The following is a 56,981-nucleotide window of genomic DNA, read 5'->3' on the forward strand; positions in this document are numbered from 1 at the left end:
ACCCTCGGTGGTGACCGTCAGCGCCTCAGCGCCGCCGGTGAGGGGTGTTCTATGGCGAGCGCCGAAGAGTCGCAACCCCTAAAACGCACAAAAGAACGAAATGCTTCGGAAAGCGAATTCGGTTGGGCTCGGGACCCTTAATTTGAGTTCTGCAGCATGACGCTTCACGCCTGCCAGCTGCTGCTATGGCATGGTTTTCCAGTGCAATCCGTCGTGACCTGTCGTGCAAACTGAAGCTTAAACCTTGAAGCCAAGGGGGAGGTTACCGGGCAGGACCTATCAGCATGGCCCGGCTAACCGGCCGCTCCAGCGGGCTTGATCATCCCGGCGGCAACAGACCATGCGTCCAATCCGTGATCCTGCGCACGTGTCCCGAACTCTTTACCGGGAATGTGAACAGCAGTTGCAAACGGGGCGCCCGTGGCGCCCCGTCAAATCGCTTTATTCCCCCGGAACAGCCTGAAGCTCCGGCTCGTCATGGTAGTGATGCTCTTTCACCGGTCGCATGAAGAGGTTGGCAAAGAAGGCCACCGCCAGCAGAGCCGCCATGCAATACATTGTTGTATTGTAGAGGCTGGGCGTCGGATCCACGGTGCCGGCCGGTGCGATTTCCATCAGCTTGGCGATGGTCACGGTCTTGGCCACCACCAGCTGGTCAAGCTGCGCAACAGGCGCGCCGAACTTCGCGGCAAAGGCGGCCGGATCCACTTTAGCAGCCAGGTCCTGGACCGCGCTGTTAACCGACATCTGCCGCAACGAGGTAATCGCCAGAGGCCCCAGCACGCCCGCGGTCGACCAGGCGGTCAGCAGGCGGCCGTGAATGCCGCCGACATGCATGGTGCCGAACATGTCGGCAAGGTAAGCCGGGATCGTGGCGAAACCGCCGCCATACATCGAGAAGATCAGCATCGTCGCCAGGTAGAAGCCCATCAGATAGACCAGCGACGGGTTGGCCGCAGCGGCAGAAGCGAAATACGGGATCGACAGGTAGAGCGCAGTGCCCAGCACGAAGAAGCACATGTAGGTTGCCTTGCGCCCGATGTAATCCGAGGCAGACGCCCAGAAGAACCGCCCGACCATGTTGAAGACCGAAATCATCAGCACATAGGTCGAGGCGAAGGCGGCGGTTGCCACCAGCGGCATCACCGAGCCGAAGATCTCGGACATCATCGTCTTTGCGACTCCGATCACGCCTATGCCTGCGGTCACGTTGAAACACAGCATCACCCACAGCTGCCAGAATTGCGGCGTCTTCAGCGCCTGGTCGATATGCACGTCGTTCTGCGTCACCAGCCCGGATGCGGCGGGTTTCGGTTCCCAGCCTTCAGGCTTCCAGTCCTTGGCAGGAACCCGGTACTGGAAGGCGGCCAGGATCATCACCACGAAATACACGATGCCCAGGGTCATGAAGGTCTGTGCCGCGCCGGTATTGCCGGTGCCCACCACATAGGCGCCGGCCTCGCCGCCGAACTCGGCAGCCTGCGCCGCGCTGGCGATCACCACCTCGATCTTGCCTTGTGCGGTTTCGGCAAAGACCCGGCCGTTTTCGACCACGGTCTGCACCGCATCCCTGGCGCCAAGATAGGTCGGCGCAGTTGCATAGAGGTCCAGCAGCCAGCCCTTGACCGGAGCGGCGATCATCGCGCCGCCGCCAAAGCCCATGATGGCCATGCCCGTCGCCATGCCGCGCCGGTCGGGGAACCAGCGGATCAGCGTTGATACCGGAGAGACATAGCCCAGTCCCAGCCCGCAGCCGCCAAGCACGCCGTAGCCCAGATAGACCAGCCACAGCTGATGGCTGGAAATGCCGAACGAGCCGACGATGAAGCCGCCGCCCCACAGCAGGGCTGCCACAACGCCCACCATGCGCGGGCCGACTTCCTCCAGCCATTTGCCCGCAAATGCGGCGGCCAGACCGAGGCAGACGATGGCGACCGAAAAGATCCAGACAACGGAGCCCAGACTCCAGTCATCGGCGCTGGAGGCCACCACCCCCAGCTCGCGGGTCAGCGGCGGGTTGAACACCGACCAGGCATAAACCGAGCCGATACAAAGATGGATAGCGATGGATGCCGGCGGCACCCGCCAGCGGTTGAAACCTGGTTCGGCGGTGATGTGCTCCTTGTGCAGAAAGCTCAGCCCGCCGGATGATGGCGTACTCATGTGGTGTCCTCCCTAGTGCTGTTCCGGCGGCTGCAACCTCCTATTGCGGCCGCCCTGAATGGCCCGCGGCAATGTGCCGTAGCTTGACAAAGGCGGAGAGATCACCCAGCTGTCAAACGAATAATTTAGCAATAACAATAGCTTATCGCGTCAATTTGTCCGTCTCGCCAGACGTCTTCAGACGGTTGCGGGACAATCTGTCCGCACCCGGGAGCCGGGACCTGCGCATTTGCGCCAATTTGTCCGGATCAGGCGCTGGCAGGCGCGGGAAGAAAAATTTCGAACCGGGTGCCCTGCCCCGGCTCTGACTGCACGGTGATGCGGCCGCCGGCGCGACTCACCAGTTGATGGCTGATCGACAAGCCCAGCCCGGTGCCTCGCGCCTGCTTAGTGGTGAAGAACGGGCCGAAGATGCGGTTCAGCAGGTCCGCGGGGATGCCGGTGCCGGTATCCTCGGCGGTCAGCAGCACGCCGTCCGGTGCATCTTCGGCGGTCAGGGTGAGGCGGCCGCCCCCGGGCATCGCCTGCACCGCATTCAGGATGAGATTGACGATCACCTGCTGCAATTCCGTGCGCGATATCCTGACCTGGCCGGTACTGGCCAGATGCGCCTCTGCCTCGATCCCGGTGGCCTCGATCTGATGGCGGGTCAGCACCAGGCAGTCAGCCACCACTTCGGCCGGGGAAATCAGCCCGGCTGCGCCGGAGTATTCTTCGGGCCGGGCGAATTGCAGCAGCTTGGAGACAATCACGCCGATACGGTAGACCTGATCGTCGATCAGCCGGAATTCCTCCTCGACCGGCTCCGCGTGGCTGCCCAGCACCGTCCGGGCCAGATCCAGGTTGCCCTGGATCACCGCAACCGGGTTGTTGATCTCATGCGCAACCGAGGCCGTGATCTCGCCAACCGCAGCGAGTTTCTCCGAAACGATCAGCCGTTCGGTGGTCCGCTCCAGCCGCTGGTTTGCCTCGCGCAGATCCGCGGTGCGCTCCTCGACTTTGGCCTCCAGGCTTTCCCCCCAACCGCGCAATTGCTGGTCGCGCTCCTGCACCTGATCCAGCAAGCTGTCCAGATGCGCTGCCACACGAGCAATCTCGCCGCCGTCCTCCTGCGGGCGGTTGCGGGCGGCCAGATCGCCTTGCTCAACCCTGGCGATGGTCTGGGTCATGCCCTCAAGCGGGCGGAAGATGCGCCCCGCCCACCGCAGGAATATCGGCACCGACAGCGCCGCGATCAGCAGGAAGGCCCCGCCGAGCGTCAATACCGTGCTGCGCTTGGCCTGGCGGAAGGGAGTTTCCAGAAAACCGACATAGAGCATCCCTGCCCGGTTGCCGCGGCTGTCCAGAATCGGTTCATAGGCGGAGATATACCAGTCGTTCACCACAAAGGCCCGGTCCAGCCATACATCGCCGCGCCCCAGCACCTGGCCGCGCACCTCGGCCGAGACCCGGGTGCCAAGCGCACGCACGTTTTCAAAGAGCCGCACATTTGTGGAGATCCGCACGTCCTCCAGAAACAGCGTGGCGGTTCCCTGGCTGCCCTCCGGCAGGCTTTGTTCGCGGTAGACCAGCGCGTTGATGGTGTCGATGAAATCCAGGTTGCGGTTCAGCAGCCGCCCGCCCACCAGAACCGCCTTCCGGCCGTCCGGCAGGGTCACCGGGGCAGCGGAGTGGATGATCATGCCGCGGGTTTCGGCGGTGCGGTCTGTGGGCACAGCTGCTTCGGTCGCCACCAGCGGGATGGCAGCGCGACCGGCGAGGCCGGGGGACAGAGCGTCCAGCTGGGCCGCGTCCAGAATGTCGACCGCGCTTTGCCACTGGCCCTGCAATGCGCCGCGGATGACGGGCCAATCTGCGGGAGAAAAAGCGGCATGGCCGTCAGGTCCGGCAATATACAGAAAGTCGAGCCCAAGCCGGGCCTGTTCCTGCACCAGGAAATCTGCGGAGTTCCCCGCCGCGAAAGCGTTGCGGAAACGGACCGATTGCGCCACCGCATCCAGCAGCTCGCCCGAGGTGGCGGTCAGCCTGGCCAGATACTGGTCGGCAATGGTCAGATCACCGTTCACCTTGCTGATCAGCAGGCCGTCGGTCTTTTCCGACCAGCGCCAGGTGGCAATGCCCAGAAGCAGCGGCATCAGCACCAGCATCGGCAGCAGCGCGATCAGCAGCAACCGGACCCGGACCGACCGCATGGGCAAACGCAGCCCTCGCACCGGCTAAAGCCCCCAAGCCGCGCATTTGCGGTCAATGGTCTTGCGCGAGACACCCAGCCGCCGCGCCGCCTCGCTGCGGTTGCCGCCAGCGGCCTCCAGAGCGTGCAGGATCTCACGTCGCTCGACCTCTTCCAGCGGCAGGATGTCGGCAGCGGGACGGGGCGGGGCCAGCGTGTCCAGGGAAAAGCTGCCGAAGATCAGCGATCGCTCCACAAAATTGCGCAGCTCGCGGATGTTGCCCGGCCAGTCATGGCGCAGCAGCGCGGATTTGACGTTTGCAGACAGCTCCAGCGGCGGCATTTGCAATTGGGGTGCGATTTCGGCCAGGAACAGCTCTGCTAGCTCAACAATGTCGGTGCCGCGCTCACGCAGCGGCGGCATTGCCACTTCGATCACATTGATGCGGAACAGCAGATCCTCGCGGAAAGTGCCCGCCGCCACCGCCTCGTCCAGCGCGCGGCTGGAACTCATCACAAAGCGGACATCGAGCTGAATCGTCCGCTCCGTGCCGATCGGCCGGATGCGGCCGTCCTCCAGCACCCTCAGCAGCGCAGTTTGCGCCGAAGAACTTAGCTCCCCGATTTCATCGAGAAAAACCGTGCCGCCCTGCGCCGAGGCCAGCAGGCCCTCGCGCCCTGCCGGCGCACCGGGGAAGGCGCCGGGCGCATGGCCGAACAGCTCATATTCGATGACATCCGCTGGAATGGCGCCGCATTGAACCGGCACAAAAGGCGCCCCGGCGCGACTGGAGCGCGCATGCAGGTGGCGCGCGGCAACCTCCTTGCCGGTGCCCGAAGCGCCGGTGATCAGCACCGGGGTAGACACCTGGGCCACCCGGTCCAGCAAGGCGCGCACCTGGCCAACGGCGGGCGAAGCCCCGACCAGCTCGCGGCGGCGGCGGCGTCCAGGACTGGCGGTTTCCAGTTCCCGCCGCAGCAGCATATTCTCGCGCTTCAGACGGGCCGTCTCGATGCAGCGGCGCAGTGCATTGAGGATCTGGTTCGAGCGGAAGGGCTTCAAAACGAAATCCGATGCCCCGGCCCGCAAAGCGTCAATCGCAGTCTGCAGATCGGCGTAGGCGGTGATCAGGATGGTATCGGTAAAGCCGCCCTCCCGCCGCTGCTCCTCCAGCCAGTCCAAGCCTTTCTGGCCCGGCATGATATTGTCGAGGATCATCACATCATATTGCCGCGTATTGAGCAGGGCGGCGGCGGCTTCGGTGTTTTCGGCTTCATCCACCAGCTGGCACAGAGGGCGCAGGGTTTTCACGAGGAAATTGCGCATCCCCGGCTCATCGTCCACGATGAGGATGCTTGCTTGCCCGAGCGGGTCGGCCAGCCTTGCTAGATCTGTATCTGTCATACCTGCCGCTATTCGATGGGGGCGGTATTGGACTATTGTCGCTTTCCGGTGCTTTGTCGAGAGAACAGCCTTTTGCATGACCCGCCGGACCTATTCTGTATTGCTGGACTCATTCGAGCCAGGAAAAGGCCCAGCTGCAACCGCTGCGCGGCACCGACCGCCCATTCTCCCAGCAGGCGCGGAACACGCGGACAAGCTGATGGATTTCGGACTGCGCTGCCGCGCGCCGCGCCTTAACCGCCGTCAATGCGCAAGGCGCAGGCACATGGTCAAATGGCTGCATTCGGCTCCGGCGGCGGCGGCTCGCTCACGCGTGACGCCGTTTTCCGGATCCTGCCGCAAGGACTGACCGATGCTGCCCCGAAAACCGCCCTGCATGTATCCAATGCAGGCGGACTGGCTGGCAGCAGCGCGAGTAAGGGGAATGCAATCATGGCGTCGAACGACAATCTGAAACCCGCTGCCGCAGAACGGGAGGCTGCCACTGAAGCTGGCCGCCGCCGGTTCCTGAAGACCGCAGGCCTGGCCAGCCTGGGCGCTGCCGCAGGCATGGCGATTCCGTTTCACCGGAACCTGCCGCATGGTTTCTTCCCTGCCGCAATGGCCAGCGAAAACGGCTTGGCTGGCAAGGACGGGCTGACGCTGCTGAACGACCGGCCGCTGAATGCCGAAACCCCGCCGGAACTGCTGGATGACCCGGTGACCCCGACGGTGCGGCACTTTATCCGCAACAACGGGCTGGCCCCAGATGACACCAGCGCAGAGGGCTGGATGCTCACGGTCGACGGCTTCACGGACAGACCGCTGGAGCTGTCCATTGCGGATCTCCAGGACCGCTTCGAGGTGGTCACGCTGGCGCTGGCTCTGGAATGCGGCGGTAACGGGCGCGCCTTCTTCGACCCGCCCGCCAGCGGTAACCAGTGGACCTATGGCGCCGTGGCTTGCTCGGAATGGACGGGGGTGCGGCTTCGCGACGTGCTGCAGGCGGCGGGGGTTCAGGACAACGTGGTCTATACCGCGCATTACGGGGCGGACGGGCATCTGTCGGGGGACCCCGACAAGCTGCCTATCTCGCGCGGGCTGCCCATTGCCAAGGCGCTGACGGACACTGTGCTGATTGCCTTTCAGATGAACGGCGCCGATCTCCACCCGATGAACGGCGCGCCGCTGCGGCTGGTGGTGCCGGGCTGGCCCGGCTCCTGCTCGCAGAAATGGCTGACCCGGATCGAGCTGCGCGACCAGGTTCACGATGGCCCCAAGATGACCGGCACCTCCTACCGTGTGCCCGCCTACCCGGTGGCGCCGGGCGACGATGTGCCCAAAGAGGATTTCCGCATCATCGAGCGGATGCCGGTGAAATCGCTGATCACCTTCCCCGCCAACGGCGCCGCGTCCGGCATGGAAACCGAGGTGCGCGGCCACGCCTGGTCCGGCGACCGCACGGTGGACCGGCTGGATATCTCCTACGACTTCGGGGCCAGCTGGCAGGCGGCGGAGCTCGACCCGCCGGCCAACGACGGCGCCTGGCAGAACTGGCGCGCAACGGTGCGCTTCCCGGTGGCCGGCTATTACGAGATCTGGGCCCGCGCCACCGACAGCGAAGGCGAAATGCAGCGGTTTGCCATCGACTGGAATCCGAAGGGGTATCTGAACAACCGGATGCACCGCATCGGCCTGCGCGTCAGCTGATGCCGCGGCGGCTGGCATCAGGCACCGCGGCCCGTCCGGCGCGGCTCAGGCTTGCAGCCGCCTGTGCCGCCTTGTGCGGCACGCTAGCGCAGGCACAGGCCCAAGCGCCGGAGGACAGTGAATTCGGCCAGCTGGTCGTGGCAGAGGGGGCAGAGGAGACCTACTACGCCTGCACCGCCTGTCATTCCGAAATGATCATCGCCCAGCAGGGCAAGACCCGCGAGGGCTGGGCGGATCTGCTGGACTGGATGACCGAAGAGCAGGGCATGCCTGAACTGGACCCTGCTGAGCGCGGGATCATCCTCGACTACCTTTCTGCCCACTACAACACCGACCGGCCAAACTTCCCGCATCGGTAAGACCGAACATACATCAAGGAGTTTTCCGATGACTATCAAGTCCCTGGCGGTTGCGCTCTTTTCGGCGGAGGAAGCGCAGCGGCTCATCCCCGCGGCCGCCGATATGGCCAGCCGCGCCGGTGCGCATCTGACCGGCGTGCTGCCCCTGGAGGCCCAGGTGCCCTTTGCCGGCACCGAAGGCGGTCTTGTGAGCTATGGCGCGGCGTATATCCCCGATTGGCAGCAGCAGGAAGCACAGGCCATCGCAGAAACCTTTCAGGCTGCTGTGACTGGGAGGGATTTCCTGTCTGATCTCAGGCAGCAGCCGCTGGGCAGCCAAAGCGCCGAGGATTTCCTGCTCGACAATGTGGCCGCCGCGGACCTTGTACTGGCCGGGCAGTGCCCGCCGGAGGGCGCCAGGTACAGCCACCGCCAGCTGCAAGAGCAGCTGATCCGCCGCTCGGGACGCCCGGTCCTGATCATTCCCCAAGGCTGGGACCCGGCGCCCATTGGCGCGAACATCCTGATCGGCTGGAGCAACACCCGCGAAGCCGTCCGCGCGGCCCACGATGCCCGCGCCCTGGCGCAGCCCGGTGCCAGTATTTCGATCCTCCGCATCGGCGACGGCAGCGACGGGCTCGCCTGCCGCGAGGACATGGCGGCGGCCTTTGACCGGCACGGGCATCCGGTGACGCTGATTGACCGCGAGCGGACTACTCCGGACACCGGCTCCATGCTGCTCAAGGTGGCGGTGGAATGCGGGGCCGACATGCTGGCCGCCGGCGCCTTCGGGCATTCCTGGGCATATGACTTCGTGATCGGCGCCGCCACGCGCGAACTGCTTGCACATGCCAAACTGCCGGTTCTGTACTCCAGATAAGCGCCGGCAAGACAGGAGAATGCCATACAGGAGAATGCCATGCCGCCGCCAAGCAGTGCCAGGCTGCGTTTCCTTGGGGCCACCGGAACCGTCACCGGCTCCCGCTACCTGATCGAGGCCGGAAAGCACCGTGTGCTGGTCGATTGCGGACTGTACCAGGGTTATAAGCACCTCAGGCGGCGCAACCGCAAACCATTCCCGGTCCGCCCGGGCTCCATCACCGCCGTTCTGCTGACACATGCCCACCTGGACCATTCCGGCTACCTCCCAGCACTGATCCGCTCGGGCTGCCGGGCGCCGGTCTATTGCACCCCGCCCACCCGCGACCTGTGCGGGCTGCTGCTCCCCGACAGCGGCCGCCTGCAGGAGGAGGAGGCCCAGCACGCCCGCCGCAAGGGCTATTCCCGGCACAAACGGCCCCGCCCGCTTTATTCCGAACAGGACGCCCGCGCCGCCCTGCGCCGGTTCAAGACGCATCCCTTCGGGGTTCCGCTGGACCTTGGCGGCGGCCTGAGCGCCGAATTCATCCGCGCGGGCCATCTGCTGGGGGCCGCGCAGATCCGGATCACCATCAACGGCAAAACTGTGCATTTCAGCGGCGACCTCGGCCAGGACCGGGACCCGCTGATGCCGCCGCCGTCCCCCTTTCCCGGCGCCGATGTGCTGGTCTGCGAGTCGACCTACGGCGACCGCCTGCACCCGCCCGTCTCTCCCGAAGATGAGCTGGCAGGCATTCTGGCCCCGTTCCTCAAGCAGAAAGGCATCGTGCTGATCCCCGCCTTCGCGGTCGGGCGCGCCCAGGGCATCACATATCACCTGTCGCGCCTGATGGCCTCCGGCCGCATCCCGCGGGTTCCGGTGTTCCTCGACAGCCCGATGGCGTCAGATGCCACCGATATTTATACCCGCCACTGCGCCGAGCACCGCATCCCCCAGCAGGACTGCGCCGCCGTCTTTCAGCTTCCGGTCCGGACCAATTCGGTGGCCGAGTCCAGAGAGCTGAACACCCTGGAGGGGCCGATGGTCATCCTGTCGGCCAGCGGCATGATCACCGGCGGACGCATCCTTCATCACGTGGTGAACTTCGGCGGCAGCCTGCGCACCATGATCGTGCTTTCGGGTTTTCAGGCAGGCGGCACCCGCGGCGCGTCACTGGCCGCGGGCGAGCGGCGCCTGCGCATCTTCGGGCAGGACCGCGTCATCCGGGCAAGAGTCGCCCAGCTTGAAACTTTATCGGGCCACGCGGACGCTGATGAGCTGGTCCGCTGGATGGCATCCGGTCCCGCGCCTGCCATGACTTACCTCACGCACGGTGAACCGGAAGCCGCCGAAACACTCCGGCGGCGCATTTCCCACGAACTGGGCCGCCCGTCCCGGGTGCCCGAACACTTGGAAGCCATCCGCATCGACAACCCGTCGTAACCCAGGCGCAGGGGCCTGGCAGCCTCCCCCGGCAAGCGGAAATCAATGGCCATGCGCCTGGCACCGGCCGGGTAACCGGGCTCAGCGCCAACGTGATCTACGCCAAATTTCCCAGCTCACTTGCCCCCTTCTGCAAGCATGGGAGGAAATCCTTCAGCTCCTCCAGGCTGCGCCGCTGCACCGGAGCGTGGACCGAAAGCGTCGCAAGCAGCCGGTCGCGGGCGTCTCGCACGGGGACCGCGACTGCAACCATGCCGTCAATGAACTCTTCGTTATCGGTAGAATAGCCACGTGCGGCAATAGCACCCAATTCGGTGCTGAGCGCGTCCGGATCGGTGCAGGTCTTGCCGGTCACCGCTTCCAATGGGCGGGCGCGCAGAACGGCCTGCAGCGTGCTCTGCTTCAAGGTCGAGAGGTACATCTTGCCGCTAGCGGTGCAATGAAAGGGCACCTGGGTACCGATCGGCAGCTGAATACGCAACGGCCATTTGGTCTCCACCCGGTCCAGATAGGTCATCCCCTCGCGGTCGGGGGTGGCAAGATTGCAGGTTTCGCCCAACTGCTCGGCAACGCTCTTGAGGATGCTCAGCCGGGCGGTACGGAGGTGTTCAGACGAAATGGTGTTGAGTGCCAGCTTCCGCAGGCGGGGGCCGGGCCCATAGGCCCGCCCGTCCAGATCCCGCTGCAAAAAGCCTTCCGCCTCCGCCGTCTGCATCAGCCTGTGAACGGTAGGCTTGGGCAGGCCCATGGCCTCGATCATCTCGGCTGGCTTGACCGCGACGCCGCGGCGGGCGACCTCCTCCAGCAGCACCAAAAGGCGCAGGTTGGTGGGGATCTGCCCCTCATTCTTGTCCAGCGTATCCGCTGCCATTGACGCCTCACCGCTACTTGTTGGGCAGCAGCATCAGGGCGAATTCAGGAACCAGCGAGACCAGTACCCAGACGCCGATCAGCGCTGCAAGGTAAGGGACCGTATAGCGAAGCAGGCGGAAATACGGAACACCGGTCACACCCGATGCGACATAGAGGTTCAGCCCGTAAGGCGGGGTTATAAAGCCGATGGAGGCACCGACCAGGAAGATCACCGAGAAATGGATCGGGTCGACCCCGACCGAGGCTGCGATGGGGGCCAGGATCGGCGCCAGGATGATTGTCACCGGCAGGCTTTCCAGCACCATACCGGAGAAGAACACGATCACCATCGAGGTGAACAGCACCGCGTGGTAGCCGCCCATAGAGGTCACGAAGCCGCCGATCACCTGCTGCGCGCCCAACAGAGACAGGATCTGCTGCATCACCACGGAGATCGCGATGAGCGGCGCCAGAATACCGGTGATCTGGGCCGAACGCACCACGATGCCCGGGATCTGCGGGATGGTGAAGCCTTCGACCACCAGCATCTCGGCATAGGATTTCTCCTCCCATGTCTTGCCGCTGCGGGCCCCTGTGATCCTGGTCACGGCCCAGGACAATACACCTGCGATAACACAGAAGCCGACGGTAACGCCTGCCGCCTCGGTGGGTGAGAACTTACCGGTGTAGATGCCCCACAGAACCAGCCCGATGGCAAAGAAACCGAGCCAGGCACCGAAAGCGGTTTTCAAAACCCGGTTCAGCTGCAGCGGGATCAGGAAGCCCCAGCCGTTCTTGCGGCAGATAATCCAGCAGGCCAGCTGCATGCCGATAACCATCATCGCGCCGGGCAGAATGCCCGCGACGAACAGGTCAGAGATCGGCAGGTTCATCAGGAAGCCGTAGACGATAAAGATGATCGACGGCGGGATGATGATGCCGACTGTGCCGCCCGCGGCGGCGGTGGCAGCCGAGAACCGCTCATCATAGCCGCCTTTGACCATTTCCGGATGCAGCATCGAGCCGATGGTGGCGGTGGTCGCGGAATTGGAGCCTGAAATGGCGGCGAACAGCCCGCAGGCGCCGAGCGAGGCCATCGCCAGACCGCCGCGCATCCAGCCAAGACAGGCATAGGCAAAATCGCTCAGGCGCCGGGCAATGCCCGACTGGTTGATCAGGTCGCCGGTCAGGATGAACAGCGGCATGGCCAAAAGCGCAAAGCCCTTGTTGAACACGTTCAAAAGCTCGGCGCCCATGTTGTCGAGCGTCAGCCCCAGCACGAAGGAGCAGCCGATCACCCAATACCCGATGACCAGCAGCACCGGCACGCCGAGCATGAACAGAAAAGTGACCCCAAGCGAGATCAGCGTGACCCAGGTCCCGTCCGTCATTACACGTCTCCTCCGATCACGGCTTGTTTGATCAGCGGCGCGCCGCTGCGGTAGTTGCGGATGTCGTCGGCCAGGTTTTCAAACACCCGGGCGATCATCAGGACAAACGCCAGAGGCGCGGTGATCAGGAACCACCACTGAAGCACACTGTCCGTGCCCAGAACGATCTGGAAGTTGGAGGCGGACAGGGCGGTCAGACGTGTGGTTGTGACGAAAACGATCACCGCAAAACCGAACCACAGGACCGCATCCAGAGTAAGACAGCCCATCTGCGCCCAGCGGGGCATAATGGTGCGGAATTCGGAAAAGCTCAGATGCGTCCGCAGCCGCACGTTGAAGGCAGCGCCGAACCAGGCCATGATCATGAACAGCAGTGGCGGGATGGTCGTGGACCATGGCTGCTGGTTCTTGAACACGAAGCGGTCGATCACCCCCCAGAAGATGATGAAGGCAATCGCCAGGTAGCTCCACACCATGATGGAGCGCTCCAAGTGACGGTCCAGCAGCGGTACCAGCCGATAGAGCAGCATCACCAAGAGGCCGCCAAGCGCGGCGGCTGCGGTGCCCAGCACCCAGGCGGCATTGCTTTCCAAAGCATTGCGGATTTCCCAGCTGTCCTGGGACGCGAAGGCGCTGAAAATGGCGCCGATGTCCGACCAAAGCTGCATCTGTTCCTCCCCTCATTGCCCCTTCGATCCTGCCGGATCATTCCGGGCAAACAAGGCCGGCGCGGTTTGGCGCCGGCCCTCCGCTCGAAATCCGGGCCTGTTCAGCCCTTCCACCAGCGGCGCGGTTCCACGTTCTCGGGCTTCATGTCTTTGTCGACTTCGCGCGCGATGTTGTAGATTTCCTGATAGGTGTCGATGCCGCCGGCCCATTTGTTCAGGCGGTCGCGCCACTGTTCCCACAGCTGCGGCTGGAACTCCGGTGAACACATTTCCTCTGCCATGCGGATTTCGCTGTCCGGCAGGAAGGCAGGGCGCACGCCGTGTTCCGCAAAAACCGTTCCCGGCAGCTGCGGATCGCTGAACCCAACGGTCTTGACCAGCGCAGCCTCGTTTGCGGCCTGCACATGGGCCTGCGCCCAATACGCACTCTCCATCACCGCGTCCTGCAGGTAGCCTTCAAGCCCGTCAAAGACCTTGGCCGACATTGAGGTATGCTCGGTGCCGCAGAAGAACTTGAGGTCAACCGACTGCGAGACCACCGGCGCCATGTTGGCATAGGCCACGGCGGAGGCCCATGTTTCTGCACCGTCGATCAAGCCCTGCTTCAACCCGTCGAGGGTTTCCTCCCAGGCCACAGGCACCGGGTTCAGGTTCAGGGCGTTCATGGCGATCCGGCCCAGCTGGGTGCCGGTGACGCGGTTCTTGGTGCCGAACAGCTGTTCCAGCTTAGTCACTGTCGGCTGGTCCTTGTATTTCAGGCCCAGCTGGATGCCCCGAAGCTCGCAATGGCTGAACAGGAATTTCAGCCCGTGCCGCTTCTCCAGCGGATCTCGCAGGATTTCCTGGCTTTTGGGGTGATAGAGGAAATGATACTGCGACGCGCGCCCCGGGAACATGAAAGCATAGTCCAGCACGTTCAGGTAAGGTGCGCCGCCGGCCGAGTTCTGGGTCGAGGCCGCATAGATATCGACAATGCCCTGCTGGGTTTTCTCCACACAGCTCAGCTGTCCGCAGATCTGGTTGTCGCCGATGAACTCGATGCGGATCTCGCCGTCGGTGCGGGCTTCAAGATCTCGGGCAAACTCCAGCGCCCCTGCCCGTTCGATCAGCAGGTTGCGCGCGTTAAAGCCCGAGGCACCAAACTTCAGCGTGTGCTTGGCGGGCTTGGCATAGCGCTTTTCATAAGTCGATTCCGCCGCCGAAGCGAGATTCGCCAGGCTCATCGCACCGCCAAAGCCCCCCGCAGCCAGCAGGGTCGAACTCATCCCGTAAGTCCCTGCAACACGGAACAGATCCCGCCGCGAAATCCGGCTCAATTTGTTGGTCAGCCCCATAATTTTCCTCCCTAAGATCAATTATTGAGACGTTTCGTATCAAAAAAAGCTAGACCAATTTACGCATCCTGTATAGAAGTTTTTTCATCAAGGGATCGGGAGGGATGGATTTGGACGCGGATTTCATCGTCATCGGCGCAGGGTCGTCCGGCTGTGTTGTTGCAAACCGGCTGAGTGCGGATCCGCGCAACAAAGTGGTGCTGCTGGAGGCCGGCGGGCGGGACATAAACCCCTGGATTCACATCCCGGTCGGCTACTTTAAGACCATGCACAACCCGTCGGTGGACTGGTGCTACAAGACGGAGCCGGATCCGGGTCTCAATGGCCGTTCGATCGACTGGCCGCGGGGCAAAGTTCTGGGCGGGTCATCCTCGCTGAACGGGCTTCTCTATGTGCGCGGCCAGAAGGAGGACTACGACCGCTGGCGCCAGATGGGCAATGAAGGCTGGGGCTGGGAGGATGTGCTGCCGCTGTTCAAGCGATCCGAGGATCAGGAGCGCGGCGCCGATGAGTTTCACGGCACTGGCGGACCGCTGGCAGTTTCCAACATGCGTATCCAGCGCCCCATTTGCGATGCCTGGGTCGCCGCGGCGCAGGAGGCGGGTTATCCCTTTAACCCGGATTACAATGGCGCCAGGCAGGAGGGCGTCGGCTACTTCCAGCTGACCACCCGCAACGGGCGCCGCTGCAGCGCCGCTGTGGCATTTCTAAAGCCGGCCCGGAGCCGGGCCAACTTGCAGATCATCACCCATGCCCTGGTGGAAAAGATCAATCTCGACGGACGCCAGGTGACGGGCGTCACTTATCTGGACAAGGCAGGCCAGCGGCAGACCATCACCGCGCGCAAGGAAGTCATTCTGTCTGCTGGTGCGATCAACTCGCCGCAAACTCTGATGCTGTCGGGGATCGGCCCGGCAGAACAACTGAAGGCCAATGGAATTGAACCTCTGGTCGATTTGCCAGGCGTGGGCCAGGGCCTGCAGGACCATCTGCAGGCGCGGCTGGTTTACAAATGCAACGAGCCGACGCTGAACGATGAGGTGCGCAGCCTGTTCAATCAGATGCGGATTGCATTGAAATACGCCCTGTTCCGGGCCGGGCCGATGACAATGGCCGCGAGCCTGGCCACCGGCTTCATGAAAACCCGGCCTGATGTGGCCACGCCTGATATTCAGTTCCACGTTCAGCCTTGGTCAGCGGACAGCCCTGGCGAAGGCGTTCATCCTTTCTCGGCCTTCACAATGTCGGTTTGCCAGCTGCGCCCCGAAAGCCGCGGTGAAATCCGGCTGAACGGACCGGACCCGAAAAGCTATCCTAAGATCATACCCAACTACCTATCGGCTGAAACCGATTGCCGGACCATAGTGGACGGTGTGAAAATCGCCCGGCGGATTGCACGTCACAGCCCCTTGTCCTCCAAAATAGCCGAAGAGTTCCGGCCTCAATCCAGCCTGGAGATGGACGACTATGACGGCACGCTGGACTGGGCGCGCAGCAATTCCGTTTCGATCTACCATCCGACAGGAACCTGCAAAATGGGCCAGGGCGCGGATGCGGTGGTGGACGCCGGTTTGCAGGTGCACGGCGTGCGGGGGCTGCGGGTAGCCGATTGCTCAATCATGCCGGAAATCGTTTCGGGCAATACCAACGCGCCTGCCATCATGATCGGGGAAAAAGCCAGTGATTTGATAACCCGGTAGGCTTCCGGCCAGCCTGGAGACCGTGAGGTGCAGACCCGTTTCACCTTGGTTGCGCCGATGTTCCGATGAGAACGCACAGGCACCGGCCGCGTTGTGCCAGTTCCCGCGCGCAATCGAAAACACGGTCATTCAATCACTCGGATTTACTCACGGGATTCGGGCTTGCCGCCTGGTGCCGGCCGCGAGGATCGACAAAAAACCGCCTTTCTTATACGAATTACGGGTGAGCGGTGCCACGGCCCCTGTTTTTCCCGTCAGGCTTCGCACAGCTCGCAAGGGAGGAATGACCATGTGCCAAGTCTTTGCCGGACAAGATCCTGAGCGCTACGCGACCCGTACACGCCGCTTGCGGCTGAACGGCCAAAGCACCAGCATCAGGCTGGAAAATGCGTTCTGGGATATTCTCGACGAGATCGCCGGGAGAGATGGCGTGTCGACCCCGGTGTTCATCTCCACCCTGCATGCCGAGGTGCTGGAACAGCGCGGAGAACCGAATAACTTCACGTCGCTGCTGCGCTGCGCGTGTCTGAAGTTCATTGAAATGTCCGCGGACCGGCACACCCTGCCGATGGCCGCAGAATGACGCGCTGATTTCGACACAGGATTAAATGCGCTGGTAGTATGCGTATACTACCCTGGATGAATGCCTGGCTCCTAGTCTTTTCCCAGAACTTAGAAATGGGGAAAGAAATTGGCGAAGGCAATTCACTCGATGATCCGTGTCCTTGATGAGGCGCGGTCGCTTGCGTTCTACGAAACCGCATTTGGCCTGACGATTGCAGACAGGCTCGACTTTCCGGGCTTCACCCTGGTTTATCTCAGCAACGCAGAAAGCAGTTTCGAACTGGAGCTGACGATAAACAAGGACCAGACCGAGCCCTATGAACTAGGCAACGGATACGGCCACTTAGCGGTTTCAGTCAGCGATCTTGAGGCTGAACATGCACGCTTCGAGGCGGAAGGCCTCAATCCAAGAAAACTCGTTGAATTCGCGCCCGGCGGGGAGGTCGTGGCGCGCTTTTTCTTCGTTGCCGATCCTGACGGGTACCAAATCGAAGTGCTCGAGCGCGGCGGCAGATACCAGTAATTCAAGAAAGGGAGGAACGTTCATGTCCGACACTGCTAGCCCGAGAGAGCTGTCCCGGCGGCAGCTGCTCAAGCAAGCCACGGCCGCCAGCGCCACGCTGGTTGTGGGGTCAGGGTTTATGGCCGCCAGCGATGCTGCCTGGGCGGTGGAGACCGTGTCACTGAAACCGGAAAGCATGGCAGCCTTGGTGCAGATGGCGCGGGATATTTATCCGCACGACAAAGTAGGCGACCAATTCTATGCAACAGCGGTCAAAGGCTATGACAACGCTGAAATGGCAGCGGAAGTCGAGGCAGGGATTGCCAGGCTGAATGACGCCGCCCGGGCGGCAGGGCACGACAGCTATCTGGCCATCGGATGGGAGCGCGACCGCGCCGCCATTCTCCGCAGCATCGAAGAAGACAGCTTCTTCCAGAAGATCCGCGGCGGGTTGGTGACCGGGCTTTATAACCAGAAAGCGGTTTGGCCGATCTTCGGATACGAAGGGGCGTCCTTCGAACATGGCGGCTACATCGACCGCGGCTTCAACGACATCAACTGGCTGTGAGCCATAGAGGAGGACTGAAACTATGGCAGCACCTTTTGATCTGAATGACGATAACGTGGTCGTCATCATCGGCACCGGCGCAGGCGGCGGCGTTCTTGCGAATGAGCTGGCCCGGAAAGGCGTAAGCGTCGTAGCCCTGGAGGCCGGCGGCCGCCACCTGCCGGAAGACTTCATAAACGACGAATGGGAAAGCTTCGGCCAGCTGGCCTGGCTGGACCCGCGCACGACCAGCGGCGACTGGCGTGTTTCAAAGGACTTTTCCGGGCTGCCGGCCTGGATCGTGAAATCCGTCGGCGGCACCACCCAGCACTGGGCCGGGGCCAGCCTGCGGTTTCAGGAGCACGAGTGGAAAGCGCGCACGACCTATGGCGAAGTTGAAGGCGCGACACTGCTGGACTGGCCGATTGATGCGGCGGAAATGGACCCGTGGTACACCAAGGCGGAAGACAAGCTGGGCGTGACCCGCACCGGCGACAGGCCGGGTCTGCCTGGCAACAACAATTACCGCGTCTTCGAAAAGGGCGCCCAAGCGCTGGGGTACAAGAACGTTCACACCGGCCGCATGGCGATCACTTCCGATGAAAACCGCGACAGGACGATGTGCCAGCAAACCGGCTTCTGCTTTCAGGGCTGCAAGTGGGGCGCCAAATGGTCGGCGGGCTATGTGGACATTCCCGAAGGCGAGGCAACCGGCAATCTGGAGGTACGGCCGCAGTCGCACGTCGCCCGCGTTCTGCACAATGAGGCAGGCAAGGTCACCGGTGTCGAGTACTTTGACGCGGAAGGCAATCTGCATCTTCAGAAGGCAAGAATTGTCTGTGTCGCAGGTAACTCCTTCGAAAGCCCGCGGCTTCTGCTGAACTCGGCGTCCAGCATGTTCCCCGATGGGCTTGCCAACTCCTCCGGCCAGGTGGGGCGCAACTATATGCGGCACATGACCGGATCGGTTTACGGGGTGTTCGACAAGCCTGTCAAAATGTGGCGCGGCACCACCATGGCCGGCATCATCCAGGACGAAGCGCGGCACGACCCTTCCCGCGGGTTTGTTGGCGGGTATGAACTGGAAACACTGAGCCTCGGCCTGCCTTTTATGGCCGCATTCCTCAATCCCGGCGCCTGGGGGCGGGAATTCACCTCAGCACTGGACATGTACGAAAACATGGCCGGCATGTGGATCGTGGGCGAAGACATGCCCCAGGCTACTAACCGCGTGACGTTGAACACCGATGTCAAGGACCAGTGGGGACTGCCGGTTGCGAACGTCCACTTCGACGACCATCCCAACGATGTCGCTATGCGCAACCATGCCTATAAGCAGGGCCAGGCAGTTTATGAGGCGGTCGGTGCCACACGCACGTTCCCGACACCGCCCTATCCTTCGACCCACAACCTCGGCACCAACCGTATGTCGGAAAAGCCGGAAGACGGCGTGGTGAACAAGTGGGGGCAGACCCACGACATCGCAAACCTCTTCATCTCGGACGGATCGCAATTCACCACCGGGGCGGCAGAGAACCCGACCCTGACAATTGTCGCTCTGGCCATCCGGCAAGCGGACCATATTGCCCGCGAAATGAGCGCTGGCAGCATCTAAATCATGCGGGGCGCTTCTGCGGCAGGGGCGCCCCGCAAGCAACGCTGAAAAGCCGGCAGCCAAGGCCGTTCAGGTTGATACGGAAACCGGAACGAGTTCAGCGGCAAGCTCCCGCACAAGACCGCTTACCGCCTCCCGGGCTTGATCCTGCGATTTCTTCCCGCGCAGTTTACGGGCCAGCGCGGACCCTCGGGCGGAAGCGTCCTGCGCCAGCAGCAGCAATGCAATTTCCCGAAGCTGATGCATGGCCAGATCTGCCGCATCCTGCCCAAACCGGCCTTCAAGCTCGGATGGTGCTGGGCATTCCGCCAGCAGGTGCTTCAGGGCTGGCCCGTGCTTTGACGCCTCTGCCCGGCCAATGCAGACGTCAGCCATTCCCGCCATTTCGGAGTGAAACACCTCAACCGGCATGCGCGCCGTCTGCCTGGAATAACCCGCCTGCCGCTCGACATGGATGTCCTGCTGCGCTGGATCATACGCCATCACCAGCCCATCAATTGACACATCCGAAGCAACCGGATGCCCGAAGCGCATACGCAGGCTAAGGGCTTCCGCGAAAAGCACCAGCTGCAATAGGCCCGCCTGCGGCAGATCACAGGAAATGCGCTGGATGCCGCTGCGCCCGGCGTGCTTGTAGTTGAGCGCGAGCCGGGCACCGCCATCCTCCCGCGCCTCCATCGAAAAAATCTTTGCAGGCATGGCGCGGGTTATATGGCAGGCCGCAGGACCTGCAAGCAGCCTCCGGCATGGCCTGACGTGCTGAGCGGGCACGCGCCGAACCGAATGCGGCGTAAAGAAGGGGCGCTCCAGCAAAGCGACCGCCTTTGGCCAATCCGGCATGTTTCAGATCGCACGGAGTTGCAGTGTGCACCCTCGGGGGCTGGCTAAGGCAGAAGGCTCCTGCGACCGCCGCTGCCAAATGGCACCATGTTGATTCAGAGCAAAGCAAACCGCCGCTGATCCGAATACGCTTGTCAAATGTTGTAAATGACCGGGTGCTTGGCCATGCAAAGGAAGACAGGCGCGGTATTTGCCGCAGCAGCCGTCCTGCTAGTGGCCGCCGCAATGTACTTGTTCGTTTCAGATGACAGCAGGGACTTGCCGGACGGCTTCGTGCAGGGAAATGGCCGGATCGAGGCCGAGCAGGTGGAGATTGCACCCGCCAGGGCCGGCAGGGTGGCGCAGGTTCTTGCCGCCGAAGGCAGCCTGACCGCATCAGGCGACGTGCTGGTGGTAATGGACACCGACGAGCTTTCCGCCGCGTATGACCGTGCAAAAGCCGAAGCCGCCTTGGCGCGCCAGACCAAGGCCGAAGCGGAGGCACTGGTGGTCCAGCGCCAGAGCGAACACCTCCGCGCCGAACATGAGCTGGAGCGTGCGACCGCCTTGCTGGCCGGGCACAACATCTCCGAGACAGTCTTTGAGGAACGCGATACCGCGCATCAGGTCGCCGAGGCGGTGCTGGGGGCTGCGCGGGCGCGGGTCGCGACGGCAGACGCCGGGATCGCGGCGGCGGAGGCAGAGGTCCGCCGGATTGCTGCGCAGATCGAAGACAGCACTCTCACCGCACCGATGCCGGGCCGCGTACTCTACCGGCTGGCGGAGCCGGGCGAAGTCGTCGGCGCAGGCGGGCCGATCCTGACGCTGCTCAGCCTCGAAAACATCTATATGGATGTGTTCCTGCCCGCACGCGAGGCAGGTCTCCTGCCGATCGGCGCCGAAGCCCGCATCGTGCTGGACGCCTTGCCGGACTATGCCATCCCCGCAACCGTCACATTTGTTTCTCCCGAGGCCCAGTTCACTCCCAAGCAGGTGGAGACGCTGAGCGAACGGGAGCAGCTGGTCTTCCGTGTCCGCGTCCGCATCCCGCAGAATCTGGTCGAGGCACGGATCGAACATGTGAAGACCGGCCTGCGCGGTATCGCCGTTATCCGGCTGGACCCGGATAACCCATGGCCCGAAGCACTGGAACGCCGCATCCCGCCTGAGCTGTTCGAATGACGGCCGGGGCTGGCATCCCCGCAATCCGCGTCGCGGAGGTCACGCACCGCTACCGCAAGCATAACGCGCTGGACGCGCTTTCGCTGGATCTGCCTCCGGGCCGGCTCGCCGGATTCATCGGGCCGGACGGGGTCGGCAAGTCGACCCTTCTGGGCCTGATCACCGGTGCCAAGAAGCTGCAGGAAGGCTCGATAGATGTGCTTGGCGGGCCTATCAGCGACCCAGCGCACCGGCGCCGCATATGCTCTGCGATCGCCTTCATGCCGCAGGGCCTCGGCCGCAACCTCTATCCGGAACTGTCCGTGCGCGAAAACCTGGAATTCTTCTCACGGCTCTTCGGGCAAGGGCCGGAGGAACGCGAATCCCGGATCGCGGCGCTGTTGTCCGCAACCGGACTCGCCCCTTTTGAAGACCGGCTGATGGGCAGGCTGTCGGGCGGCATGAAACAGAAGCTGGGACTTTGCTGCGCCCTGATCCATGACCCCAAGCTGCTGGTTCTGGACGAGCCGACCACAGGCGTCGATCCGCTGTCGCGCCGCCAGTTCTGGGCACTGATCAACGCCATCCGCGCGCAAAGCCCTGGCCTCTCCGTGCTGGTCTCCACAGCCTATATGGAAGAGGCCCAGAGCTTTGACTGGATCGTCGCCATGGATGCCGGGCGCGCTCTGTTCCAAGGCCCTCCCGACGAATTGAAAGGCGCGGCCCCTGATCTGGAAACCGCCTACCGGCAGCTGCGGGCAGGCGGCCGTCCGCACCCCGTTCAGGACGAAACACCCTCTCACCGGACCAGCACGGACCCGGTCATTACCGCCCGCGGGCTGACACGCCGCTTTGGCGATTTCGTTGCCGTCGACCGCGTCGACTTCACGATAGGGCGGGGCGAGATCTTCGGCTTTTTGGGCTCCAACGGCTGCGGCAAATCCACAACCATGAAGATGCTGACCGGCCTCTTGCCCATCAGTTCCGGCGAAGCACAGCTGTTCGGCAAACCGGTGGATGCCCGCAACCGCGCGATGCGCCGCGAGATCGGCTACATGAGCCAGGCCTTCTCGCTCTATGGCGAACTGACCGTCGATCAGAACCTGCATCTCCATGCCCGCATCTTCGGGATCGCGGACCGGGAAGCCCGGGTCGGCGAACTGATCCAGCGGTTCGGCCTGACGGAGCACAGCAGCACCCTGGCCGCCGCCCTGCCGCTTGGCATCAAGCAGCGGCTGTCGCTGGCGGTTGCCGTGATCCACCGCCCCCGCGTGCTGATCCTGGACGAGCCGACCTCCGGCGTGGACCCGGAGGCGCGCGACATGTTCTGGGCACTGCTGCTCGAACTTTCCCGCGACGAGGGCGTGACGATCTTTGTCTCCACCCATTTCATGGGCGAGGCAGAACGCTGCGACCGGGTCTCCTTCATGCACGCAGGCAAGGTTCTGGCGGAGGGAACGCCAGGGCAATTGATGGCCTCCGAGGCGGCAGGCAGCCTGGAGGAGGCGTTCATTTCCATCCTCAAAGCCGCAGCCCCCCCTGCCCCGGTGGCCGCACCGGAAACCGTCACCGGAGCCGGAAGCCGCAGTGCGGGCGGCGGCCCCTCCCGCGCGCTGGCCTATGCGCGGCGTGAAACGGTCGAAGTACTGCGCGACCGCGTGCGCCTCGCCTTTGCCTTCCTAGGCTCGATCATCCTGATGCTGGTGTTCTGCTTCGGAATCACGCTCGATATTGAGGAACTGGACTTTGCGGCCCTGGATCTGTCGCAGACCCCCGAAAGCCGCGCTTATCTTTCTGAAATTTCCGGATCGAGGTATTTCAGGCCAACCCCGCCGCTGGCCAGCGCAGCCGAAGGCCGCAGTCGCCTGGTCTCGGGCGAGGTCTCGCTGGTCGTAGAACTGCCGCCCGATTTCGGCCGCAAGCTGCGCGCTGGCGAACCGGCCGAGGTTCTGGCGGTTGTGGACGGCGCCATTCCCTTCAAGGGCGAAACGGTTGAGAGCTATGCCGCCGGGCTGCATCAAACCTTTCTAAACGCCCAGGCCGCCGCCAGCGGTGCCCGCGAGGCCGAAACCGCCAGGATAGAGCCGCGGTTCCGCTACAATCAAAGCTTTGAGAGCATCGCCGCCATGGCTCCGGCGATGCCCGCGATCCTGCTGATCATGCTGCCCGCGGTGCTGATGGCGGTCAGCGTCGCGCGGGAAAAGGAGCTGGGCTCGGTCACAAATTTCTACGTGACCCCGACGACCCGGCTCGAATTCCTGATCGGTAAGCAAATCCCCTATATCGCTGTCGCCTATGCGAACTTCCTGCTGCTCACCGCGATGATCATCGCGGTCTTCGGGGTCCCGCTCAAGGGCGACCCCGTGCCCTTGGCAATCGGCGCGCTTCTTTATGTGTGGGCCACCACCTCCTACGGTATGCTGATTGCTACGATGACATCCAGCCAGGTGGCCGCGACCTTTGCAACAACCATTGCGTCGGTGGTGCCGACGATCCAGTTCTCAGGCCTGTTGCAGCCGGTCTCGACGCTGGAAGGGGGGGCTCAGACCATCGGCTCGCTCTGGCCCTCGTCCTATTTTCTGCACCTGAACGTCGGCGCCTTCACCAAGGGGCTGGGCTGGGAGGCGCTGCTGCCGGACATCCTGGCACTGGCCTGCTTCGGGCCGGTCTTCACGCTGCTGGCCGCGCTCTCGCTCCGGGCGCAGGAGAAGTAGATGCAACGGCTCTCCTGCATATTCTGGCTGGGCCTCAAGGAGATGATGAGCCTGCGCCGCGACTGGGTGATGATGGCGCTCCTGGTCTGGTCCTTCACCCTGTCGCCGGTGATGGAGGCCACAGGCGTGGCCACCTCGGTCAACAATGCCTCCATCGCCTTTGCCGACGAGGACGACTCACCGCTGTCCCGGACGCTGGCCCAAGCCTTCTTTCCTCCGGAATTCCAGCCTGTTGTCCAAATCGAACCGGGAACCGGCGCTGCCCTGATGGATGCCGGGAGGTTCCTGTTCGTGGTCGCCGTTCCGCCCGGGTTCGAAAAGGACGTCCGCGCCGGGCGTGCGCCGGAAATCCAGGTGCTGATCGACGCGACTGCGATGGAACAGGCCGACATCGGTGTCCATTACATCACCAGCATCCTCAGCACCGAGATCCGCCGCTTTGCCATCGGCGCGGATCTGGCTGAGCCTCAGACCCTCGGCATCATCATCCGCAGCGCCTTCAACCCGAACCGCGACACCGTGCGCTTCGCCGGCATCAACGCGCTGATCGGCCAAATCATGTGGCTGACCACGATCCTCACCGGCGCCGCGATGATCCGCGAACGCGAGCACGGCACGATCGAGCACCTGCTCGCGATGCCGCTGTCACCCTTTGACATTGCGGTGGCTAAGATCTGGGCAAACGCCGCGGTGGTGCTTTTTGCCGCGGCGCTCTCGCTGGCCTTTGTCATGCAGGGCTTCCTCGACATCAGCATCGCTGGGTCCAAAACACTGTTCCTCGGCGGCACGGCGCTGTTTCTGTTCACCGCAACGGCGCTGGGGGTATTTCTGGCAACCGTGGCGCGTTCAATGGCCCAGTTTGCGCTGCTGGTAATGCTGACTGTCCTGCCGATGCTGATGCTGTCCGGCGGCGAAACCCCGGTGGAAAGCCAGCCCGGATGGCTGCAGGCCGCCACCGTCATCCTGCCGTCGCGCCATTACATGTCCGCAAGCCAAGCCATCGTCTTCAAGGGCGCAGGCTTTGAAACCGTGTGGCCGGAGTTCCTGTGGATGGCGCTGCTGGGCGCGGTGCTTCTGGCTACCAGCCTCCTGCTGTTCCGGCGGTCAGTGGCGCACGACAGCTAGCGGATCACAACCACGGTGCACTGTGCGTGACGCACCACCCGCGCTGCCGTCGAGCCGAGGAAATAATCCTGCAGCCCGGGCCGGTGCGATGCGATGACGATGCAATCCGCTCCGCGCGCATCGGCATAATCGACAATCGTGCGCCCGGCATGGCCAGTCACCACTTCCGCCTTGACGTTTTTCACCCCGCCAAGGTCCGCCTTGAGCGATGCCAGCATCTCGTCATGGGTATGTTCCAGCAGGCCCTCCGGCAATTGCTGCACCACATAGCCGGGAATGGCTTCTGCGACGGTCAGCGCGGTAATCTTGCCGTCGCTGCCTGCCAGCAGCCGGGCCGCCTCCATTGCAGCGGCAGTGTTAGCGCCGTGGTCCGGTGCGATGGGCACAAGGACATTCTTGTACATCGTGTTCCTCCTCAGTCGTTGATCAAGGTTACGCGCGCGGCCTTTGGGCTGCATTGATTGAAGTTATCCGCCCCCGCGGCACGCCTCCCGCCGCACAGCCGTCTGCCCGGTTCAGTCCGGGTTAAGGGCAGCCTGCACCAGCCCGGCAACCTCATCCGCGGTGCCGCCGCAGGCGATCCGTGTCCAATCCGCGGGCGAGACGGTGCGTTTCAGCTGCGCGTGCAGAACATCCGCGTCCGCATCAGAGGCATCATTGGTGCGGGCGGCGATACGCTGTTTCAGCGTGGCTGCATCGCCATGCAGCCAGATCCCGTCGAACGGAACCCCCAGCCGGACAGCCAGCGCTCGGACCTGCTCCCGGTAATCTGCCTCCAGAAAGGTCGCATCGGCGATGACGCTGTGCCCTGCCCGCATGGCCTGCTCCGCCAGGTCCAGTAACCGGGCGTAGACCTTCGCAGTGACTTCCGGGCGATAGCCTTCGGCCGGCAGCCGCTCCAGCGGGCCGGCACCGAACAGCGCCTTGCGCTCGACATCGCTGCGCAGATGAACGGCACCGGGGACCGGTGGCAGCAACGGTGCAATACGCGCCGCAATCGTGGTTTTGCCGGTGCCCGACGGACCGCCGACAGCCACCAGCCGCGGCTGCACCGGTGCCAGGCAGGCCAGCGCCAGATCAAGATAACTCCGGGCCTCCTCAGCGGCAGAATCAGACTCGCCCCCCGCCATGCCCTGCACCGTGACCATCGCCCGGATGGCCGCACGGATGCTCATGAACAGCGGCAGCGCCGCCAGCCCGCCAAAATCCCCGGCTCCCTGCACATAGCTGTTCAAGGCCACGTTCGCCTGCCTGTCCGCGCCCCGGTGCAGCAGATCCATGAGCAGAAAGCCAAAGTCATAGAAAACGTCGCACGTGCCCAGCCGCTCATCGAATTCAAGCGCGTCGAAGGGCACCGGCCTGCCGTCAAGCAGCACAAGGTTCCTCAGATGCAGATCGCCGTGGCACCTGCGCACATATCCCGCGGCTGAGCGTTTGGTGAGGAGCGGGGAAATACGCGCATAGATCTGTTCGGCCCTGTCCAGGAACGCCGCCACCCTGCCGCGGCCCAGCACCGGCTCCATGCCGTCAAACGCCTCCCGCAGCTCGTCAATGATCTCCCTGATCAGGACCGCGCCATCCTCAGCGCGCCGCTCCGCATCCGCGTGATAGGCGGCAACTGCGCTGCCAAGCCGCCCGGCCAGGTCATTGGTCAGCCCGCCCGCGGCGGCAATGGCGCTCAATTCCGCCTCCCGCGGGAACCGGCGCATCCGCAAGGCGTATTCGACCGGAACCCCGGCCCCGTCCAGCGCCAGCTCCCCGGACGCTTCGCGGGTCACCGCGATTACCCGGTCATAGATGCCGGGGGCTGCCGGGGAATTCAGGGCGAGCTCGCGCTCCAGCACGGCCTTGCGCGAGTCCAGCGATGAGAAATCCAGATAGCTGTAGCGCACCGCCCGCTTGATCTTGAAGGCCAGGCTGCCCGTCAGAAACACATGCGCGGAATGCGTTGTGACGACTTCAACGGGCGCGTCAGAACCATAAGCTGACGGGCCGCTCAGAAAGGCCACAACTTCTGCCTGCTGGGATTCATCCGGATGCATCGCCTTACCCCCGTGGCAGATTACCAGCGCCGCCGCCCTGCCGCTTTGAGCAAGGTCAAGCGGCGGCTTTCCAAGCCTGGCAAAGGCGGCGCAGCCGGATCAGTGGGCAAACAGAACCGGCAGCTCCGTCTGTTCGATCATCGTCCTGGTGGTGCCGCCAAACACCGCCTCGCGCAGGCGGGAATGGCCATAGGCGCCCATCACCACCAGACCCGCCCCGGCCTCGCGGGCGCGGTCCTGGATGGCGGGGCCGACATCGCTCCCGCCGCTGGCGAATTGCGACACCGTCACAGTGCAGCCGTGGTGGCTGAGCCATGCCGCGGCGTCCGTCCCAGGGTCTTCCCCGTCCCGCTCATCGGTCAGATCCGGGTCGAAGCACCCGATCACGACCTCCTGCGCGCGGCGCATCCAGGGCAGCGCCGCATGCGCCGCGCGGGAGGCGGCCAGGCTGCTGTTCCACGCCAGAAAGATGCGGTTGTACTTGGCAAAGGGAGAACTGTTCACGATCACAGGAACCGGCGACTGGAACAACAGACCGTGCAGCGCCTCCCGGAAGACGTCGTCCTTCTCCCGTACAGCCTCGGCGAACTGGGCAATGTCGCACGACATTGCGCGCCGCGCGCACAGCAGCCGGATTTCCGCTCCCGCAGATACCGCATAGTGAACATCGCCGGCACACCCGCTCTGGGCCAGCAGTCCGTTAACTCCGGCGGCCCGTGCCTCTATGGCCGATTTCGACTCCGCGAACCGGTCGACCCAGTCCGCCGGCATCGCCGCCGAGCCAAAGGCGGTTGCGCCGGACATGAAGTAGGGCCGGGCAGGCAAAGTCTCCAGCAGCAGGCAGGCCAGGTAGGCACCCTGATCCCGGGCAGCCTCGGCCGCGGCGGTGACCGCCGCATCGCTGGTGTCTCTGCTGAGCACGAAAAGAGAGGTTCTGCGTTGCATGGCGGGCCTCCGGCAAATGGATCGCGGCAGGCGGGCATGCATACCGCGCCAATGAGTAGATCAGGTCTGCAGGCGGGCGCCATGATCCCGATCAATCAGGCGCCCGGTCATTCAGGCCCCAATCATTCACGCCTGAGCGACGGCCCTCTCCCCTGGTCGGCGGCTGGCGAAATAGCGCAGCGTCTTCAGGATCTCGGGCACCAGCAGGATGGGCAGCACCAGCAGGCCGATCAGCATCCAGTGCTCCCCGCTCAGCGGCACCGTGTGCAGCAGCGCCTGCAGCGGCGGCCAGTACACTGCCGCCACCTGCGCCCCGATGGTCACCGCAAGCGCGGCCAGCAGGAACGGGTTGGTGAAAAAGCCTATCCGCCAGCACGGCAGATGCAGCGAGCGGAAGGCAAAGACGCTCGCCTTCTCGAAAATCACCATCGCGGTAAAGGCCGCGGTGCGGGCCAAGTCCTCGTTGCCATCCAGAAGATGCAGAAACAGCCACAGGCTCGCCAGCCCGGTATAAAGACCCAAGGCCAGAATGGTCAGCAATCCGGCTTTCCCGAGGATCGGCGTATCCTTCTTGCGCGGCGGGTGCTCCATCTCGTCCGGCTCGCCCTTCTCCAGCCCCAGCGCCACCGCCGTCACCCCGTCGGTGACCAGGTTCATCCACAAAATCTGAGTCGCCAGGAAAACCAGCGGCCCGCCGATCAGGATGTTGATCAGCAGGGCGATGACTTCACCGGCATTCGAAGACAGCAGGTAACGCACGAACTTGCGCACATTGCCGAACTGCCGCCGCCCCTCTCCGATGGCCCGCACGATGGTGGCGAAATTGTCGTCCAGCAGCACCAAGTCAGAGGCATCCTTGGCCACATCGGTCCCCCGCACCCCCATTGAAACACCAATGTCGGCCTTTTTCAGTGCCGGCGCATCATTCACCCCGTCCCCGGTCATCGCCACGATCTGATGCTGCGCCTGCAGCGCCGACACGATCCGCATCTTGTGGGCAGGCCGGGTACGGGCAAACAGCACCTCCCCCTGCAGAAGCTGGCTCAGTTCTTCGTCTTCCAGCGCTTCCAGCTCATCGCCGGTGACCGTCCTGGCGGGCGGCAGGCCCAGCTGGCCGGCGATGGCCTGTGCGGTCAGCGGGCTGTCGCCGGTGATCATGATGACCCGGATTCCGGCAGACCGGGCCGCATCAATCGCAGGCCGCACCTCGGGCCGCGGAGGGTCAATCAGCCCGGCCAGGCCCAGGAAGGTCATGTTCTCTTCGGCAATTGTTCCGCCGTCCGCCGCGCCGGCGGCAAGGCCGATCACCCGCAGCCCCTCCCCCGCCATCGCCTCATAGGCTTCGGTGATGCTCGCAGCCTCCCCGGCGCTCAGGCCGCGCGGTCCGTCCTGGGTCATCACCTGGCTGCAAATCCGCAGCACCTGCTCCGGCGCGCCCTTGGTAAAGACCTTTGCCCCGCCGCTGGTCTTCACCAGCACGCTCATCCGCTTGCGCTCGCTGCTGAAGGGGATTTCCGCCGCCACAGCGTCCGGCAGCGGCGGATCCGCCCACCCCTTGTAGCCAAGGGTGACCAGCGCGCCCTCTGTAGGGGCGCCGGTCATCTCCCAGTGATCGCCCTCGCGGTGCAGGCTGGCGTGGGTGCAGGTCAGCCCCGCCGCCAGAACCTCCGCCAAAACAGCATCGTCCCGGGCACCGATGACAGCCCCCTCAAAGGCAATATGCCCGGCCGGATCATAGCCGGTGCCCGTGACCTGATAAATCCGGTCCAGCGTCCAGACCCGCGTCACCGTCATCTTGTTTTCCGTCAGCGTGCCGGTCTTGTCGGTGCAGATCACCGAGGCCGCCCCCAGCGTCTCCACCGCCTGCAGGCGGCGGGCCAGCGCCTGCTGGCGCACCATCGCCGCCGCCCCCAGCGCCAGGGTGATGGTGACAACCGCGGGCAGCCCTTCCGGCACCATCGCCACCGACAGCGACAGGCCGGTCATGAACATCTCCGCCGTATCGCGCCCCATGTACAGCCCAAGCGCCAGAATGGCGCTGGCGATGGCCAGGGCGGCAAACCCCAGCTGCCGGGCCAGGCGGCCCAGCTGCACCTGCAAGTTGGTTTTCTTCAGGCCAACCGACCCCGTAAGCGAGGCGATTTGCCCGAATGAGGTATGCGCGCCGGTGGCCGTGACCTCTGCCAGCGCCCTCCCCGCGGCTACCACGGTTCCGGCAAAAACCTCCGCGGACTTCCCGCCGGGGGCCTTGTCGATGGGCACGGACTCGCCGGTCAGGGCGCTTTCATCCACCCGCAGCCCGGCAGCTTCCTGCAGGGTCGCATCTGCCGGGATCCGGGCGCCGGCCTCCAGAATGACAAGGTCGCCGGGCACCAGTTCCCGCGCCTCGATCATCCGCTCGCGCCCGTCCCGCAGCACCAGCGCCTGCGGCGACAGCATGCTGCGCAGGCTCTCCAGCGCGGTCTCCGCCCGCCATTCCTGCACGAACCCCAGCACGCCATTAAGCGCGATCACCAGCCCGATCGCCAGCGTGTCGGCGTATTCGCCCAAGGTGAAGGCGATGATCCCGGCCACGATCAGGATCACCACCAGGAAATTGCTGAACTGGCGCAGGAACACCCGCAGCGGCCCGGCCCGCTTGGCCCTCGGCAGCTCGTTCCAGCCGTATTTACTGCGGGCGGCCTCTGCCTCCTGCTGTGTCAGCCCGGTCAGTGCCAGGCCGCTGCCATGCTGTTCGGTGTCTGCCATGCGTTCCGCCCTCTGGCCCCCGTCAACGGCAGCCGATTTCAGGCCCCCCTGTCAACTGTCCGCGTCAACCGCCGGTTTCACGCTACAGAGTTTGCCGCGCCTTTGGCCATGCGGCGTTTGATGCCCGCCCGCCGGCGGCCCGTCACAGCGCGCTCAGCAGCCGGGGCAGCCGCTGATCAAATCCGCGCTTCACCGACGCCGCCAAGGCTTCGGGAAACCCCTCCGGCATCTCCGCCAGCGCCGCGGCAAACGCCGCCTCCCCCTGCGCACTGATCTCGTGAAAGGCCTCCGCGATCTGCGCGCGGGAAAATCCGGCCGCCAGCCCGGTCTCGGCAAAGTGCCGCCCCATGATGTCCGACACCCGGTAATGCCGGTTCTTGCCCGCCCGCATGGCCAGCTTCATGTCCTTGGCCTGCAGCTGCCCGGCCTCCAGCGAGGGCTGCACCGTCAGCACATCGTAAAGCGGCGTCATCGAAAACCGCCCGCCCGGCATCAGCGCGATGCTGAAGTTCTTGGCATGGCCGTCCGTCGCGCCGATCAGCCAAAACAATACCGCCGCCTTGAAGAAATGCGCCCGGTCGCGCAGCGGCTCGTCGCTACCCTGCAACAGGCCGCAGATCTCGACGATGCCCGGGCCGCCCTCGTTCTGGTACTTGCGCGCCGGCGGCACCGACAGCGCCTGGCAGCAGTCCTCCTGCGGCAGCCGCAGCAGCCGCCCGTCGCGCGTCCGCAGCCGGTCAAAGCGTTCGATCACCAGCGCCCTGGTGCCCGCAAACTCCGCAATCTCCGTCCGCGCTACAGGCAAACCGAACCCCGCCATCAGCCGCAGGCAGAAATGCTCGTTCTCGATGCTGTCGGTCAGGTCCATGCCATTGGGCAAGGTGCCGATCGCCGGTTTCAGAATATGCGTGGTCGGCGTGGTGCCTGAGGGCTCGACCCATTCACCGCCATCAAACAGCAGTGCGGTCTTCTCCTGCGCGCCCGCCACCGAAATCCTGAAATCCCGCTCCCGCCGGATCCCCAGCGGCGTCCGCCCCAGATCGCTCAGCAGCGCGGCAATCTCGCCGTCGCTCAGCGGCGTGCCCGTCAATGTGCCGCTGTCCTGCGGCAGCTCGCCTTCGGGCAGGAACTGCAGCGCCCCCACGCAGTCGCGCCCGATCCGCGCCAGCAGGCTATAGGCGTCCAGCCCGTCCGCCCCGACCCGTTCGGCCACCCGGCGGCGGATGGCGTCATCGTCGGGCAGCAGGTTGTCGAACACCGCAATCACCGGCGGCCCCGCATAGCGGTCCGGGCGCAGCGGCAAGGAGCGCGACACCGGCAGGGTGTTCTCCCACGCCAGCCACTCCTCCGCATAGGCAAAGGCAAACGCCCCGTCCGGCGCGCGGTAGAATTGCCCCACCTTGCGGCCGTTCATGTAAACATCCAGCGGCGTATAGGTGCGCTTGCGCCCCATCAGAAGATATCCTCCAAGTCGCCCGGTTTCATCTTGCTGCGCGGCACGATGCGGAGTTCCAGGTCAAGCGCCGCCAGCAAATCAAACACCGTCTCCAACTTGGCGCCGCTGCTGCTGGTCTCGATATTCGACACCGTGCGCTGCCAGACGCCTGCGCGGGCGGCCAGCTCGCCTTGTGTCAGCCCCTGCGCCTTGCGCGCATTGCGCAGCACGGTGCCGATATCCTGGGTGGTGCGGGCAATCTGATCCATGATGCGGCTCCTTTTCCGGCAAGTATGATCATTGGATCATACTCCGTCAATATGCCCTGCGGATCATAAATCAGGAATATGCTGCCAAGATCATAAATTAAATCTATGATCCTTAGATCATAGAACGCGGCAGAGCGCCCCCCTTGCATTCATCCCTCTCCGCCAGCCGGAACCAAACACCAGCCCGCGGCGTTGACCTGCCATGACAAAAACGCTGCTGCGGTTTCTGGTTCCCTTGCTTCTGCTCGCTGCGCCGCTGGCGGCGCAGGACAAGACCGCCTGTGACAGCAGCCGCTGGTACTGCGTCTCAGAACTCAACACTGGCCTGCCGCAGCCCTCCACGCTGATCAGCCGTGAAACCCCCCGCGCCACCATCGAAAGCCTGATTGCCGCCGCCCGCGAAGATGCCTGGGCCGAGGCGGCGCATCTGCTGGACCTGTCCGGCATCCCCGAACCGCAACAGCTGGCCGCCGGAACCGGGCTGGCGCGGCAGCTGGAAACCGTGATCAGCCGCAAGACGGTGATCGACTGGGATATCATCCTCGACCGGCCCGACGCGCTGGACGCGCGCGCCTCCTCCGATCGGGCCATGGCCGGGGAGCCGCGCAAGTCGCTGCTGCTGTGGACGCTGGAGCTGGATAACCGCCCCGTGGCGATCCGGCTGAACCGGATCAAACCAAAGGACGGCGCCGCTGTCTGGGTGTTCTCCCGCCAGACCGTCGGCAACATCCCGGACCTGTTCGCGCGCTTCGGGCCGGGCCGGTTTGAAAAGATGCTGCCGGACGCGCTCAAGGAAAACGCCGCCTTCGGCTTCAAGTGGTGGGAGGTTCTCGGCCTTCCGCTGCTGCTTGCGCTTTCGGCTGGCGCCGGCTGGCTGGTGTGGAAGGGCACGGGCTGGGCCGCGCGCAAGGTCTCGCACCAGGTTGTCACCGACACCCTTCTGTCGATCCGCGGTCCCGCCAGTATCGGCAGCGCGACACTGGTGGCCCTGGCGATCGGCTCTTATGCCTTTGTGTTTTCCGGCCAGATCAGCACCGTCCTACCGCCGCTCGCCTGGCTCGGGCTGGCAGGCTCCGGCCTGTGGCTCGCCATCAACAGCGTCGAGGCGGTTCTGGACCGGCTCACCTCTTTTGACGAAACCGACCTGACCCAGCGCCAGGAGGACCACAAGCGCACCATGGCCACCCGGCTGGCAGCGGCCCGCCGCGCCTTTGTGGTGGCCGCGGTGCTGATCGGCGGCGGTATTTTCCTCAGCCAAAGCAACATCTTCCAGAACCTCGGCTTTACCATTCTGGGCACCGCCGGGGCGCTGACCCTGATCCTGGGCTTCGCCGCGCGGCGGGTGCTGGGCAACATCATCGCCTCGCTGCAGATCGCGCTCAACCAGTCCGCCAAAATCGGCGACCGGATTGTCTATAACGACTACCTCTGCCACGTGGAGCGGATCAATTTCACCTATGTGCAGCTGCGCGACTGGGACGGCACCCGCCTCATCGTGCCGGTGGAGGAATTCATCTCCACCCCGTTTGAGAACTGGACGATGAAAGAGCCGAAGATGCTGCGCATCATCAAGCTCAAATGCGCTCACAACGCCGATGTGGACGCGCTGCGCGAGGCGTTCGACGAGATCGTCAGCAAGCTGGACAAGGAAGAGCTGGGCGATCCCGATGATGCCAAGGTGCGGGTGGCCGGGCAGGATGTCTTCGGCAAGGACGTCTGGTTTGCCCTGCCCTGCGCCGATCCGAACACCTCCTGGGACATCGCCTGTAAAGCGCGCGAGATGATCATTGCGGCCGGCAATCGGATTGCCGAGGAGCGCGATATCGACATCTTCCCCGAGGTCCGCCCGGCCGAGGCCGCCTAAGCCGCCCCCTGCCCCGCCAGCCCGGCCCGTTCCCGCGCCGCCGCCAGGTCGCCGCGCAGCAGCCCGCGTAGGCGGGCCTGGGCCGCAGGGTCCGGCGTGCGCAGGATATGCGCCGGGTGCAGCGTCAGCAGCACCGGCACCCCCTGACGGCCACTCTCCACCGTGCCCCGCCGCGCCATCAGCCTATCGCCGCTGCCGGTCAACGCCAGCGCCGCCGTCGCCCCCATCGCCACGATCAGCCGCGGCTGCACCAGTTTAACTTCGGCATCCAGCCACCACCGGCACCGCTGCACCTCGCCCGCATCCGGGCGCTGATGCAGGCGGCGGCGGCCCTGGGGGCGGAACTTGAAATGCTTCACCGCATTGGTCAGATACACCGCATCCCGATCCACCCCGGCTTCGGCGGTGACTTCATCCAGCAGCTGCCCGGCAGGGCCAACGAAGGGCCGCCCGGTCAGATCCTCGCGGTCGCCCGGCTGCTCCCCCACCAGCATCAGCGGCGCATCCTGCGGACCCTCGCCCGGCACCGCCTGGGTCGCCGCACAATGCAGCGGGCAGCGGGTGCAGCCCGCCAGCGCCGCCGCCAGCCCGTCCTGCGGCCCGGCCCAGTGTTCGGTGGCGGTCTGCTCTGCCGCCGCCTGCACCCGCGCGGTGCGGGCGGGCGGCAGTGTCGGCGCCGCCTCCGCCATCGCCCGCGCCCGGGCGGGCGCGGTGGCAATCAGCTCCGGTATCGCCGCCGCCTCCGGCATGTTGCGCCAGTATTTCTTCGGCATCTCCGACTGCATCGCCTTCACCTTCAGCCGCGCCGGGTTGAAGATGTTGCGGAAATACGTCAGCCACAGCCCTTCGCTGGCATCGTCCGGCAGACCGGGTTTGGGCGCGCCGGGCTCGAACCGCAGCACGCCGCCCTCAAACACCGCGCAGACATCGGGCGTCAGGATGCGCCAGTCCATGTCCCCGAACCGGCGGGCAAAGAACGGCGCCGTCGGCTCCACCGTGCCGTGCTCCGGCTCGAACCAGGCGGCAAAGCTGCGCCGCGCCGCCTCCGGGCTGCCGGTCTCGCGGAACCGGACAAAGGCCTTCATCTTGTGCTGGCAGCGGTGCACCGCTTTCTCCATCCGCCGCAGCTGCGCCAGCTGCGCATCGCCCCGGTCGCTCATCAGCTGCGGCGCGTCCTTCAGCCGCCACAAAAACGCATAAAGCCGGTCAAACCGCGCCGGATCGGCATGCCAGGCGACACTCTCCGCCAGGCTCACGAAACTCCGCGGCACCGCCACAAGTCGCGCCGGCGCAGGCGGCGCAGCAGCGGTATCAAACAGCCCCGCCTCCGCTCGCGCACCGCAATGCCAGCGCAGGTCCTCGGGCGGCACCCCGGCGCTCAGATAGCCGCGCGCGGCCTCCCGCCAGGCGGCCGCGGTGCCGATGGAGGGCAGGCTCACCACCTGCATCAGAACAGGCTCAGCTGCTCGGGCGGCGGCGCAAAGCGCGCCCGCAGATCCGCGGTGTCCGCCAGCGCCCCCGGCGTCCAGCCAACCGCCGTGATAAAGGGCCGCGCCTTCTTCAACAGCGCCCCCATCCGCTGCAGATCCTCATACCGCAGGGCGCGGTGCCGCCGGGTGCTGAGGATCCGGTTCACCGTCCTCACCCCGAACCCCGGCACCCGCAGCAGCTCCTCGCGGCTGGCCCGGTTCACATCCAGCGGAAACAGCCCCCGGTGCGCCAGCGCCCAGGCCAGCTTAGGGTCGATCTCCAGATCCAGGTTGCCGCCCGGCGCCGCACTGGTGATCTCCTCCACACCGAAGCCGTAAAACCGCAGCAGCCAATCCGCCTGATACAGCCGGTGCTCCCGCACCAAGGGCGGGCTGACCAGCGGCAGCCGGGCCGAGGCATCGGGGATCGGTGAAAACGCCGAGTAATAGACCCTGCGCAGCCCGTAACTGCCATAAAGCCGGGTGGACTGCCCCAGGATCACCGCATCGCTGGAGCCATCGGCCCCCACGATCACCTGCGTCGACTGCCCGGCAGGCGCAAACCGCGGCGGCCGCTTGCCGGTATGGCTGCGGTCCTTGGCCGCCTCGCCGCGCAGCCGCACATCGGCCATCGCCTTGCGGATCTGCTCCGGCTTCTTCTCCGGCGCGTGCTGCCGCACAGAGGCATCGGTCGGCAGCTCCACATTGATCGACAGCCGGTCCGCCAGCCGCCCGGCCTCCGCGATCAGCTCCGGCGCGGCGTCGGGAATCGTCTTCAGATGGATGTAGCCGCGGAAGTTTTCCTCCTCCCGCAGCTTGCGGGCGATCTGCACCATGTCCGACATCGTCGCATCGGGCGAGCGGATGATACCCGACGACAGAAACAGCCCCTCGATATAGTTGCGCCGGTAGAACTCCACCGTCAGCTTGACCACCTCATCCGGGGTGAACCGCGCCCGCGGCACGTTCGACGACACCCGGTTGATGCAATAGGCGCAGTCATAGATGCAGAAATTGGTCATCAGGATCTTCAGCAGGCTGATGCAGCGCCCGTCCGGCGCATAGGCATGGCAGATCCCCGCGCCGGTGTTCGACCCCAGCCCCTTGCCATCGCGCGAGTCGCGCTTGCTGGACCCGGAGGAGGCGCAGGAGGCGTCGTATTTCGCCGCGTCGCTCAGAATCGCGAGCTTGTCTTGAACACTCATCTTGGACATATGTTCTTATTATGTTCTCATGCCCGGATTGGCAAGACCGCCCCCCCCTGCCCTGACCGGAAATCCGCCGGGAACCGGCACGGGGGCAGCCGCGTTATCCTGTATGGGTTTTGCCGTTCTGGGCATATGCGCGCTGCTGGCCGTCTTTGCCGATTTCCTGCTGACGACCGTGGCAATCACCGACCGCAAGCTGCCGTCCCGGCGGGTGTCCCGGGCCGCGTGGCAGGTCTTGCGTCGCATTCTGCCGCACAGTGCCGGCGGGCGCACCGTGATCGGGCCGCTTGTGCTGTCGTCCATTGCCGCATTCTGGATTTCCGGCACCGCGTTTGCCTGGCTGCTCATCTTTCAGGGGTCAGAAACGTCGGTCGTCCTCAGCGGCAGCCGCCAGCCGGCCGGGTGGCTGATGGACCTTGGCTTTGTCGGGGAGTCTCTCTCAACGCTTGGCGGCGGCAACAGCAAGCCGGGGTCCCCGGGCTGGGAGCTGGCGACCGTTCTGGTCGGCGTCAACGGCATGATCGTTTTGACGCTGTCGGTCAGCTTTGTTCTGAACACCACCCAGACCGTCACCGCCGGGCGCGCCTTTCTCGCCCATGCCGCAGCCAGCCAGGAACTGGGCAACAGCCCCGCCGATGAGCTGAAACCGCTGGCGGATCTGGTGTCCGCCTTGAACAGCGTCCCCCACGCCCTCTATTTCTCCGCCCCCGATCCGGCCTTCCGCCTCCCCGAAGGGCTTGTCCGGTTCGCCGCCAACTGGCAGGAGCAGCGCGGCGGTCTCAGCGGCTTGCGCACCATCCTCAGCGGCCTGCCGAATTTCGAGGTGCCCGCCGAAGCGGACGACGCTGAATTTCTCGCCCGCCTGCGGGACTGGTCGGCGGGCTTCAAGTTCTAAACCCCTGCCCTGCGGGAACATTTTCCCTGCGGTGCGCATTACCCCTGTATGATCGCTGCCAGCTTTGCCTTTGCCGCCCTGTTCGCCGCCATTCACCTGTCCATCGGATGGCTGACCTTTCTCGACCGCACCCCGCGCAGCAGGTGGCTGTCCGCCGCCGGCGGGGTGTCCGTGGCCTACGTATTCCTCCACATCCTGCCGGAGCTTGCCGCCCACCAGAGTATCTTCTCAGAAGAGCTGAAGCTGTCCCCTTCCAAGGCCGAGGAGGCAGTCTACCTCTCCGCGCTCGGCGGGCTGGTCCTGTTCTACGGTCTTGAAAAACTGGTGAAAAGCGCCCGTCGCAGGGATGCCGCCAGCGGCCAGGGGACTGCGCCCGGCAGCGGCGATTTCTGGCTCCATACCGGCTCCTTCGCGCTTTACAACGCGATCACCGGCTATCTGCTCACCAACCGGGAAACGGCGGGCGCCTGGTCCCTTCTGGCCTTCGGCGTGGCCATGTCGCTGCATTTCGTCACCACCGATTTCGGGCTGCGCCAGGACCACAGCCACAAATACGACCGCACTGCCAGATGGATCATCGCCGGCGCGGTGCTGGGCGGCTGGGCGCTCGGCGTCAGCGTGCACCTGCCGGAACTGTGGCTCGGCTTCCTGTTTGCCTTCCTGTCCGGCGGCATCATCCTCAACGTCCTCAAGGAGGAACTGCCAGAGGAGCGCGAAAGCCGCTTCTGGCCCTTCGCCGCCTCGGCACTGGCCTATGCCGCGATCCTGCTGGCCGCATAGCCCGCCGCCGCTCGCTCCGCAGGCCGCCGCTAAGGAACCAATCCGGCCGCGCGGCGTTGACTCCCCATAGCCCGGATGCCCTGCCAGGCCGCCCCCCGGCGGCACGGCATCCGGCCCGCAACAGGAGAACCCCATGACCAAGCAACAGCCGAAACATGATGTCATCGAAGGTCTGAAGGGCTCGGAGCAGCACCACCCGCTGAAAAACCGCCCCGGCGAAAAGGGCGATCCCGACCACACCGACCCGAAGTCCGAAAAAGCGGACTCCGAAGAAAAGTCCAAAGACGAGTCGTGACACCGCGCCCGTACGCGGCACCCTCTGCCAGGCCACGGGGCACCGTCCTGACCCCGGTTTAAGGCCTGGCGCCCTGCCCCTTCCGCCTGCCAACTATAGAAAACACTTGCACGAATCCCGCTCTTTGGCCAATAGTCACGGAAAAGAGGCGGCAAACGCCAAATTCCGTGAACACGGCCCGGGCAGAAAACACGGTCACAGACACGACCGGCCCAACGGGTCAGACCGCGGAACACAAGGCAGAGCGGCGCAAACGGCAGGCAAAAGGGCAGATGGATCATACATACACTCCGGAGGATCTCAACGCGGTCATCCGCCAGCACTCCGAATGGATTGCGGCCCAGCTGCACGCGCAGCGCGAGAGCCTGTTCCCCCCGAACGCCTCCAAGACCATGCGCAAGTTCACCTCGGGCGAGGCCGCGGCCCTGCTCGGGGTCAATGATTCATACCTGCGCAAGCTGCATCTCGACGGCAAGGGCCCCTCGCCCGAGCTGACGGCCGGCAACCGCCGCCAGTACTCCGCCGAGGACATCCGGGAACTGCGCGAACTCTTGGAAAAAACTGCCCGCAAGCCCGGCGATTACCTGCCCGGCCGCCGCGAAAATGATCACATGCAGATCATCGGCGTAATGAACTTCAAGGGCGGCTCCGGTAAGACCACCACCTCCGCCCACCTGGCGCAGCGCCTGGCGCTAAAGGGCTACCGGGTGCTGGCGATCGACCTCGACCCGCAGGCGTCGCTGACCGCCCTGCACGGCGTCCAGCCGGAGTTCGACCTCAAGGACGGCGGCACCCTCTATGACGCCATCCGTTACGAGGACCCGGCCCCGATCCAGTCGGTGATCCGCAAGACCTACATTCCCAATCTCGACCTGATCCCCGGCAACCTCGAACTGATGGAGTTCGAGCATGACACCCCCCGCGCGCTCGCCCAAGGCAGCGCCGGGCTGTTCTTTTTCCGGGTCAAAGAGGCTCTGACACAGGTCGATTCCGACTATGACGTGGTGGTGATCGACTGCCCGCCGCAGCTCGGCTTCCTCACCATGTCGGCGCTCTCCGCCGCCACCGGCGTTCTGGTGACGATCCACCCGGAAATGCTCGACGTGATGTCGATGTCCCAGTTCCTGCGCATGACCGCCGACCTGATGGACGTGATTGCCCAGTCCGGCGCCGACATGAGCCACGACTGGATGCGCTACCTTCTCACCCGCTACGAGCCGTCGGATGCGCCGCAGAACCGCATCGTTGCCTTCCTGCGCACCATGTACGGCGACAAGGTGCTGAATGCGCCGATGCTGAAATCCACCGCGATTTCGGACGCGGGCCTGACGAAACAGACCCTCTACGAGGTCGAACGCAGCGCCTTCACCCGCTCCACCTACGACCGCGCGGTCGAAAGCTTGAACGCGGTCAACGACGAAATCAGCCAGCTCATTCAGGAAACCTGGGGGCGTTCATGACCAGCAGCAAGAAATCCCGTCTCTCGATGCTCGACAGCCTGGCCGCGGCCGGCGCGCCGGTGGCCTCCCCTGCCCCGGCCTCTTCGATGATGTCCAGCAACCGCGCCCTGCGCTCGGCCCGCGATGCTGTGGATTCCCACCGTGTCTGGGACCTGGAACCGCATCAGATCGAAGACACGCGGATCCATGACCGGCTCGACCCGGAAGACGTCATCGACCTGCGCGACGCGATTGAGGCCAACGGCCAGACCGTGCCGATCCTGGTGCGCCGCCACCCGTCGGAGCCCGACCGCTACCTGCTTGTCTACGGCCGCCGCCGCCTGGAGGCGATCCGCGCCTCCGAGAAGGTCACCAAGGTCCGGGCCCTGGTCGCCAATCTGGATGAAGACGCCGCTGTGCGCGCCCAGATCTCCGAAAACATGGCGCGCCGCGACCTCTCCTTCATCGAAAAGGCGCTGTTCGCGCAGGAGCTGGTCGAGAACGGCTTCGGCAACCAATCGCAGGTGGCCGAGGTGCTGACAGTCACCAAATCCTCAGTCTCGATGGCCATCGCCATTGCCGAGGCGGTCGGCCCCGATCTGATCCGTGCCATCGGCCCGGCCCAGGGCATCGGCCGCCCCCGCTGGGACGCTCTGGCCAAGGCAATTGCCGACACGGGTGCCGACCGCGAGGCGCTGATCCGCATCGCCGAGCAGGAATACACCAATTTCGCCGTCGAAGCCGCGACCGAAGGCGCAGAGGCCGCGCCCGCCGACCCCTCGCTGCTGGCTTTTGAGGCGGTGTTCAAGGCCGCAGTCCCCTCCCCTGCCCCGCAAGCCAAGCCGGAACGCAAGGCGCGGACACTCGCGCAGCCGCTCACCGTAGATGGCCGCCGCAGCGCCACCCTGCGCCGCACCGCCAAGGGCGTGAGTCTGGAGCTGCCGGGCGGCGGCTTTGCCGACTGGTTGGAGGCTGAAGCCCAGACACTGATTGAAGAGCTTCACGCGCGCTGGCAGTCGCGCGGCGAAGGTTAAATGATAACAATAACTTAGGAGGCACAGAGCAGGCAAAAAAGAAGGCCCCGCAAAACCGAAGCTCCACGAGACCAACTTGTTTCTAGCACTCTCAAGTTAGTGGCCGGAGCCTATAACCGCAAGTCCAAAGCGATTCGCGGGCCGGTATTTTTTTGTCTTTCGTGACGATGACATGGGATATATGCCCCTCACGCCTTTTGGGCGAACGGTGGATGCTGTCCTGCTGAAACACCAGCAGGCCGCCGCCGAACACTCCCCTATGCAGTCTGACGTCAGCAAATGGGACGCCCTGCGCGAACTGGCAGCCGCCCGCAAGGCGTACGGTCTCAGCGACCGCGACCTCTCGGTTCTGCAGGCGCTGATTTCCTTCCTGCCCGGCAAGTCGATCGCTCCCCGGCCCGGCGTGACGGTAGTGCATCCCTCCAACCGGGCAATCTGCGAGCGGCTGAACGGCATGCCCTGCTCCACCATGCGCCGCCACATGGCCAAGCTGGTATCCGCCGGCATGCTGATCCGCCGCGACAGCCCCAACGGCAAGCGTTATGTGCGCCGTTATCAGGGTGAGCGGGTGGCCTATGGTTTCGACCTCTCCCCCCTCGCCTTCCGCTTCGCCGAGTTCTCGGATATGGCGGAGGCCGAACGCGCTCAGGAGACCCGCATCAAGCAGCTGCGCGAAACCGTCAGCCTGATGCGCCGCGACCTCCTGAACCTCGCCCTCTGCGGCGCTGCCGATCATCCTGAACTGACCCTCTGGGACCAGTTCCACGACCTCGCCCAGCTCACCGCGCGCGACCTCCGCCGCAAGCTGGGAGCCGACGATCTGGAAGCCCTCAGGACCCGTCTCGCAGCCGCCCTGACCGACACCAAACGCCTTTTAGAGCCTGTCTGCGCAGAAGATTTGGGCACCAGTGACGCCCAAATTGAGCACCACTATCAGAATTCAAAGAAAGACTCTTTTGAATCTGAACAGACCGCTAACGCAGCGCACGCCCCGGAAACGGAATCAAAAGACGAAACCGGTTATGCTGAGAAACCCGCAGCAGACAGGCCAGTGACTCGTGACATTCCACCCCAAACGCCTGAGGCCCCTGCCCCCAGTGGACCAAGCCTCCCTCTCCGCCTGATCCTCGCCGCCTGCGGTGAGATCCGCGGTTACGCCGATGGCACAATCCGGCACTGGAGCGACCTGATGCGTGCTGCTGACACCGTGCGCCCGATGATGGGGATCTCCGCAGCCGTCTGGGAAGAGGCCAAGACCGCAATGGGCGCGGCGGAAGCCGCGACCGTGGTTGCCGCGATGCTTGAGCGCTTCGCCGACATCCGCTCGCCCAGCGGTTACCTCCGGCATCTCAGCGCCAAAGCTGCATCTGGGGGGTTCACCAGCACGCCCATGGTCATGGCCCTCACCCGCCAGGCCGCAGCGTAGGAGTTCACAGCTGTGAACTCCCTGCCCTCCCCTGCCCGGTCCGGATGGTATGATCCGGATCAACCCGAGATCCGCTCCGCCGTGGCAAACTGCGGCGGCAAAGATGCGGGGAGAGTGGCGGCATGGAATACCGGGACTACTACGAAATCCTTGGGGTCACTCCGGATGCAAGTTCGGAACAGATCAAGCGAGCCTACCGCAAGCTTGCCCGGAAATACCATCCGGACATCAATGCCACGGCAGACGCCGAAGAGAAGTTCAAAGACGTCAACGAAGCCTACGAAGTCCTGAAAGACCCGGAAGCCCGATCAGCTTACGATCATCTGGGTAAACCCGGGCCCGAAGCTCCCGACGGTTTCCAGCCCCCGCCCGGATGGGAAGGCGGCTTTGAATTCACCGGGGGCAGGCCGCAGGGGGCGGAAGCCTTCAGCGACTTCTTCGAGTCCCTCTTCCGGCGCCGGGGGCAGCCATTCGACCGGGCCGGTCAAGATCAGCACGCCCGCCTTCAGCTGGACATCGAAGACGCCTACCGCGGGGCAACCCGGGTTCTGACGCTCCGGGTTCCGCAGGCGGCGGCGGATGGCACGGTGCATCTGCAGGACCGCAGCATCACCGTTCATGTCCCCAAGGGGATCCTGGAAGGCCAGCACATCCGGCTGCCTGGCCAAGGGTTGGCGCCGCCGGGCGGAGGCGCCGCGGGCGATCTGTTTCTGGAGGTGAGTTTTGCCCCTCATCCGGTTTACCGGGCTGACGGCAGGGACCTGTATCTGGAACTGCCCGTGACCCCATGGGAAGCCGCATTGGGTGGTAAGGTTATGATGCCTACGCCGGACGGCAAGGTCGCGCTGACCATCCCGGCAAATGCCCGCGGCGGCCAGAAGCTGCGGCTGAAGGGCAAAGGTCTGCCCGGCACGCCGCCCGGGGACATCTATGCAACGCTCAGGATCGTGAACCCCGAGGTGACCACGGAGGAGGCGCGCGCGTTCTTTGAACAGATGGCCCGGGAGGTGCCGTTCAACCCGCGTGCTGGTATCGGAGGATAGACGCATGAAACCCGCAACCGCCAAAACTGCAGTCGTCGTCAGCCTGTCGCTGGATGAGCTGTGCCGGTTTTGCCATGCTGACAGGAACTGGGTCATTGAACTGGTCGAACATGGGGTGCTGGAACCCGAGGGGGCCACGATCCAGAGCTGGCAGTTCCACAGTGTAAGCATTGCCCGCGCCAAGAAGGCGCGGCGGTTGAACCAGGACCTGGGGGTCAATGCCGCCGGGGTCGCGCTGGTGCTGGATCTGCTGGCCGAGCGGGAAGAGATGCTGCGGCGGCTGGCCGCCTTTGACGACCGCTAGCGGATGTGCTGGAGCCTGGAAGCCTCGGCCGCGATGGCGGTCGCCGGGACTGCCGCGGCGGTGGTGTGCTGGCGGCAGGGCCAGCCTTTGGCGGTTTGGGCAGCGCTTGGTTACTTCACGGTTATGGAGGTGTTGCAGGTCGCGGGGTACCTGACCGTCAATGACTGCAGTTCCGCCGCGAACAAGGGCACGACGCTGTTGTCGTATTTGCACATTGCTTTTCAACCCATTGTAATCAATGCGTTTGTGCTGGAGCTTGTGCCTTCCGCCGTCAAGCGGCGCTGCCGGTCCTGGGTTCTGGCCCTGAGCTGCGCTGCCACAGGTGTCATGCTGCTGCAGCTGGTGCCGTTGCCTGCCTTGGGCACCTGCGCTGCTGGGGCCCCGATGTGCGCAGAGGTTCTTTGCACCGTGTCCGGGAATTGGCACATCGCTTGGAATGTGCCTTATAACGGGCTGCTGGTGCCGCTGGACAACGCGCTGGGGGTGCAGTCCGGCTTTCCGGTTTACATGGCGGCGGTGTTTCTGATGCCGCTGGTATATGGGGCCTGGCGCTTTGTGCTGATGCACGCCGCAACCGGGCCGGTGCTGGCCTGGGTGCTGACCAGCAACCCGGATGAAATGCCCGCCGTCTGGTGCCTGTTTTCAATCGTGATCCTGTGCATCGGGCTGAGCCCCTGGGTGCGCGGGGCCGTCTCGGCCCGCAGTTGGTGGGGCGTGCGGGTGTGACCGGCGGGTTGATCCTGATCACTGCGCCGGAAACTGGCTTGCGGTATTCTGAAATGCGGGGAGACGCAGAATGCGTGCAATGGTTTTCCATAAGGCAAATGAGCCGCTGCGGCTGGAGGAGATTGCCCAGCCGGAACCCGGACCGGGGGAGGTGCTGATCCGGGTAGAAGCCTGCGGCGTGTGCCGGACCGATCTGCACATATTTGACGGTGATTTAACTGAACCGAAGGTGCCCCTGATCCTGGGGCACGAGATTGTCGGCCGTATCGCGGCCAAGGGCGCACAGGCCGAGGGGCTGGAGATCGGCCAGCGGGTGGGCGTGCCTTGGCTGGGGGCCACGTGCAGCCACTGCCGCTATTGCCGGGAGGGGCAGGAGAACCTGTGCGATGCGCCGGAGTTCACCGGTTATACCCGCAACGGCGGCTTTGCCGAGGCCTGTGTGGCAGACGCGCGGTATGTGTTTCCGCTGGGCGGCGGCGATCCGGTTGCACTGGCGCCGCTGCTGTGCGCCGGGCTGATCGGCTACCGCAGCTATCGCATGGCGGGCGAGGGCCGTAACATCGGTCTGTACGGATTTGGCGCTGCGGCGCATATTCTGACCCAGCTGGCGGTCTGGCAGGGCCGCAAAGTGTTTGCGCTAACGGCGCCGAGTGATACCGAAGCGCAGGCGTTTGCCCGCAGCTTGGGCGCGGCCTGGGCGGGAGGGTCTGATGAGCTGCCGCCGGAACCGCTGGATGCCGCTATACTTTTTGCGCCCGTGGGCAGCCTTGTGCCCGCGGCCCTGAAGGCCGTGCGCAAGGGGGGCAGGGTGGTTTGCGGCGGCATCCACATGAGCGATATCCCGGCCTTTCCCTATGGCGATCTGTGGGGCGAGCGGCACATTCTGTCAGTTGCCAATCTAACCCGGCAGGACGGCGAAGAATTCCTGCCGCTGGCCGCCGAGGCGGGTATTACCACCGAACACCGCGCCTATGCGCTGGAAGACGCCAACCAGGCGCTGGAAGACATGCGGCAGGGCCGATTGCAGGGCGCCGCGGTTCTGGTGCCCTGATTCCGCAAACAAGGAGAGCGCTATGGCTGTAAATCACGGACCGGACCCATTGACGGCAGCCAGTCTGCGGCCTGTGCTGCCGGACACCGGGCTGCGTTTCAAGCTGACGGATGAGCTGGACGGCGCGGAGGAGTGGCTGGGGCAGGACCGGGCGGTGGATGCGATCCGGATGAGTGCCACGGTCCCCCATGAGGATTTCCATGTCTTTGTTCTGGGCCAGCCCGGCAGCGGCCGCCATGCGATTGCCCAGTCGATCCTGGCCGGGATCGCGAAGGACAGGCCGGTTGCTTGCGACTGGGTCTATGTCAACAACTTCGAACAGCCGCACAAACCGGTGGCGATCCGGCTGCCGGCGGGATCGGCCAGCCGCCTGCGCAGGATGATGGAAACGCTGGTTGATGACCTGGCCAACCAGATCCCGGCGCTGTTCGAGTCGGAGGATTACCAGACCAGGCGGCGGACCATCGAAGAGGATTTCTCGGCTGAGCATGAACGCGAGATGGCGGAGATCTTTGACGATGCCCGCGCCCGGAATGTTGCCATTCTGCGCACGCCGGTGGGGTTCAGTTTTGCCGGGGAGCGTGACGGGAATGTGCTGACGCAGGAGGAGTTCGAGGCGCTCACAGATGAGGAGCGGGAGGAACTGGAAGCCGCGATCGAGAGCGTGCAGCAGCGGATCTCGGATGTGCTGAAATCGGTGCCCAAGCGCGAAAAGGAACACCGGCGGCAAGTGGAGCAGTTGAACTATCAGCTGGCCTCGCGGGGGGTGGATGAGGCGATCCGCGATGTGCAGAAGGCGTTTGCCGATGACGCGGCGGTTCAGCGCTACCTGGAGGCGGTGCGCAGCGATCTGGTCAGCAATGCGGAGCTGTTTCTGATGGGCGACAGCGAGGACTCCGCCGGCCCGTTCCCGGTGGCGACCAGCAAGCGGTTCGAGGAGCCGCAGTTCCAGCGCTATCGGGTCAATGTGATGGTGTCGAACGGCAGCAGCGGGCAGGGCGCGCCGGTGGTCAAGGAAGAGCTGCCGACGATGGCCAATCTGATCGGTCGGATCGAATACGCCTCGGAGATGGGGGCGCTGGTCACCAATTTCACGATGATCAAACCGGGTGCCCTGCACCGGGCCAATGGCGGCTATCTGGTGCTGGACGTGCGCCAGGTGCTGAGCGAGCCGCTGGCCTGGGATGCGCTGAAGCGCTGCCTGCGCACGGGGGAGATTGCAATCTATTCGCCCGGCGAGCGGCTGAGCATGGTGTCGACGGTCTCGCTGGAGCCGGACCCGGTGCCCCTGAGCGTGCGGGTGGTACTGATCGGGGAGCGGATGCATTACTATTTGCTGTCCGCCTTGGATCCGGACTTTCTCCAGCTGTTCAAGCTGGAGGCGGATTTCGACGATCACCTGCGGCTGGACGGCGGCGGGTCGGTGGAGGGGTATGCGCATTTGATTGCCCGGCTGGCCAGGCATGCCGGGACCCGGCCGCTGGATCAGCCTGCGGTTGAATCCGTGCTGCGGGAAAGCATGCGCATGACCGGGGATGCAAAGCGGCTGACGCTGAATTTCAGCCGCTTGTCGGACCTGCTGCGGGAGGCGGAGTTCTGGGCCGGCAGCGGCGGCAGCGCGCATATCGGGCCGCAGCACATCGAACGCGCGGTGGCGGAGAAGGAGCGCCGGGCCGGGCGGGTGCGCGAGCTGGGGCTGGAGACGATCCAGCAGGGCACGGTGATGATCGACACGGACGGCGCGCGCATCGGCCAGATCAACGCCCTGTCGGTCTTGCAGATCGGCGATTACAGCTTCGGCAAGCCGTCGCGGCTGACGGCGCGGACCCGGCCGGGCACCGGCAAGCTGGTGGACATTGAACGCGAAACTGAACTGGGCGGGCCGATCCATTCCAAGGGGATGCTGATCCTGCAGGGCTATCTGGCGGCCACCTATGCCACCCGCGCGCCGCTGTCGCTGTGGGCCAGCCTGGTGTTCGAGCAGAGCTATGGCGGGGTGGAGGGCGACAGCGCCTCGGCGGCGGAGCTGATTGCGCTCTTGTCGTCGCTGGCGGAGGTGCCGCTGGATCAGTCCTTTGCGATCACCGGGTCGGTCAACCAGTTCGGTGATATCCAGGCGATTGGCGGGGTGAACCAGAAGATCGAAGGGTTCTTTGACGTTTGCGATGCCCGCGGCCTGACCGGCAGGCAGGGGGTTCTGATCCCGGCCGCCAATGTGCGCAACCTGACGTTGCGTCAACGCGTCGTTGATGCGGTGGAGGCGGGCCGGTTCCGCATCTTCCCGATGACCTCCGTCACCGACGGGATCGCGGTGCTGACCGGCCTGGAGGCGGGGGAGCGGGGCGCCGACGGGGTGTTTCCGGAAGGCAGCCTGAACCGGCGGGTGGAGGACCGGCTGCAAGGATTTGCCGACATCCGCAAGTCCTTTGCAAAGGAGGCCAGCGGCAATGCGACATGATGCGGAAAGGGCAGGGGAGGGGGGCCGCGCCAGGGTGATCCTGGGCGCCAGCTGCTATCCGGATGCCGAGGCGGCGCTGGCGCTGGCGCTGGAGCTGGCCCGCCAGATGGGGGCGGAGCTGCACGGGGTCTTTGTCCGCGAGACGGCGGTTCTGGCAGCGTCCTATTCGCATTCCCGGGTGGTGAGCTACTCGGGGCAGCGGGAAAGCGGGCTGACCGCCGCCGCAATCTCCAAGGCGTTCCGGGCGGATGCCCGGCGGTTTGAGGGCCTCCTGGCGCGGCGGGCCAAGGCTGCGGCGCTGGTGAGCTCGTTCCGGGAGGCGGAGGGCCATGTGCAGGAGGAGCTGCGCCGGTCGGCAGAGGCGGGCGATATCATCATTTCCGGGTTCAAGCCGATCCTGCGCGCCGCGGGCTGCATTGCCGTGATCCTGGCGGAAGGGCAGGGGGTGCCGGGATTTGCACTGCGGCTGGCGCGCAAGACCCGCAAGCCGCTGGTGGCACTGATCGCCTGCACTCCCGGTACTGAGCAGGACCCCGGAGCCAGGTCCGCAGGGCCGCCGGGCGATGTGGCGGAAACCCGGCTCTGCGCGCTGCCCGGTGTGCTGCTGCGGCAGCTGGAGCACATGAGCCCGGCTGCGGTGATTGTCGCGGCGCCGCTGGCGGACCTGCCTCCGGCGGCCCGCATCCAGGAGGCGGCGCGCTGTCCGCTGGTCATCCAGAGCGGCGGTTAGGGCGGCTGCCGGGGCAGCGGCGGATTGATGCAAATCATTTCGGCGCGTGGCTACGGGCATAGACTGACGGCATCCTGGGAAAACGGGAGGGGAGAGGCATGGAGACCAACTGCCTGCCAAAGATGGACATGACGGACAACTCGACCGGCTGCTGCCCCAGGTTCAAGCCGCAGGGGTGGGACGGCCGCCATCTGCATTTTGACAAGAAGCCGTTCGCGCGGGCCAAGACGCGCAGCCTGCTGCATATCCCTTTGAATATGGGGCAGGTCTTTGCACGGGTGCAGAAGCATATCGAAGACGCCGGCGCACAGGACCCCGAGGGGTACTTGGTCCTGAGCCGGGATTTGTCCCACGCGGAAGCGGAGCATTTCTTTGCGGTGACCGGCAAGGTGCCCGGGGAAGAAATGAAGGAGATCAGCGGCGATTTCATAACCCGGGTGTTCGAAGGCCCTTACCGCAGGGCCAAGGACTGGGTGCATGACATGGAGGTTGCCGCCGAAGCGGCAGGCAAAACCGCGGGGCGTATATTCATGTTCTATACAACCTGCCCCAAATGCGCCCGCGCCTATGGAAAGAACTATGTCATCGGCGTTGCCGAAGTCAGTTGACGAGTCACTCAGCGGGAGGTGGTTATGCAAGATCCGGAACTGGAAATCCTGATTGAACGGCTGGAAAGCCAATCGGACCTGACCCTGGCGGATTTTGACGGCGTGCTGCATGCGCTGGCGTTTCTGCTGCCGGATGCGGTGCCGCGGGATGAACATGCCGCGCAGCGGATCGGCACCGCGGACGGGGCGATGCATGTGGCCGACGATGCCTTTCCGGATTGGGACGTGCATATCCGCGGCCGCGCCTATGGCAAGCATGGCCGCTGGCACTGCACGCTGCGTGAAAACGATGCCCGGGACAGCGATGCGGCCATTGGCCTGGGCCAGTCGCCGGTTCTGGGTCAGGCCATTTTGGCGGCAGTGCTGCGGCTGGCGATGATCCTGAAAAAGGACTGAAGGGATGCGGCCCGGACTGGCAGCGGCGAAAGGAAGCGGATGTCCCGGATTTTGACAATCACTCTCAACCCGGCGGTCGACTTGGCAACGTCGATCGAGCGGGTGGTGGCTGGCCCCAAGCTGTATTGCAAGGCGCCGCGGGTGGACCCCGGCGGCGGCGGGGTGAATGCGGCCCGGGCGATCCGCAGGCTGGGCGGCGAGGTCACGGCGCTGGTCGCGGTCGGCGGCGCCATGGGCGAGCAATTGCTGCAGCTTCTGGTGGCGGAAGACGTGCTGGCGGTGGCGGTCCATGTGCCTGGCGAAACGCGGCAGAGCTTTGCGGTGACGGATGAAACCACCGGCGAGCAGTTCCGCTTCAGCGTTCCGGGCGAGACGATGACAGATGACGATGCCGCCCGGCTGCTGAGCGCGATTGCGCAGGCGGCGCCGCGGGACGGCTATGTGGTGCTGAGCGGCGGTGTCACCCCCGGTCTGGCCGATGATTTCCCGCATCAGGTTCTGGAAGCGATTGCGCCGCGCACGGGAAAGCTGGTGGTCGATACCTCCAAGGCGGCGCTGGCGCATCTGCTGGCGGCGACGGGCAAGCCCGTGCATGTGCTGCGGCTGGACCAGCGGGAGGCGGAACAGGCGGCGGGGCACGCGCTGCCCGCGGTCGCGGACAGCCTGGCATTTGCCCAGGACCTGATTGCGCGCGGGGTGGCGGATATTGTGGTTGGTGGGCGCGGGGCCGAAGGGTCGGTTCTGGCCACCCGGGAACAGCGGTTTTTCTGCCGCGCGCCGTATGTCGAGGTGCAAAGCAAGATCGGGGCAGGGGATGCCTTTACCGGTGCGCTGACGCTGGCGCTGTCGCGCGGCGAGGCGCTGGATCAGGCGCTGCGCTGGGGGGTGGCCGCGGCCAGCGCCACGGTTGGAACCGAGGGCACCGCGCTGTTTGACCGCGGCGCGGTGGAGGCGCTGCTGCCAGAGTGCGGGGTTGAGGCGGTCTAGCCTGCGTCTTCGGCCTTGGCGGCGTTGCGCAGGACCTGCACGAAGCTGTCGGGCGTGACCGAGATGCTGTCGATGCCGAACTCCACCAGGCGGCGGGCATAGTCCGGGTTGTTGCTGGGCGCCTGGCCGCAGAAGCCGACCTTGGATCCCGCCTTATGCGCCTCGCGGATCACCGTCTCGATCATCCACAGCACCGCCGGGTCGTCCTCGCGGAACAGGCCGGCCAGCGCCTCGGAGTCGCGGTCGATGCCGAGCGTCAGCTGAGTCAGGTCGTTGGAGCCGATGGAGAAGCCGTCGAATCGTTCGGCGAACTCCGCCGCGCGCAGGACGTTGGAGGGGATTTCGCACATGACGTAGACCTCCAGCCCGTCCTGGCCGCGTTTCAGGCCGTGCTCTGCCATCACCGCCAGTACCTTGTCGGCCTCTTCGGGCGTGCGGCAGAAGGGGATCATCACGATCACGTTCCTGAAACCCATCCGGCCGCGCAGCCGGGCAATCGCCTGGCATTCCAGCGCAAAGCCGTCGCGGTATTCGTCCGAGTAGTAGCGGGAGGCGCCCCGGAAGCCGATCATCGGGTTTTCCTCGGCGGGTTCAAAGGCGTGCCCGCCCAAGAGGTCAGCGTATTCGTTGGTCTTGAAATCGCTCATCCGGATGATCACCGGCTTGGGGTGGCAGAAAGCGGCGATGCGCGACAGGCCGCGGGCGAGGCGGTCAGTGAAGTATTCGGTCTTGTGGCCATAACCTGCGGTCAGCGCTTCGATTGCAGCGCGGGTTTCGCGGTCCTGCAGCTGATCGAAGCGGGCCAGCGCCATCGGATGGACGCGCACCGCGTTGCTGATCACGAATTCCATCCGCGCCAGGCCGACGCCGTCCACCGGCAGCCGCCACCAGCGCAGCGCGGCGCCGGGGTTGGCGAGGTTGAGCATGATCCGGGTCTTGGGCCGGGGCAGGTCCTCAAGGGTGTCCTCGGTGACGGCGATCTGCGACAGGCCCTCGGTCACGACGCCCTGTTCGCCGCCTGCGCAGGAGACGGTGACGTCCTGCTGGTCGTACAGAACCTCGGTAGCGTTGCCGCAGCCGACGATGGCGGGCAGGCCCAGCTCGCGGCTGATGATGGCCGCGTGCGAGGTGCGGCCGCCGCGGTCGGTGACGATGGCGGCGGCGCGTTTCATGACCGGCACCCAGTCCGGGTCGGTGGTGCCGGTCACCAGCACCGAGCCGTCCTTGAACCGGGTGATGTCAGCGGCGCTTTCGATGATCGACACCCGGCCTGCGACCGCGCCGCTGCCGACGCTGAGCCCGGTCAGCAGAACCGGCCCCGGGTCCGTTACCGCATAGGAGCGCAGGGTGCCGGCGGCGGCGCGCGACTGCACGGTTTCGGGGCGGGCCTGCACGATGAAGATCCGGCCGCCGGCGCCGTCGCGGGCCCATTCCATGTCCATCGGGCAGCCGTAGTGGTCCTCGATCACCTTGGCCTGCCGGGCCAGCAGCAGGATGTCCTCGTCGCTGAGGACGTATTGCGCCCGCTCGGCCTTGGAGGCGGGCACGTTGCGCGGGGTTCCGTCGCGGTCCTGGATCATCTTGATGGCCTTGGCCCCCAGCCGCTTTTCCAGGATCGGCGTCAGGCCGGGGGTGCTGAGGAAGGGTTTGAAGACCTGGTATTCGTCCGGGTCGACGGCGCCCTTTACCACGTTTTCGCCCAGTCCCCAGGCGGCGTTGATCAGGACGGCATCGGGGAAGCCGGATTCGGTGTCGATCGAGAACATCACCCCGGCGCCGCCGGTGTCGGCGCGCACCATCTGCTGCACCCCGACCGACAGCGCTACCTTCATGTGATCGAAGCCGTGGATCTGGCGGTAGGAGATGGCCCGGTCGGTGAACAGCGAGGCATAGCATTTGCGGCACGCCTCCAGCAGGGGCTGCTCGCCGCTGACGTTCAGGAAGGTCTCCTGCTGGCCCGCGAAACTGGCCTCCGGCAGGTCCTCGGCGGTGGCGCTGGAGCGCACCGCCACGGACACATCCGGCTGTCCTGCCGCGGCGCTGAGGCTGCGGTACTGGGCGAGGATCGCCTGCGCGGTCTTTGCCGGCCAGTCGCCTGCCAGGATCAGGGCACGGATTGCCTTGCCCGCATTTTGCAGCGTCGTCCGTCCTGCATCCAGCGCGTCCAGTTCCTGGTAAATCCGGGCTTCGAGCTTATTGGCCGACAGGTAACCGCGGTAGGCATCGGCGGTGGTGGCAAACCCCGGCGGCACGTGGATGCCCTTGGCGCCAAGCGCTTGGATCATCTCCCCCAGAGAAGCGTTCTTACCGCCGACCAAGCCGGTATCGGTGCGTTTCACCTTGTCGAAGCTGATCACGAGCGCGGGGGATTGGGCCATGTCCGGTCTCCGGTCCTGTGCGGGTTGGCTCATAATGCCATGAATCCCTGAAGGCCGATTGATGCCGCTCAATCCGCGCGGTCTGACCGGCTGATAGGGTCGCCGCGTTGACTGTTATTTCGGTGAAAGGTGAGCGGGATGGAAAATGTCGAACGGCTGCTGAAGGGCACGGTGGAGGAACTGGACCGCCTGCTGAATGCCAAGAATGTTCTGGGAGACCCGATCGAGAAGGGGGAGGCGACGGTCATTCCCATTGTCAGCTACGGGTTCGGCTTTGGAGCCGGCGGCGGTACGGACACCAAGACCGGCGAAGGCGCGGGAACCGGGGCGGGCGGCGGGATCAAGCCGCTGGGCGCCATCATCATCGACCAGCGCGGTGCGCGGGTTGAATCGGTGCAAGGCGCGATGACGACGCTGGCGGCAGTGCTGGGCGATGCGGCCGGAAAGGCCATTGAGACGGCGGCGCAGACGGCCGGGGCCAAAGGCGGGAAGGGGCAGGGCTGACCGTGGCGGGGCTGGGCGCAGCGTTGGGCGTGCTGCTGGCGGCGCTGCTCGTCGGGGTCGTTCTGGTGCTGGTGTCGCCGCTCAGGATTGAGCTGGTGCTGCGCAAGGACACGGCGCTGGCGTTTACGGCGGCGCTGCGTCCGCTGGGCGGGTTCGGTCCGCGGGTCAGGGTTTCGGGCAGGCGGAAAGCGCCGCCCGCAGACAAAGAGCCAGGCCGCAAGCGGCCGTTCGATGCCCGCAGGCTTGTCCCTGCGGCGTTGCGGCTGGCGGCGGCGGTGCTGCGCCGCATCCGCATCCGCGCCCTGATCCTGGATGCAAAATTCGGATCGGGCGATCCGGCGGAGACCGGGCAGCTCTATGGGATGCTGACGCCGCTGGTTTACGGGAGCCTGCCTGCCCGGCGGCTGCAGATCTCCGTGCAGCCGGTCTTTGACCGGGCGGTCCTGTCCGGACGGGCCGAACTGGACGTTTCCGTGGTGCCGGCAGCGCTGATCGGGCCGGCGGTGCGGTTCGGCTGGGACGCCTTCGGGCCGGTCCGGTGAGCTGGGTGGTCGACCCGCCGGTCCGGGCCGGGGCGCTGGCCTTTGCGGCGGTTTGCCGGGTTGCACGGTTCAGCCGCAACAGGGCGGCGGCGGCCGTTTACAGCGCGGAAAAGCGGCCCGTGCTGATCCTGGCTTTTCACCGCGGCGCGGTGACGGGAGCCGGGATTGACGGCAAAAGCTATTCTGCCGCGGAAATCGAGGAGAGCTTTCCGCAGGCCATTGCCAGAACGCAGGCCCGGCTGGCGCAGGGTCAGTGGAGCCGGGCGCCGGGGGGGTTATTCGATCTGCACGGACTGCAGGTAGGCAATGACATTTGCCAGCGGCAGGCCGGTCATCATCGGCTGGCCGCTGGGCAAGGCCAGCGCGACCTGCTGGTCGGAGTCCAGAACCGGGCCGAACAGCGGCATCTCGCCGCCGTGGGCAAGCACCGGCGCGCGGCCATCGACCTGGCGGGCGACGGCCTCCAGCGGGAAGGTGCCGCCGTTGCGGGCCGCGAGGCGGGTGAGGTCCGGCGTTTCGATGGCCAGCATCTCTGCCATGGGGCCGGTTCCCATGGCGTCCCGGCCATGGCACTGCCAGCAATAGGTCCGGTAAAGGTCCCGCCCGTCCTGCGGGTCCGGTTCCTGCGCGCTGGCGGCGCCAGCGGCTGTGAATAGCAAAAGTATCGAGCGAAAGAACACCAGTATCCTCCTCCTCTGCCGTGATCCTCGTTGCGGCGAGTATAGGGGGCGCCGCGGGGTTGCGGCTTTAACCTGCCTCAAGTTCCCGTCTTCAGGCCGTGCCGCCCTGCCTGCGCAGGCGGCGGGTCTTAGTCCAGACCGGTATCCGCTTCCTCTCCTGTCTCTGCCCTGAGGCGGGGGCCGGGACCGCTGTTTTCCAGCAGGTTCAAGTGCACCTGTATGCGCCAGAGGTGATAGGCCACCCTGTGCAGCCAGCGGACCGCATCGAGCCGGGTCCAGGCGGTTTCGTCCGGCAGGGTGCCGTCTGCGGCCTCGGAGATCAGCCGGTCTCTTTGCGATCTGCGCTGCGCCCTCATGATGCGGCGGACACGGTCCAGCAGCTTTTCGCATTTGTCAGGGCTGCCGGCGTCTCCGGCATCGGCGGTTGCCAGGTCCAGCAGCCCGGTGAGACGCCGCAGCCGCGCGTCCTTCGGCAATTCGCTGATCCGGTCGGTTTGCGTGCAGCGGTACAGCAGCCGGTCCAGGTGATCCAGGGTGTGGTACATCCCCTTGATATCGGCAAACTCCGCGCTGGCATTGCCGGAGAGTTCGATCTTGTCGAGGTAGGTGCTGGTTTCGGTGACGGCGGAGGAAAGGTGGCCCCACTCATAACTGCTGCTGGCCGGGAGGGGAGCGCCGGTGAGCGTTCTGAGGTAATGAATGGCTGCTGCCGTGACCCGGTTCACGGCCACTTTTGCGGCGGCGGTCGCGGCGGCCGGATCGCTTAGGATCAGGTGATCCAGCGATTGCGTCAGCGCCGCCCCGCGGTCCGGGATCAGAAACTCGATCAGCCGCGCAAAGGGGCGCGCGAAGGGCAGGATCAGGATCACGCCAAGGAGGTTGAAGAGGCTGTGAAAGGCGACCAGGGCCGTCAGGGAGTCCCCGGCGCCGGCCCAGTAGGACACCGCGGCGGCAAACGGCCCGAGCAGGAAGAACGCCATGGCACCGGTCATCAGGTTGTAGACCACATGCGCAACGCCGGTGCGCCGGGCCATGGTGCCGCCGCCAAGCGTGGCCAGAATTGCCGTGAAGGTTGTGCCCACGTCCATCCCGATGACCAGCGCCGCGGCCTGCGGGAAATTCACCGCGCCGGCGCTGAGCGCGGCCAGGGCGGTGGCGACGCCCGCGCTCGACGACTGGGTGACCAGGGTGATCAGGACGCCTATCGCCACCAGTTTCAGCCGGCCTGCCCAGCTGTCGGAGGGGAAATCGGCGGGGGTGACGATGCCCTGAAAGGCCTCAAGCCCGGATTTCATCTGCTCGATGCCGATGAAGATCAGGCTGAAGCCCGCCAGCGCTTGGCCGAGATAGGAAACCTTGCGCTTGCCGGACAGCGCGAGCAGGGCACCCAGCAGGACCACCGGCAGCATTGCCTGGCCGAGGTCGAGCTTGAAGCCCAGGATGGCGACCAGCCAGCCGGTCATCGTGGTGCCGATGTTGGCGCCGAAGATGATCCCGAGCGCCTGCGGAAATGTGAGCAGGCCGGAGGCGACAAAGCCGACGGCGGCAACGGTGGTGGCGCTGGAGGACTGGATCGCCGCGGTGGTCACAGCGCCGGTGGCCGCGCCGGTGGCGGGGGTGGAGGTGAACCGGCCCAGAATGCTGCGCAGGCGGGCCCCGGCAAGTG

The 56,981-nt window shown here is 65.0% G+C and carries 49 protein-coding genes (1 of these 49 running past the window's edge); 30 read left to right on the top strand and 19 right to left on the bottom strand.

The genetic code is table 11. The annotated features are described in order from the left end of the window. Positions 1-441: 441 nt before the first annotated feature. The 3 genes from AC4HIX_RS10100 to AC4HIX_RS10110 form a co-directional block, all read right to left on the bottom strand. Positions 442-2,163 (bottom strand): OFA family MFS transporter, encoded by a 1,722-nt coding sequence (locus tag AC4HIX_RS10100; protein ID WP_490398877.1) that lies wholly within the window; start codon positions 2,161-2,163, stop codon positions 442-444. Positions 2,164-2,411: 248 nt separating this feature from the next. Beyond that, complete coding sequence (locus AC4HIX_RS10105; protein WP_490398878.1) at positions 2,412-4,355, bottom strand: sensor histidine kinase; 1,944 nt, start codon at positions 4,353-4,355, stop codon at positions 2,412-2,414. 24 nt (positions 4,356-4,379) lie between these two features. Continuing rightward, positions 4,380-5,738, bottom strand: coding sequence for a sigma-54-dependent transcriptional regulator (locus AC4HIX_RS10110; protein WP_490398879.1), 1,359 nt, complete (start codon positions 5,736-5,738; stop codon positions 4,380-4,382). Between the two features lie 273 nt (positions 5,739-6,011). On the opposite strand from AC4HIX_RS10110, the gene AC4HIX_RS10115 reads away from it, so the two are divergent. The 4 genes from AC4HIX_RS10115 to AC4HIX_RS10130 are packed head-to-tail and all read left to right on the top strand — an operon-like array spanning position 6,012 to position 10,067. Continuing rightward, positions 6,012-7,427, top strand: coding sequence for a sulfite oxidase (locus AC4HIX_RS10115; protein ID WP_490398880.1), 1,416 nt, complete (start codon positions 6,012-6,014; stop codon positions 7,425-7,427). Then, entirely contained in the window at positions 7,427-7,786 is a 360-nt protein-coding gene (locus AC4HIX_RS10120; protein WP_490398881.1) for an aldehyde dehydrogenase, read from the top strand. Before AC4HIX_RS10115 ends, AC4HIX_RS10120 begins: the two co-directional genes overlap by 1 nt. A 28-nt stretch (positions 7,787-7,814) precedes the next feature. After that, entirely contained in the window at positions 7,815-8,645 is an 831-nt protein-coding gene (locus tag AC4HIX_RS10125; RefSeq protein ID WP_490398882.1) for a universal stress protein, read from the top strand. A 39-nt stretch (positions 8,646-8,684) separates the two neighbouring features. After that, positions 8,685-10,067 carry an MBL fold metallo-hydrolase RNA specificity domain-containing protein gene (locus AC4HIX_RS10130; protein ID WP_490398883.1) on the top strand — a complete coding sequence of 461 codons (1,383 nt, stop codon included), beginning with the start codon at positions 8,685-8,687 and terminating at the stop codon, positions 10,065-10,067. Positions 10,068-10,164: 97 nt separating this feature from the next. On the opposite strand, the gene AC4HIX_RS10135 is transcribed toward AC4HIX_RS10130, so the two are convergent. The 4 genes from AC4HIX_RS10135 to AC4HIX_RS10150 all read right to left on the bottom strand — a co-directional run bounded on the left by AC4HIX_RS10135 (position 10,165) and on the right by AC4HIX_RS10150 (position 14,312). Next, positions 10,165-10,938: an IclR family transcriptional regulator gene (locus AC4HIX_RS10135; protein WP_475046263.1), complete on the bottom strand. Its 774-nt coding sequence runs from the start codon at positions 10,936-10,938 to the stop codon at positions 10,165-10,167. Positions 10,939-10,951: 13 nt separating this feature from the next. Beyond that, positions 10,952-12,310, bottom strand: a complete 1,359-nt coding sequence (locus AC4HIX_RS10140; protein ID WP_490398884.1) for a TRAP transporter large permease — start codon at positions 12,308-12,310, stop codon at positions 10,952-10,954. Then, positions 12,310-12,978: a TRAP transporter small permease gene (locus tag AC4HIX_RS10145; protein ID WP_475046267.1), complete on the bottom strand. Its 669-nt coding sequence runs from the start codon at positions 12,976-12,978 to the stop codon at positions 12,310-12,312. The genes AC4HIX_RS10140 and AC4HIX_RS10145 overlap by 1 nt, the downstream gene beginning before the upstream one ends. 101 nt (positions 12,979-13,079) lie before the next feature. Next, positions 13,080-14,312 (bottom strand): TRAP transporter substrate-binding protein, encoded by a 1,233-nt coding sequence (locus tag AC4HIX_RS10150; protein WP_475046268.1) that lies wholly within the window; start codon positions 14,310-14,312, stop codon positions 13,080-13,082. 104 nt (positions 14,313-14,416) lie between these two features. Between AC4HIX_RS10150 and AC4HIX_RS10155 the strand changes: the two genes are divergently transcribed. From AC4HIX_RS10155 to AC4HIX_RS10175, 5 genes are all read left to right on the top strand, one after another. After that, complete coding sequence (locus tag AC4HIX_RS10155; protein ID WP_475046269.1) at positions 14,417-16,012, top strand: GMC family oxidoreductase; 1,596 nt, start codon at positions 14,417-14,419, stop codon at positions 16,010-16,012. 289 nt (positions 16,013-16,301) lie between these two features. Continuing rightward, positions 16,302-16,595: a ribbon-helix-helix domain-containing protein gene (locus AC4HIX_RS10160; protein ID WP_490398885.1), complete on the top strand. Its 294-nt coding sequence runs from the start codon at positions 16,302-16,304 to the stop codon at positions 16,593-16,595. Between the two features lie 108 nt (positions 16,596-16,703). Next, complete coding sequence (locus tag AC4HIX_RS10165; protein ID WP_490398886.1) at positions 16,704-17,099, top strand: VOC family protein; 396 nt, start codon at positions 16,704-16,706, stop codon at positions 17,097-17,099. Positions 17,100-17,121: 22 nt separating this feature from the next. Next, a complete protein-coding gene (locus tag AC4HIX_RS10170) occupies positions 17,122-17,646 on the top strand; it encodes a twin-arginine translocation signal domain-containing protein (RefSeq protein WP_490398887.1) in 525 nt (174 codons plus the stop codon). Positions 17,647-17,668: 22 nt separating this feature from the next. Then, entirely contained in the window at positions 17,669-19,240 is a 1,572-nt protein-coding gene (locus tag AC4HIX_RS10175) for a GMC family oxidoreductase (protein ID WP_475046277.1), read from the top strand. Positions 19,241-19,309: 69 nt separating this feature from the next. Here the strand turns inward: AC4HIX_RS10175 and AC4HIX_RS10180 are convergent, their stop codons facing one another. Next, positions 19,310-19,918: a hypothetical protein gene (locus AC4HIX_RS10180; protein ID WP_490398888.1), complete on the bottom strand. Its 609-nt coding sequence runs from the start codon at positions 19,916-19,918 to the stop codon at positions 19,310-19,312. 327 nt (positions 19,919-20,245) lie between these two features. Here AC4HIX_RS10180 and AC4HIX_RS10185 point away from each other — a divergent pair, with 327 nt between their 5' ends. The 3 genes from AC4HIX_RS10185 to AC4HIX_RS10195 are packed head-to-tail and all read left to right on the top strand — an operon-like array spanning position 20,246 to position 25,059. After that, on the top strand, positions 20,246-21,241 hold the full coding sequence (locus tag AC4HIX_RS10185; protein ID WP_490398889.1) for an HlyD family secretion protein: 996 nt from the start codon (positions 20,246-20,248) through the stop codon (positions 21,239-21,241). Further along, on the top strand, positions 21,238-23,934 hold the full coding sequence (rbbA, locus tag AC4HIX_RS10190) for a ribosome-associated ATPase/putative transporter RbbA (RefSeq protein WP_490398890.1): 2,697 nt from the start codon (positions 21,238-21,240) through the stop codon (positions 23,932-23,934). The genes AC4HIX_RS10185 and rbbA overlap by 4 nt, the downstream gene beginning before the upstream one ends. Continuing rightward, complete coding sequence (locus AC4HIX_RS10195) at positions 23,935-25,059, top strand: ABC transporter permease (RefSeq protein ID WP_490398892.1); 1,125 nt, start codon at positions 23,935-23,937, stop codon at positions 25,057-25,059. Here AC4HIX_RS10195 and AC4HIX_RS10200 read toward each other — a convergent pair. The 6 genes from AC4HIX_RS10200 to AC4HIX_RS10225 all read right to left on the bottom strand — a co-directional run bounded on the left by AC4HIX_RS10200 (position 25,056) and on the right by AC4HIX_RS10225 (position 32,498). Then, positions 25,056-25,463 carry a universal stress protein gene (locus AC4HIX_RS10200; RefSeq protein WP_475046284.1) on the bottom strand — a complete coding sequence of 136 codons (408 nt, stop codon included), beginning with the start codon at positions 25,461-25,463 and terminating at the stop codon, positions 25,056-25,058. The two genes, AC4HIX_RS10195 and AC4HIX_RS10200, sit on opposite strands and share 4 nt — an antisense overlap. Positions 25,464-25,574: 111 nt before the next feature. Then, a complete protein-coding gene (locus AC4HIX_RS10205; protein ID WP_490398893.1) occupies positions 25,575-27,101 on the bottom strand; it encodes a bifunctional aminoglycoside phosphotransferase/ATP-binding protein in 1,527 nt (508 codons plus the stop codon). Between the two features lie 99 nt (positions 27,102-27,200). Next, positions 27,201-28,046 (bottom strand): universal stress protein, encoded by an 846-nt coding sequence (locus AC4HIX_RS10210; protein WP_490398894.1) that lies wholly within the window; start codon positions 28,044-28,046, stop codon positions 27,201-27,203. 126 nt (positions 28,047-28,172) lie between these two features. Then, positions 28,173-30,794, bottom strand: coding sequence for a cation-translocating P-type ATPase (locus AC4HIX_RS10215; protein WP_490398895.1), 2,622 nt, complete (start codon positions 30,792-30,794; stop codon positions 28,173-28,175). A gap of 142 nt (positions 30,795-30,936) precedes the next feature. Continuing rightward, complete coding sequence (locus AC4HIX_RS10220) at positions 30,937-32,247, bottom strand: type II toxin-antitoxin system HipA family toxin (protein WP_490398896.1); 1,311 nt, start codon at positions 32,245-32,247, stop codon at positions 30,937-30,939. Beyond that, complete coding sequence (locus AC4HIX_RS10225; RefSeq protein WP_490398897.1) at positions 32,247-32,498, bottom strand: helix-turn-helix domain-containing protein; 252 nt, start codon at positions 32,496-32,498, stop codon at positions 32,247-32,249. The genes AC4HIX_RS10220 and AC4HIX_RS10225 overlap by 1 nt, the downstream gene beginning before the upstream one ends. 202 nt (positions 32,499-32,700) lie before the next feature. Here AC4HIX_RS10225 and AC4HIX_RS10230 point away from each other — a divergent pair, with 202 nt between their 5' ends. Beyond that, on the top strand, positions 32,701-34,362 hold the full coding sequence (locus tag AC4HIX_RS10230; RefSeq protein WP_490398898.1) for a mechanosensitive ion channel family protein: 1,662 nt from the start codon (positions 32,701-32,703) through the stop codon (positions 34,360-34,362). On the opposite strand, the gene AC4HIX_RS10235 is transcribed toward AC4HIX_RS10230, so the two are convergent. Next, entirely contained in the window at positions 34,359-35,810 is a 1,452-nt protein-coding gene (locus AC4HIX_RS10235) for a UdgX family uracil-DNA binding protein (protein ID WP_490398899.1), read from the bottom strand. The two genes, AC4HIX_RS10230 and AC4HIX_RS10235, sit on opposite strands and share 4 nt — an antisense overlap. After that, positions 35,810-37,045: a putative DNA modification/repair radical SAM protein gene (locus AC4HIX_RS10240; RefSeq protein WP_475046295.1), complete on the bottom strand. Its 1,236-nt coding sequence runs from the start codon at positions 37,043-37,045 to the stop codon at positions 35,810-35,812. Before AC4HIX_RS10240 ends, AC4HIX_RS10235 begins: the two co-directional genes overlap by 1 nt. A gap of 103 nt (positions 37,046-37,148) precedes the next feature. Here AC4HIX_RS10240 and AC4HIX_RS10245 point away from each other — a divergent pair, with 103 nt between their 5' ends. From AC4HIX_RS10245 to AC4HIX_RS10315, 15 genes are all read left to right on the top strand, one after another. After that, on the top strand, positions 37,149-37,934 hold the full coding sequence (locus AC4HIX_RS10245; protein ID WP_490398900.1) for a hypothetical protein: 786 nt from the start codon (positions 37,149-37,151) through the stop codon (positions 37,932-37,934). A gap of 48 nt (positions 37,935-37,982) precedes the next feature. Further along, on the top strand, positions 37,983-38,714 hold the full coding sequence (locus tag AC4HIX_RS10250; RefSeq protein WP_490398901.1) for a ZIP family metal transporter: 732 nt from the start codon (positions 37,983-37,985) through the stop codon (positions 38,712-38,714). Positions 38,715-38,847: 133 nt separating this feature from the next. Beyond that, a complete protein-coding gene (locus tag AC4HIX_RS10255) occupies positions 38,848-39,009 on the top strand; it encodes a hypothetical protein (RefSeq protein WP_490398902.1) in 162 nt (53 codons plus the stop codon). A gap of 272 nt (positions 39,010-39,281) precedes the next feature. Then, a complete protein-coding gene (repA, locus tag AC4HIX_RS10260) occupies positions 39,282-40,469 on the top strand; it encodes a plasmid partitioning protein RepA (protein WP_475046301.1) in 1,188 nt (395 codons plus the stop codon). Beyond that, on the top strand, positions 40,466-41,482 hold the full coding sequence (gene repB / locus AC4HIX_RS10265) for a plasmid partitioning protein RepB (RefSeq protein WP_475046302.1): 1,017 nt from the start codon (positions 40,466-40,468) through the stop codon (positions 41,480-41,482). Before repA ends, repB begins: the two co-directional genes overlap by 4 nt. 181 nt (positions 41,483-41,663) lie before the next feature. Next, positions 41,664-42,908: a plasmid replication protein RepC gene (repC, locus tag AC4HIX_RS10270; protein ID WP_490398903.1), complete on the top strand. Its 1,245-nt coding sequence runs from the start codon at positions 41,664-41,666 to the stop codon at positions 42,906-42,908. Between the two features lie 122 nt (positions 42,909-43,030). Next, on the top strand, positions 43,031-43,951 hold the full coding sequence (locus AC4HIX_RS10275) for a DnaJ C-terminal domain-containing protein (RefSeq protein WP_490398904.1): 921 nt from the start codon (positions 43,031-43,033) through the stop codon (positions 43,949-43,951). 4 nt (positions 43,952-43,955) lie between these two features. Continuing rightward, the gene (locus AC4HIX_RS10280) at positions 43,956-44,255 is read left to right on the top strand and encodes a chaperone modulator CbpM (protein WP_475046308.1); all 300 of its coding nucleotides are present in this window, start codon (positions 43,956-43,958) and stop codon (positions 44,253-44,255) included. A 3-nt stretch (positions 44,256-44,258) separates the two neighbouring features. Next, positions 44,259-44,981 carry a DUF5765 domain-containing protein gene (locus tag AC4HIX_RS10285; protein WP_490398905.1) on the top strand — a complete coding sequence of 241 codons (723 nt, stop codon included), beginning with the start codon at positions 44,259-44,261 and terminating at the stop codon, positions 44,979-44,981. A gap of 70 nt (positions 44,982-45,051) precedes the next feature. Beyond that, positions 45,052-46,032: a zinc-dependent alcohol dehydrogenase family protein gene (locus AC4HIX_RS10290; protein ID WP_490398906.1), complete on the top strand. Its 981-nt coding sequence runs from the start codon at positions 45,052-45,054 to the stop codon at positions 46,030-46,032. Between the two features lie 22 nt (positions 46,033-46,054). After that, complete coding sequence (locus tag AC4HIX_RS10295) at positions 46,055-48,490, top strand: Lon protease family protein (RefSeq protein WP_490398907.1); 2,436 nt, start codon at positions 46,055-46,057, stop codon at positions 48,488-48,490. Beyond that, positions 48,480-49,220 carry a hypothetical protein gene (locus AC4HIX_RS10300; RefSeq protein WP_490398908.1) on the top strand — a complete coding sequence of 247 codons (741 nt, stop codon included), beginning with the start codon at positions 48,480-48,482 and terminating at the stop codon, positions 49,218-49,220. Before AC4HIX_RS10295 ends, AC4HIX_RS10300 begins: the two co-directional genes overlap by 11 nt. A 98-nt stretch (positions 49,221-49,318) precedes the next feature. Then, a complete protein-coding gene (locus AC4HIX_RS10305; protein WP_475046318.1) occupies positions 49,319-49,828 on the top strand; it encodes a hydrolase in 510 nt (169 codons plus the stop codon). Positions 49,829-49,852: 24 nt separating this feature from the next. Continuing rightward, positions 49,853-50,224: a hypothetical protein gene (locus tag AC4HIX_RS10310; protein ID WP_259973171.1), complete on the top strand. Its 372-nt coding sequence runs from the start codon at positions 49,853-49,855 to the stop codon at positions 50,222-50,224. 39 nt (positions 50,225-50,263) lie between these two features. Further along, complete coding sequence (locus AC4HIX_RS10315) at positions 50,264-51,211, top strand: 1-phosphofructokinase family hexose kinase (RefSeq protein ID WP_490398909.1); 948 nt, start codon at positions 50,264-50,266, stop codon at positions 51,209-51,211. On the opposite strand, the gene ppsA is transcribed toward AC4HIX_RS10315, so the two are convergent. After that, the gene (ppsA, locus tag AC4HIX_RS10320; protein ID WP_490398910.1) at positions 51,208-53,589 is read right to left on the bottom strand and encodes a phosphoenolpyruvate synthase; all 2,382 of its coding nucleotides are present in this window, start codon (positions 53,587-53,589) and stop codon (positions 51,208-51,210) included. The two genes, AC4HIX_RS10315 and ppsA, sit on opposite strands and share 4 nt — an antisense overlap. Positions 53,590-53,727: 138 nt before the next feature. Here ppsA and AC4HIX_RS10325 point away from each other — a divergent pair, with 138 nt between their 5' ends. Further along, positions 53,728-54,093: a GerW family sporulation protein gene (locus tag AC4HIX_RS10325; RefSeq protein WP_259969855.1), complete on the top strand. Its 366-nt coding sequence runs from the start codon at positions 53,728-53,730 to the stop codon at positions 54,091-54,093. 2 nt (positions 54,094-54,095) lie between these two features. Further along, on the top strand, positions 54,096-54,635 hold the full coding sequence (locus AC4HIX_RS10330) for a DUF2953 domain-containing protein (protein ID WP_490398912.1): 540 nt from the start codon (positions 54,096-54,098) through the stop codon (positions 54,633-54,635). A gap of 275 nt (positions 54,636-54,910) precedes the next feature. On the opposite strand, the gene AC4HIX_RS10335 is transcribed toward AC4HIX_RS10330, so the two are convergent. Next, on the bottom strand, positions 54,911-55,315 hold the full coding sequence (locus AC4HIX_RS10335) for a c-type cytochrome (protein WP_490398914.1): 405 nt from the start codon (positions 55,313-55,315) through the stop codon (positions 54,911-54,913). Positions 55,316-55,443: 128 nt separating this feature from the next. Continuing rightward, on the bottom strand, positions 55,444-56,981 hold the 3' portion of the coding sequence (locus AC4HIX_RS10340) for a Na/Pi cotransporter family protein (protein ID WP_490398915.1). Its footprint extends 82 nt past the window's final position; only the last 1,538 of its 1,620 coding nucleotides appear in the window; the start codon falls outside the window, past its right edge — the gene reads right to left on this strand; it ends in the stop codon at positions 55,444-55,446.

The sequence above is a fragment of the Leisingera sp. genome (assembly GCF_982940295.1).

Excerpts from the sequence above, each read along its gene's own strand:
- AC4HIX_RS10100 (WP_490398877.1), bottom strand. The coding sequence starts at position 2,163 with ATGAGTACGCCATCATCCGGCGGGCTGAGCTTTCTGCACAAGGAGCAC.
- AC4HIX_RS10105 (WP_490398878.1), bottom strand. The coding sequence starts at position 4,355 with ATGCGGTCGGTCCGGGTCCGGTTGCTGCTGATCGCGCTGCTGCCGATG.
- AC4HIX_RS10110 (WP_490398879.1), bottom strand. The coding sequence starts at position 5,738 with ATGACAGATACAGATCTAGCAAGGCTGGCCGACCCGCTCGGGCAAGCA.
- AC4HIX_RS10115 (WP_490398880.1), top strand. The coding sequence starts at position 6,012 with ATGGCTGCATTCGGCTCCGGCGGCGGCGGCTCGCTCACGCGTGACGCC.
- AC4HIX_RS10120 (WP_490398881.1), top strand. The coding sequence starts at position 7,427 with ATGCCGCGGCGGCTGGCATCAGGCACCGCGGCCCGTCCGGCGCGGCTC.
- AC4HIX_RS10125 (WP_490398882.1), top strand. The coding sequence starts at position 7,815 with ATGACTATCAAGTCCCTGGCGGTTGCGCTCTTTTCGGCGGAGGAAGCG.
- AC4HIX_RS10130 (WP_490398883.1), top strand. The coding sequence starts at position 8,685 with ATGCCGCCGCCAAGCAGTGCCAGGCTGCGTTTCCTTGGGGCCACCGGA.
- AC4HIX_RS10135 (WP_475046263.1), bottom strand. The coding sequence starts at position 10,938 with ATGGCAGCGGATACGCTGGACAAGAATGAGGGGCAGATCCCCACCAAC.
- AC4HIX_RS10140 (WP_490398884.1), bottom strand. The coding sequence starts at position 12,310 with ATGACGGACGGGACCTGGGTCACGCTGATCTCGCTTGGGGTCACTTTT.
- AC4HIX_RS10145 (WP_475046267.1), bottom strand. The coding sequence starts at position 12,978 with ATGCAGCTTTGGTCGGACATCGGCGCCATTTTCAGCGCCTTCGCGTCC.
- AC4HIX_RS10150 (WP_475046268.1), bottom strand. The coding sequence starts at position 14,312 with ATGGGGCTGACCAACAAATTGAGCCGGATTTCGCGGCGGGATCTGTTC.
- AC4HIX_RS10155 (WP_475046269.1), top strand. The coding sequence starts at position 14,417 with ATGGATTTGGACGCGGATTTCATCGTCATCGGCGCAGGGTCGTCCGGC.
- AC4HIX_RS10160 (WP_490398885.1), top strand. The coding sequence starts at position 16,302 with ATGTGCCAAGTCTTTGCCGGACAAGATCCTGAGCGCTACGCGACCCGT.
- AC4HIX_RS10170 (WP_490398887.1), top strand. The coding sequence starts at position 17,122 with ATGTCCGACACTGCTAGCCCGAGAGAGCTGTCCCGGCGGCAGCTGCTC.
- AC4HIX_RS10175 (WP_475046277.1), top strand. The coding sequence starts at position 17,669 with ATGGCAGCACCTTTTGATCTGAATGACGATAACGTGGTCGTCATCATC.
- AC4HIX_RS10180 (WP_490398888.1), bottom strand. The coding sequence starts at position 19,918 with ATGGAGGCGCGGGAGGATGGCGGTGCCCGGCTCGCGCTCAACTACAAG.
- AC4HIX_RS10185 (WP_490398889.1), top strand. The coding sequence starts at position 20,246 with ATGCAAAGGAAGACAGGCGCGGTATTTGCCGCAGCAGCCGTCCTGCTA.
- rbbA (WP_490398890.1), top strand. The coding sequence starts at position 21,238 with ATGACGGCCGGGGCTGGCATCCCCGCAATCCGCGTCGCGGAGGTCACG.
- AC4HIX_RS10195 (WP_490398892.1), top strand. The coding sequence starts at position 23,935 with ATGCAACGGCTCTCCTGCATATTCTGGCTGGGCCTCAAGGAGATGATG.
- AC4HIX_RS10200 (WP_475046284.1), bottom strand. The coding sequence starts at position 25,463 with ATGTACAAGAATGTCCTTGTGCCCATCGCACCGGACCACGGCGCTAAC.
- AC4HIX_RS10205 (WP_490398893.1), bottom strand. The coding sequence starts at position 27,101 with ATGCATCCGGATGAATCCCAGCAGGCAGAAGTTGTGGCCTTTCTGAGC.
- AC4HIX_RS10210 (WP_490398894.1), bottom strand. The coding sequence starts at position 28,046 with ATGCAACGCAGAACCTCTCTTTTCGTGCTCAGCAGAGACACCAGCGAT.
- AC4HIX_RS10215 (WP_490398895.1), bottom strand. The coding sequence starts at position 30,794 with ATGGCAGACACCGAACAGCATGGCAGCGGCCTGGCACTGACCGGGCTG.
- AC4HIX_RS10220 (WP_490398896.1), bottom strand. The coding sequence starts at position 32,247 with ATGGGGCGCAAGCGCACCTATACGCCGCTGGATGTTTACATGAACGGC.
- AC4HIX_RS10225 (WP_490398897.1), bottom strand. The coding sequence starts at position 32,498 with ATGGATCAGATTGCCCGCACCACCCAGGATATCGGCACCGTGCTGCGC.
- AC4HIX_RS10230 (WP_490398898.1), top strand. The coding sequence starts at position 32,701 with ATGACAAAAACGCTGCTGCGGTTTCTGGTTCCCTTGCTTCTGCTCGCT.
- AC4HIX_RS10235 (WP_490398899.1), bottom strand. The coding sequence starts at position 35,810 with ATGCAGGTGGTGAGCCTGCCCTCCATCGGCACCGCGGCCGCCTGGCGG.
- AC4HIX_RS10240 (WP_475046295.1), bottom strand. The coding sequence starts at position 37,045 with ATGTCCAAGATGAGTGTTCAAGACAAGCTCGCGATTCTGAGCGACGCG.
- AC4HIX_RS10245 (WP_490398900.1), top strand. The coding sequence starts at position 37,149 with ATGGGTTTTGCCGTTCTGGGCATATGCGCGCTGCTGGCCGTCTTTGCC.
- AC4HIX_RS10250 (WP_490398901.1), top strand. The coding sequence starts at position 37,983 with ATGATCGCTGCCAGCTTTGCCTTTGCCGCCCTGTTCGCCGCCATTCAC.
- AC4HIX_RS10255 (WP_490398902.1), top strand. The coding sequence starts at position 38,848 with ATGACCAAGCAACAGCCGAAACATGATGTCATCGAAGGTCTGAAGGGC.
- repA (WP_475046301.1), top strand. The coding sequence starts at position 39,282 with ATGGATCATACATACACTCCGGAGGATCTCAACGCGGTCATCCGCCAG.
- repB (WP_475046302.1), top strand. The coding sequence starts at position 40,466 with ATGACCAGCAGCAAGAAATCCCGTCTCTCGATGCTCGACAGCCTGGCC.
- repC (WP_490398903.1), top strand. The coding sequence starts at position 41,664 with ATGCCCCTCACGCCTTTTGGGCGAACGGTGGATGCTGTCCTGCTGAAA.
- AC4HIX_RS10275 (WP_490398904.1), top strand. The coding sequence starts at position 43,031 with ATGGAATACCGGGACTACTACGAAATCCTTGGGGTCACTCCGGATGCA.
- AC4HIX_RS10280 (WP_475046308.1), top strand. The coding sequence starts at position 43,956 with ATGAAACCCGCAACCGCCAAAACTGCAGTCGTCGTCAGCCTGTCGCTG.
- AC4HIX_RS10285 (WP_490398905.1), top strand. The coding sequence starts at position 44,259 with ATGTGCTGGAGCCTGGAAGCCTCGGCCGCGATGGCGGTCGCCGGGACT.
- AC4HIX_RS10290 (WP_490398906.1), top strand. The coding sequence starts at position 45,052 with ATGCGTGCAATGGTTTTCCATAAGGCAAATGAGCCGCTGCGGCTGGAG.
- AC4HIX_RS10295 (WP_490398907.1), top strand. The coding sequence starts at position 46,055 with ATGGCTGTAAATCACGGACCGGACCCATTGACGGCAGCCAGTCTGCGG.
- AC4HIX_RS10300 (WP_490398908.1), top strand. The coding sequence starts at position 48,480 with ATGCGACATGATGCGGAAAGGGCAGGGGAGGGGGGCCGCGCCAGGGTG.
- AC4HIX_RS10305 (WP_475046318.1), top strand. The coding sequence starts at position 49,319 with ATGGAGACCAACTGCCTGCCAAAGATGGACATGACGGACAACTCGACC.
- AC4HIX_RS10310 (WP_259973171.1), top strand. The coding sequence starts at position 49,853 with ATGCAAGATCCGGAACTGGAAATCCTGATTGAACGGCTGGAAAGCCAA.
- AC4HIX_RS10315 (WP_490398909.1), top strand. The coding sequence starts at position 50,264 with ATGTCCCGGATTTTGACAATCACTCTCAACCCGGCGGTCGACTTGGCA.
- ppsA (WP_490398910.1), bottom strand. The coding sequence starts at position 53,589 with ATGGCCCAATCCCCCGCGCTCGTGATCAGCTTCGACAAGGTGAAACGC.
- AC4HIX_RS10325 (WP_259969855.1), top strand. The coding sequence starts at position 53,728 with ATGGAAAATGTCGAACGGCTGCTGAAGGGCACGGTGGAGGAACTGGAC.